We start from the raw sequence: 55,875 nt of genomic DNA on the forward strand, positions 1-55,875 counted from the left end.
TCAGGGTCGGCTCGAAATGCCAGAGCGCCGAGGCGACGACGGTCTCGGGATAGTCCGGTTGGGTGTCGATCACGTTGCCGATCGCCAGAACGCCCTTTTCCTGCGCCGCGTCGGAGACGCCGAAACGTTCAGCGTAGAGCACATCGGCGCCGTTCTCGATCATCGCGAAGGCGGTCTCCTTCGCTTTCGGTGGATCGAACCACGAGCCGATGAAGCTGACCTGATAGGCGATATCGGGGTTCACCTCCCGCGCGCCGGCCATGAAGGCGTGCATAAGGCGGTTCACTTCGGGGATCGGGAAACCGCCGACCATACCGATATTGCCGCTTTTCGTCATCGCCCCGGCGATGATGCCGGAAAGATAGGATGCGTCTTGAATGTAGTTGTCGAAGACCGCGAGATTGCCGAGATCCGGGTCCTCCCCGAAGCTCGACCCCATCAGGAAGGCGACGTTGGGATAGTCCGCCGCGACTTCGCGCGCCTCCTGCTCGACGCCGAAAATTTCGCCGCAGATCAGCTTGGCGCCCTGTTCGGCGTATTCGCGCATGACGCGCGGATAGTCGGTGTTGGCGACGTTTTCGCTGAAGGTGTATTTGACCTCCCCTGTGGCTTTCGCCGCCTCGGCGGCCTTGTGGATGCGGCTGACCCATTGCTGCTCGACCGGCACCGTATAGATGCCGGCGACGGAGACCGGCCCGGCGGCGCGCAGCCGTGCGGGCGCGCCGAAGAGCGATGTGGCGGCGAGGGCGCCGCCGGTGGTCATCAATATCTGACGCCGCGTCGGCTCGCGAAGGGTGGTGAGCTTGGTCATTTCGGCTTCCCTGTTGCTGGCGCTATTTTTATCAAACGGTAAACTTTTCAGGCTCCGCTCACAACTGAATTGTTGCGCCCGCGAAGGGCCGTAACGAGGCGCGGGCAAATGGCGCGACGCGCCTTCATCGCCCCCTGATCCGCGGGTCGAGCGCGTCGCGCAGCCCGTCGCCGATGAAGTTCACGCTCAGGACGGTGAGGCTGATGAAGAGGCCGGGCCAGATCACCCGCCCCGGCGAATTGGTCAGGAAATCCTTGCCGTCGTAGAGAAGTCGCCCCCAGGTCGGAAAGTCCGGTGGAAAGCCGAGTCCGAGAAATGAGAGCGTGCTTTCGGTGATGATCGCGTTGGCGATGCCGATGGTGGCGGAGACCATGATGGGCGACAGCACGTTGGGCAGGATGTGGCGGGTGATGATGCGCCGGCTGATCGTGCCGATGCTCTTCGCGGCCAGCACGAATTCCTGTTCCTTCAGCGCCTGCACTTCGCCGCGTACGATCCGGGCGGTGTGCATCCAGCTGGTGACGCCGATAACGGTGACGATCATCACGAAGATGCCGGCCTCCGGCCCGAAACTGGTGCGGAGCGCGTCGCGAAAGAGGAGAATGGCGACGAGGAGAAGGGGCAGGATCGGCAGGGCGAGAAAGAGCTCGGTGAGCCGCATCAGGGGCGCGTCCATCCGCCGGAAATAACCGGCGAGAACGCCGATCACCGCACCGATCAGCATCGAGACCAGCATCGCGACGACGCCGACCGCGAGCGAGGTGCGCCCGCCCGCCAGCATCTGCGCCAGCATGTCGCGTCCGATATTGTCGGTGCCGAACGGGTGCGCCCAACTGATCGGGGCGTTGCGCGCGCGGATGTCGGTCATGCCCGGGTCTATCGTCCAGAGAAACGGGCCGAAGATCACCGCGAGGATGATGAAGCCGAACACTGCGGCGCCCACCATGGCGCCCTTGTGGGCGCGGAACTGGCGCCAGACATCGCCCCAGAGCGAGCGGTGCTCCGCCGCCGCCTCGGGCGCGGCGCCCGGCTCTGCTGACGCGTCAGTCATAGCGGATCCGCGGGTCTAGCACGCCGTAGAGGAGATCGGCGATCAGGTTGAAGATCACGATCAGCACCGCGAAAATGAAGGTCAGCGTCTGCACCAGCGGGATGTCGTTGCTCTCGATCCCGACGATCAGCAACTGGCCGATGCCGTTCACGCGGAAGATCTGCTCGGTGACGATGGCCCCGCCAAAGATCGTCGGCACGCCGAGCGCGATCACCGTCACCACCGGAATGAGAGAATTGCGCAGGACATGGAGAAGGACGACGGTCCGCTCCTTCACGCCCTTCGCGCGGGCGGTGCGGACATAGTCCTGGTTGAGATTGTCGAGCATGGAGGCGCGCATGAAGCGGCTGATCTGGCTGGCGTTGGCGAGCGCGAGCACCATGGTCGGCATCGCCATCTGCTTCACTTGGAACCAGAAGCTGCCCCAGCTGTTCACCACGTGGGTCGTGTCATAGATCGACGGCAACCAACCTAGCCAGACCGAAAAGATCACGATCAGCAGCAGCCCGGTGAAAAAGGTCGGGATCGAGAAGCCGAGCATGGAGATGAACGTCCCGACCTGATCGAAGATCGAGTATTGCCGATAGGCGGAGATCACGCCGATCGGGACCGCGATCAGCACCGCGATCACATAGGACATCCCCACGACCCAGAGCGTCTGCGGCAGACGCTCGACGATCAGGTCGGTGACCGGCGAACGGGTGGCCCATGAGAGGACGCGGAGCCGTTCGCCATCGCCGACTGTCAGGCCGGTCATCTGTTCGAAGACGCTCAGCGGTTCGTTGATCAGGAACTGCTGCAGCCACTTCACGTAGCGGATCGCAAAAGGCTCGCCGAGGCCGAGCGAGAGGCGGATCTTCTCGCGCACTTCGGGCGGGATCGTCAGCGGCAGGTTCGCGGTCGGGTCCGAGGGCGCGAGGTCGAGGAGGGCGAAAACGACGAAGCTGATCGCGAGCAGGGTCGGGATCGAAACCAGCAGTCTTCGGATCGCGTAGCGGAGCATCGGGTCCTCGGCTTCAGGGGGCGGAGACGGCCCCCGTCGCGGGGCCGCCTCCCGTTTCGGTCAGGCGCGAGTCACTTCGCCCGATGCCAGTCGGCGATGTTCCAGAGTTCGCTGTCCCAGTCGTTGATCTTCACGCCGGCGAGCGTGTTCGAGTGCGCAGAAGTGCCACCTCGATAGACGATCGGGAACATCACGTAGTCCTGCATCAGCATGTCGTTCATCTGCTTGGCGATCTTCGCCCGCTCGTCCAGCCCGGCGGTGTTGGCGAACTTCACCGCCAGCGCATCGTACTCCTTGTTGCACCAGCGGTTGATGTTTTCGCCCTGCCATTGGGTGGAGGGACGCGGAGCCTTGTCGCAGGTCCATGTGCCCATGTAGGCCTCGGGATCCACGCCGGAGAAGTTGTTCGTGTACATCTCCAGATCGGCGTAGAACTTCTGGAACGTGTCGGGCGAGCCGGGGTCGCCGCCGAAGAAGACGCTGGCGGAGACGTTGCGAAGCTCGGTCTCGACCCCGATCTCCGACCACCACTCCTTGATGATCGCCTGGAATTCCTGGCGCACGGCGTTGGTCGAGGTCTGGAAGAGGAAGGAAAGGCGCCTGCCGTCCTTCTCCCGTACGCCGTCGGCGCCGGGAACCCAGCCGGCGTCGTCGAGAAGTTTCTTCGCTTCGTCGAGGTTCTGGGTAAGGCAATCGTCATTGGCGCTGGAGGCGTAGATCTCCGGCCCGGGCAGCACGTTGCAGGTCGGTCTTCCAGTCTTGCCGTAGCCGATCTCCGTCAGGATCACCGGGTCGATCGCCTTGGAAAGCGCCTTTCGCACGGCGAATTCGGAAAGGATCGGATGCGGGTTGGAGCCGTCCTCCTTCCACACTGACCGCTCGTCCGGGCCGAGGGCGGGGTCGGGGTTGGTGAAATTGACATGGACCCGTTCGACCGAGGTCGCGAAGGCGACGACGACCTTGCCTTTGCCGGCGGCTTCCATCTCCGTGAGGACTTCTGGCGAAATCTGCAGGTTCCAGGCGTAGTCGAATTCGCCGGTCTGAAGCACCGAACGGGCCGCCGATTCCGCGTCTCCGCCGCCTTTGAACAGGACCTTCGCGAAGGCCGGTTTGTCCGGGTCGCGATAATTCTCGTTCGCTTCGAGCGTGATCACGTCGTTGGCGCGGAATTCGGTAACCTTGAACGGGCCGGTGCCGATCGGGTTGAAGTTGGCTTCGGTGCATTCGGGCGCTTTCGCACCCGTGCAGTCGGCGAACTGCGCGGCCTGGATGATCGGCGATTCTGAACCGACCAGCGCCGTATAGGGGAAGGGCTTCGGTTCGGTGAAGCTGATCTTCAGCGTATGGTCGTCCAGCGCCTCCATCCCGGCCACGCCCTCGAAATAGGTCGTCTGGGCGCAGCCGCCCTCCGGATTGGTGCAATATTCGTAGGTGAAGATCGCATCAGCTGCGGTGAATGGTGTGCCGTCGGCCCAGAGAACGTCCTGCTTCAGCTTCCAGGTGATCGATTTCAGGTCCTCGGAGACGCCGCCATTCTCCACGGTCGGAATTTCGGCGGCGAGGGCCGGCACGATATCCCCGGTGTCGGAAAAGCGCGCGAGCGGCTCGATCACCATCGAGGCGGCCTCGACCTCCTTGGTGCCGCCGGAGAGGTACGGGTTCATCGTCGACGGGGCTTGCCAGTAAATGATCTTCAGCTCCCCGTCGGCGCCTCGCTCGGCGAGGGCGGGGCCCGCGCAGAGCGCGAGCGCCGTTCCCGCAGCGAGCATGCGTTGCATTTTGGTCATTATTTCAGGCTCCCTTCCTAGTTGGTCGTCAGGCGCGCAACTCCGCCGGGCGGATGCTGCGATGAACGCGGGCGAGGCGCCGGCGCATGGCATGAGTGTTATTCATGGCGGGTCGGGCTCTCTTTCTTCGGCGTAGTGGCAGGCGACTCGCCGGCCATCCGCCAGCACGCGGAATTCTGGCTCCACCTCGGCGCAATGGGCCCGCGCGATCGGGCAGCGGGTGCGGAACCGGCAACCCGATGGCGGGTTCGCTGGCGAAGGTACGTCGCCGGTGAGCACGATCCGTTCGCGGCCGGTCTGCGCGACGGTCGGCACCGCTGAAAGCAGCGCCCTGGTGTAGGGATGGCGGGGCGAGTCATAAAGCAGGTCGCGCGATGCGAGTTCCACGACCTTGCCCAGGTACATCACAGCGACCCGGTCGGCGATGTGCCGGATCATTGAGAGATCATGGCTGATGAAGAGGTAGGTCAGTCCGAGTCGGTCCTGCAGATCCTCCAGAAGATTCACCACCTGCGCCTGGATCGAGACGTCGAGCGCAGCGATCGGCTCGTCGCAGACGATGAATTTCGGCTCCAGCGCGAGCGCTCGCGCGATGCCGATGCGCTGGCGCTGACCGCCGGAGAACTCATGCGGATAACGATTGGCGAAATCGGGGTTCATGCCGACCTGATCGAGCAACTCGCGGACGCGGTCCTGGCGCTCCGCGCGACCGAGATCGCGCCGATGCTCGACCAGCGGCTCGGCGATGATGGAGCCGACCGTCATGCGCGGGTTGAGACAGGCCTGCGGGTCCTGAAAGATCATCTGCATGCCGGGGCGAAGCCGGCGAAGCGCGCCGCCTTCCAGTTTCGAGATATCCTCGCCGGCGATGCTGATCTGGCCCGCGGTCGGCGTGTACAGCCGGATGATCGCGCGGCCGGTGGTCGATTTCCCGCACCCCGACTCGCCGACAACGCCGAGCGTTTCGCCACTGCGGATGTCGAAGCTAACGTCGTCGACCGCTTTCACCACGCCGACCTGGCGACGGAATATTCCCTTGTAGATCGGAAAATGCATGGAGAGTCCGTTCACCCGGACGAGCGGCGCCTGATCTGTCGCGTCAAGCGGCATCGCGGCCCGCCTCCCCGATCGTTTCCGGCGGCGTCCACCAGCAGGCGACGTCATGCCCGCGTCCGCGCGGCGCGATCGGCGGATTGGCCTTGAGACATTGGTCATGCATGTGCGCGCAACGCGGCGCGAACGGGCAGGAGGACGGCGTCGCGCGCAGGATCGGCGGTTGCCCGGCGATGGTCAGCAGGCGCTCCTTGCGGACGCCGGAGATGTCCGGCAGCGTCTCCATCAGCGCGCGGGTATAGGGGTGCTGCGGACGGGCGAACAGCTCCGCCGTCGGCGCGTGCTCGACCACCTGTCCGCCATACATCACCATCACCCGGTCGGCGATCCCGGCGACGACGCCGAGGTCATGCGTGATCCAGATGACTCCCATGCCAAGTTCAGTCCGGAGTTTCTGCACCAGGTCGATGATCTGCGCCTGTATCGTCACGTCGAGCGCGGTCGTCGGCTCGTCCGCGATCAGCACTTTCGGATCGCAGGCGAGCGCGATGGCGATCATCACCCGCTGGCGCATGCCCCCGGAAAACTGGTGCGGATAGTCGTTCAGGCGCGCGGCGGCGGAAGGGATGCCAACAAGGTCGAGAAGCTCGGCCGCGCGCTTTCTGGCCGCGGCTTTCGAAAGCCGGAGATGTCCCCGGAGCGGCTCCATGAGCTGGAAGCCGACGGTGAACACGGGGTTGAGCGAGGTCATCGGGTCCTGAAATACGAATCCGATCTCGCCGCCGCGCAGCTGACGCAGCTCCGATGGCGACATCTTCCTGACGTCACGGCCCTGAAACAGCACCTCGCCGCCGATGATTTCCGCCGGCGGCGTCGGCAGGAGTCCCATCAGCGACATCATCGTCACCGACTTGCCGGAGCCGGACTCCCCCACGACGCCGAGCAGTTCCCCCTCTCGGATCGAGAAACTGACATTGTTGACAGCGTGCACCGCGCCGTCACGGACGTGAAAGATCGTCTCCAATCCGGTCACGTCGAGGACCGGGGCTGTCCCGGTCTCGCCAATATCTGTCATTCGCCACCCTGTCGGCGCGCCTTGTCGGCTTGTCTTGAAGAAACTCAACACCATCCGGCGCCGTGTCGCAAGCGCAGATACTTCGACGCGGCGACCGCCGCCGGTCAGACTTTGCCGCGCATCGCCCGCCAGGCCTCTTCCGCCGTTTCGACGAAACTGAACAGATCGAGATCCTCGTCGGAGATCGTGCCGGCCTCGGCCAGAGCCTCCCAGTTCACGATCTTTCGCCAGAATTTCCCACCGAACAACAGCACCGGCATCCGTTCCATCCGGTCGGTCTGGATCAGCGTCAGCGTCTCGAAGAGTTCGTCAAGCGTCCCGAAGCCGCCAGGAAAGACGGTGATGGCCTTCGCCCGCATCAGGAAATGCATTTTGCGGATCGCGAAATAGTGAAAATTGAAGCAGAGTTCGGGCGTCACATATTCGTTCGGGGCCTGCTCGTGCGGCAACACGATGCCAAGGCCGACCGAGCGGCCGCCAGCGTCCCTTGCGCCAAGATTCCCCGCCTCCATGACCCCCGGGCCGCCGCCGGTGACGATCACCAACTCGCCGCCGCCGCGCTTCAGGCTCTCTTCGGTCACCATCCGGGCGAAACTTCGCGCTTCTTCGTAGTAATGCGAGAGCGCTGCGAGCGTTGGCGTCCGCGCCCGGGCTTTCTCCGCCGGCGAAGGAATGCGGGCGCCGCCGAACATCACCACGGTGGAGTTCACACCTTCGGCGCGCAGGAGGCTTTCCGGCTTCTCCAGCTCCAGTTGCAAACGCACGCCGCGCAGGGGGTCTGAACGCATGAAGTCGGGGTCGACGTAAGGCAGTCGATACGCCGGATGCGCGGTCTGCGGCGTGACAGGCACGCGGGCGGTATGGCTCAGATCCTCCTCGAGCTGGGTCAGGGCTGAACTGCGGTTGTCTGGCGTCGTCACGGTGTCATGCCCCTTGAAGGCCCATTTTGCTGCCCCGGGGCGGCGTCGATTGCGCGGGGCTCGACGCCATCGTATAGGCTCGCCCTGACCGGGAACAGACCCCCCCGCCGACAGTCGCAAAGGAGCGCCCCGATGAGCAACGCCGCGTTGGAGAAAGCGATCGAGACCGCATGGGAGGAGCGCGATGCGATCACCCCCGCGACGACCGGCGAGATACGCGAAGCGGTCGAGGCCGCGTTGGACGCGATGGAGGAAGGCGCGCTCCGCGTCGCCGAGCGGGGCGCGGATGGTGTCTGGAAAGTGAACCAGTGGGCGAAAAAGGCGGTGCTGCTTTCCTTTCGGCTCAACGACATGGCGCCGATCGCAGGCGGCCCCGGCGACGCGACGTGGTGGGACAAAGTGCCCTCCAAGTTCGACGGCTGGGGAGAGAACCAGTGGCGCGCGGCGGGCTTTCGCGCGGTGCCGAACTGCATCGTCAGGCGTTCCGCCTATATCGCGAAAGGGGTCGTGCTGATGCCCTCCTTCGTCAATCTCGGGGCCCATGTGGGCGAGGGGACGATGGTGGACACATGGGCCACGGTCGGCTCATGCGCCCAGATCGGCAGGAACGTGCACCTTTCCGGCGGCGTCGGCATCGGCGGCGTTCTGGAGCCAATGCAGGCTGGCCCGACGATCATCGAGGACGACTGCTTCATCGGCGCGCGTTCCGAAGTGGTCGAAGGCTGTATCGTTCGCGAGGGCTCGGTCCTCGGCATGGGGGTCTATATCGGCCAGTCGACCAAGATCGTCGACCGGGAGACTGGCGAGGTCATGTATGGCGAGGTGCCGGCCGGCTCCGTCGTCGTCTCAGGCTCGCTGCCTTCGAAGAACGGCGTAAGCCTTTACTGCGCGGTGATCGTCAAGCGGGTTGACGCGCAAACCCGCGCCAAGACGTCTGTCAACGAACTCTTGCGCGACTGAATATCGACAATCTCGGCAACGGCGGGCGAACGGGCGAGACCACGGCGATCGCCGTCAGCCTGCTCGCCGGCCGAGGTGGTCGATCCGGAGCCGCCGGATGAGTCACCGCCCGGCAATCATCTGTTTGCGGGGTGCTGCGGCGTTGCGAATAGCTGTCGCCAAAGAATTCCTCCCGGCCCGCGCTCTTGCGACCGTTGCGGCCCTGCGTCCCGCGCGGGAAAACGCGCCGGGGTCATTCTAGCTGGCGGTTTCCGGCGTAGCGAGAACCCATCTTGCGGGTGATGTGTAGTGGCTGGAGGTTCTGGATTAGAAGTAGGGCCGACGGAGCAAGGGTCCGCTCGGCCAAGGCGCAGCCATTCCCGATGTTACGCAGACTCAATACGTCAGAGACGACGACAGCCGCACTTAGTGAGCAGACCGAGAACACGGCTGAACACTTCAAGGCGTATTCCGTCACTCGATCTTCGGCTGACGATCGTTTTCCGCCGGTGATCGGATCCAGCTTGCGGAGCAAGCCCGCCAACCGCCCCGGAATTTCTGGTCACGACGATCATCCAAGCGGCGGTCCTTGGGCGAAAGTCATCCGGACGGATTGGCAAGTCATCGAGGTGAAGAAGGAACGCCTCGACGGCCCGCAGAGAGGCGTGTGGTTTGGGCGCGCCAAGAGACAATTGGCGGCTGGCTTCCTCTGCTCTTCGCTACGTCTGCGCGCGAGTCCTGACCAACCCGGTCAGGGCGCGCCCCTGTCGACGATAGAATCTTCAGACCTCAGGTTGCAGCGCCAGATGCCTCCGCAGCGCCTTGTGGATCGCCTCGCCATCATTATCCCCATACCCCGCTCGCGTCAGCGGGAACGAGTATGTTACATCGTTTCAGCAAGGCGTGACGAATTCGGATGGATGCAAGGTTGTCGAAGAACTCAAACGTGGTGACGGCGATCCAGCGCGAAACGGGAGCTGCGCGTTCTTCACTCAAGAGTGGCCTCGATGTCCTGCAGCTGTTGAGCCAGCGCCAAGATCTGACACTCACGGAAATATCGATTGCGCTGGGCAAATCCAAATCGGGCATGCACTCGATTTTGAACACGCTGCGGGAGCGCAGTTTCATCGAGAGGATCTCCAGCGGCGAATACCGCCTCGGCCCGCGCGCCTGGGAACTTGGCCGCGCGAGTTATTCGTTCGAGATCGACGAACTGGCCCGGCCGTTTCTCGCGCGGCTTGAGGAGCGAACAAGCGAAGGCGTGATCCACGGCGTGCTGGATGGTTTCGATGTGCTCTATCTCAGCATATTGCCGGGCAAGCAGGCCGTTCGGCTGAACGTGGAGGTGGCCGAGCGAATTCCGGCCAACATGACGTCAACGGGCATCTGCCTGCTTGCGGCGCTGCCGGACGAGGAGATCAGCAGACTGCTGCCCGAGATGTTCGAAAAGAGCACCGAGTTCAGCGTCTCCAACCCGAAGGCGCTGTGGCGGGAGATCGAGGCGGCCCGCGTCAAGGGGTACTCCATCATGAAACGGGGCTGGCACGTCGACGTAGGCGGCATGGCGAAGTGCGTGATGGACGAGCACGGCAAGGCCGTCTCGGCGATCTGCGTTTCGGCGCCACTCTATCGCGTCGACCAGAACTGGTATGACACTGTTCTCAAAGAGATCGAGTTCGCCGTTCGTTGCATCGAGGACCGCATGAACGACGGACGTCGCGACCGTGCGTCCGGCGGCTTCGGGCACAGGCGCTGAACCTCGCCGATCCGCGCCCGCTCACCTAGACAACAGCTCCGGCAGCCCGACGCTTAGGATCGGGAACAGGATCAGGATCAGCACGACCGCGCACAGCAAGGCGATAAAGGGAAGCACCGCAAGCGAGATCGCTTCAAGGGATACCTTGGCGATAGGCGCCGCCACGAACAGATTGGCGCCCAGCGGTGGAGTCAGGAAGCCGATCTCCGAGGTGATGACCAGCAAGATGCCGAACAGGATCGGATCGATGCCGACCGACACGCAGACCGGCAGCAGGATCGGCGTCAGCAGCACGATTGTCGCGAGCGTCTCCATGAATGTGCCGATGATGATCAGTCCGACGGCGATGATGATCATCACCACATAGACGTTGTCGGTATGCGAAAGGACGGCCTCCGACAGCATCTGCGGGATCTGGTACTGCGTCAGCAGCCGGCCGAAGGCGCCGGCCACGCCAACGATGATCGTCACGGTTCCACCGACCATGACCGACTTTACAAAGGCATCGACGAACTTCCTGAAGTTCAGTTCGCGGTACATGAAGAAGCCGACGACGAGCGCGTAATTGACCGCGATGATCGAGGCCTCGGTCGGTGTGAAAACGCCGCCGTAGATGCCGCCGAGCACGATGACCGGCGCCATCAGCGCCCAGCATCCGTTCCAGAACGCCCGTGCGATCTCGCGCGAGGAGGCCCGCTCGGTCCGCGCGGTATAGCCGTATCGACGGCATATCCACCAACTCGCGACGATCAGCACGAGGCGGGTCAACAATCCCGGCGCAACGCCGGCAATGAACATCTGTGTGACGGAAACATTGCCTACCACGGCGTAGATGATCATCGGCGTACTGGGCGGGATCATGATGCCGAGCGTGCCGCCGGTCGATGCTACGGCGCCTGCGAAGGGCGCCGGATAGCCACTTCGGATCATTGCCGGGATCATGATAGTGCCGATGGCCGCGACCGTGGCCGGCCCGGCACCCGACATTGCGGCGAAAAACATGCAGGAGACGATCGTCACCGCCGCGAACCCGCCAGTGACATGGCCAACCAGCGCCGACGCCATATCGGTCAGTTTGCATGAGACCCCACCGTATTCCATCAGATATCCGACAAGCACGAAGAACGGCACCGCTATCAGTGGAAACTGGTCAGTGGCGTGGTAGATCGTCTGCGGCAGGAACACTCCGGGAATGCCGGCGGCCAGGATCAGGCAGAGCGCGGCCGCGCCCAGCGCATGCGCGATCGGCACGCCGAGCGGGATCAGCAGTGTGAAAACACCGAAGAGGATGAGGGAAACCTGCACTGGATCCATGGCGTATTCCCCTCAATCCGTCGCCCAGCCCAGTCTTCGCAGTGCGATCCGCAGCCCCCTGAAGCGCGATGCTGACGGGCACGCTTAGAGCCTGGCTCGAAACTCGGTCAAACATAACAATACCTTGCGAGGCGTCTGGTGAGCAGTCGGATATGCGCGACGTTCGCCCACGCCTCGGACGAGGCGATGGATCGCTCCCAGTCCTTGGCGAGACGGCGGCATCTTCCAAGCCATGCGAAGGTGCGCTCGACAACCCATCGCCTTGGAATGATCTCGAACCCTTCGGCGCGATCAGATCGCTTGATGATCTCGATGCGCCAGTCGCCGAACCCGGTCAGGGCGCGGCGCAGTTTCTTCCCGGCATAGCCGCCGTCTGCGAAGACGTGGCGCAGCCACGGTCAGCGTCTGCGGATGGACGCCAGCACGAGCGGGGCGCCGTCGCGGTCCTGCACGCCGGCGCCGTGAACGACCAGGCCAACCATCAGCCCAATCGTATCGACCACCATGTGGCGCTTGCGGCCCCTGATCTTTTTCCCAGCGTCGTAGCCGCAAACCCCTCCCGCCTCTGTGGTTTTCACGCTCTGACTGTCGATCACGCCTGCGGTCGGAGACGCCTCGCGCCCCTCCAGCTCCCGTGACACCATCACCAGCGCATTGTTGAGTGCGGGCCAGAAGCCTTCGTCCCGCCAGCGGTAGAAGTAACGCTGCACGGTCGAAACAGGCGGAAACTCCGTCGGTAGATAGCGCCAAGGGCAGCCGGTCGAGGCGATGTAAAGGATCGCGTTCATCACCTCCCGCAGATCGGTCGTGCGCGGGCGGCCCAGACCGCGTCGATCAGGCATGTAGGCGGCGATCACCTCCCATTCCCGATCCGTCAGGTCGCTTGCATAGCGCGCTGACCGTCGCGCATATTCCGCGCGGGCGATATCATCCCAGGGCATCGGGCCTCCGTCAGTCGTTGCAAACCGACGTGAATCACAACCCTCTGATATCGCTCAACTCATTTCGGGGCGGGCTCTTAGGTCTTGATAGAGCGTCGAGAAAACTGGTCCGAACTTCCAAACCTGCGGGCACTCGTTGAGGATGGGGGTATCACGAGCCAAAGAAAACCCATGCGCAAAGTGAACGAGCTTTTGCGCCTTCATGTGCTCTATTGGTTTCCCTTCCGCGATCCCGAGCGCAATAAATTCATTAGCAACAGCCAAAGGTGAGTAAGCGTTAGCCATCACCCCCACCTCGCGCTTGCAGCCTTGCGCGCGATTTCGCTGCGCTGCTCGGCTGACAGGCTCTCCGCACGCGCTTTCCCGCCCGCCAAGCCGCTCTTGCGGCGTCCCGGCGCGGCCAGCGTCGTATCCTCGATTTCTCCGGTTGCGATCTTGGCAATCAAAACTGCATTGCCGATCACATCCGCCGGGCGCTTCTGGCCCTGTGGTCCTTTCGGCATGGTTTTCTCCCGTCTCGGCTTCCTGGCAACCGCCACCCCCATCGGGTGAGCGGAAACTACCATGCATCGCCGTTCTTATATATGAGATAATTCTCGAAAATGAGGATTCCAAGGCAGCGCGGCAAACTGATGCGGATGTTCGCGCGCGCGTGAGCGCAGGGAAATCTACCCTAATCATGGTCGTTCCCCGGCCGATTTTTCAAACTGAGACACCACCGCCCTTCTTCCCATGTTGACGCGCCGGGAACAGCAGCGGCCGCCAGAGCCAGGGTCTCTAGCAAACTCTCTCAATAGCGGCGCCTCAACTCAGATATTCTGGGTGGAATTCCGTCGCGTCGGAAGCACTGCCGTTCCTGCGCGCGCGGGAGCCGAGACGGTCAGTTGGGCGCGATGCCCGGCGGGTCCGGACCTGTCTCGGCGGGAGGTGCGGAACTAGTCCGCGCCAAAGACCGGATGCGTGGGTGCTCACAGCAAAGAGTATCCGCAACAAGATTGCCGCCTCGAAATGGAAGGGGAGGCGGATAGGGGGGAGCGCGCCCTTCGGTCACGACGTGAGGGAGAGATCGCTCACGATCAACGCATCCGAGGCGGCAACGGTGAGCGCTCTATTCGAGTTCCTTGAGGCGCGAAGGGTTCTCGCGGGCCGGTATCCTGCAACTCGTCGATCTGGATTTCTTGTCGCCGGTGCTTGTCGAGGCAATAGTCGAAGGCCGACAGCCTCCGAGTCTTACCTCTTCGCATCAGGCGAAGATCGAAGCTCCCGCCGAGTGGAGCCGCCAGGCGACGCTGCTCGCCGATACAACATAAGATCCAACGCCCGCCGATTCCGCAAACGTCAGTCCCGAAAACCGGCTTTGGAGACCGGCAGATGAAAGTCACCGTTTGTCGGGAGCGGTTGGCTGGGGAACCTGGATTCGAACCAGGACTAACGGAGTCAGAGTCCGTGGGTCTACCGTTAACCTATTCCCCAGTAGCCGCAGTCGGTCGAATAGTCGCCGGGGCGGCGGCTGTCAACATCCGGGCGGTCAGCTGTTAGTTTCGCGGATCTTCTCCGCCGCCTCTGCGTTGAAGACGACGCCGCCGTCGCGGAAGGTCTGGTCGAGTTCGCCGGAGAGCACCATCTCGGTGATGATGTCGCAGCCGCCGACGAATTCGCCCTTCACATAGAGTTGCGGAATCGTCGGCCAGTCCGAGAATGACTTGACGCCGTTCCGGATGGCCTCGTCCGCGAGGACATTCACGTCCTTGAACGGCACCTCCATGTAGTTCAGGATCGAGGCGACACGGCTGGAGAAGCCGCATTGCGGCATGGTCTTCGTGCCCTTCATGAAGAGCACCACGTCATTCGCCTGAATCTCCGCACGGATCGCGTCATGCGCGGGGTCGGTCGCCGTCTGGGCTGTTGTATCAGTCTCGGTCATCAATCAATCCTCAATCCGGCGCCCGCGTCGTCAGCGCGAGCGCGTGAAGTTCACCGCCCATGCGGCCCTTCAGCGCGGCGTAGACCATCTGGTGCTGCTGCACCCGGTTCTTGCCGCGAAATTCCTCCGCAGTGACGGTCGCTGCATAGTGGTCGCCGTCACCCGCGAGATCGGTGATCTCAACTTCCGCGGTGGGAAAGGCGCCGAGAATCAGCTTCTCGATCACCGTCGCTTCCATCGCCATCGCGGCACGCCCCTTCAGCCCTGTTTCAGATTCCGATGTAGTCTGGAACCGGCGCACGTGCAAGACGGGGCCGGCGCGGGCGGGAGGATCAGCCCATCATCCGCGGCAGCGCCCCCTCATGCGCGGCGCGGGCTTCCGCGAGCGCGACGGCGCGGTCGCCGATGACGATCCGGTCGCCTTCGACCTTGCCGACATGGCGCGCGGGGACGCCGGAATCGGCCGCCGTGTCAAGGAGCGCCTCCAGGCTGTCGCGGCCGCAGGCGAGAAGGTAGCGCGCCTGATCTTCGCCGAAGAACCATTCATGCAGCGGCGTCTCGGGATCCGAGAGAAGCTTGACGCCGACATCGCCCGCAAGCGCCATCTCGGCGGCCGCGACGCCGAGCCCGCCATCGGAAAGGTCGTGCACGGCGGAGATCAGTCCCTTCGCTTTCATCGTCCGCACGAATTCCCCTGCGCGGCGCTCGGCGTCGAGATCGACCGGCGGCGCATCGCCTTCATCGCGGCCGAAAAGCTCGACGAGATACGCTGACTGGCCCATCCAGCCCGTCGTCTCGCCGATCAGCACCAGCATGTCGCCGGCCCGGGGCGCGATGCCGATCATCTGGTCGAGATCGTCGAGAAGTCCGACGGCGCCGATCGTCGGGGTCGGCAGGATAGCGACGCCGTCGGTTTCGTTGTAGAGTGAGACATTGCCGGAGACGATCGGCATTCCAAGCGCGGCGCAGGCTTCGCCGATTCCCTTCACGCAGCCGACGAACTGGCCCATGATTTCCGGCTTCTCGGGGTTTCCGAAATTCAGGTTGTCGGTCGTCGCCAATGGCCTGGCGCCGGTGGCGCAGAGATTTCGATATGCCTCGGCGACCGCCTGCCTGCCGCCCATGCGGGGGTTGGCGCGGCAATAGCGCGGCGTCACGTCGGAGGTGAAAGCCAACGCTTTCGAGGTTCCGTGCACCCGGATCACCGCCGCGTCCGCGCCCGGGCCGACGACCGTGTCGGCCATCACGCTGTTGTCATACTGCTCCCAGACCCAGCGGCGCGAGCCGAGGTTGGGCGCGCCGAGAAGAGCAAGAAGGGCGTGGTCCATGTCCATCGCCGGAATCGGACCCAGCGAGGCGGGGGCGGGGGGCTCCACCCAGGGCCGGTCGTATTCGGGCGCGGAGCCGGAGAGGGTCTTGAGCGGCAGGTCGACCTTCACGTCGCCGCCATGGAGGACCAGAAAGCGATCCTCGGTGATGGTTTCGCCGACTATGGCGAAATCCAGATCCCATTTCTCGAAGACGGCGCGGGCCGCGTCCTCCTTTTCCGGGCGGAGCACCATCAGCATCCGCTCCTGGCTCTCGGAAAGCATCATCTCATAGGCGGTCATCCCGCGCTCGCGCACCGGCACGAGGTCGAGGTCGAGCCTGACGCCGAGCCCGCCCTTGTCGCCCATCTCGACGGCGGAGCAGGTCAGACCGGCGGCGCCCATGTCCTGGATCGAGATCACCGCGCCGGTCGCCATGAGTTCCAGCGTCGCCTCCATCAGGCGCTTTTCGGTGAACGGGTCGCCGACCTGCACGGTCGGGCGCTTCTCCTCTATCGTGTCGTCGAACTCGGCCGAGGCCATCGTCGCCCCGCCGACCCCGTCGCGGCCCGTCTTGGCGCCGAGATAGACCACCGGCATGCCGACGCCCGAGGCGGCGGAATAGAAGAGCGCATCGGTCCGGGCGATGCCGGCGGCGAAGGCGTTGACGAGGCAGTTTCCGTCATAGGCGGCGTGAAAGCGTAACTCGCCGCCAATCGTCGGTACGCCGAAGCAATTTCCGTAGCCTCCGATCCCGGCGACCACGCCGGCGACGAGGCTTTTGGTCTTCGGATGCTCGGGCCGTCCGAAGGAGAGCGCGTTCATCGCCGCAACCGGCCGCGCGCCCATGGTGAAGACGTCGCGAAGAATGCCGCCGACCCCGGTCGCCGCGCCCTGATAGGGCTCGATATAGGAGGGGTGGTTGTGGCTCTCCATCTTGAAGACCACGGCGTCGCCATCGCCGATATCCACGATCCCTGCGTTTTCGCCCGGACCGCAGATTACCTGCGGTCCGGTGGTCGGGAGAGTGCGCAGCCATTTCTTCGATGATTTGTAGGAGCAATGCTCGTTCCACATCGCCGAGAAGACGCCGAGCTCGGTGTAGCTGGGCGTTCGGCCGCATATTTCCAGGATGCGGGCGTATTCGTCCGGATTCAGGCCATGGGCGGCGGCGAGGGCTTCGTCGACGTTGGGCTCTCGGTTCATCTTGGTCCTCATGCAGGCGATGGGGCCTCTTAGCCGGTTCGGCGCGGGTGGGAAAGCGACCTTGCGCCGCGTCGCAGCGAGGCGCATGAGTGGCGCCGGAAGTGGAGGACGAATGACGGCGGTGACGGATCGGGGCGAACCTTCGCTGACGCTTGGCTATATTGGAATCCTGCTCGCGGTGGCGATCTGGGCCGGCTGGATCGTTTCGACGCGGGATTCTGTGCTCATGGAGCACACGCCGTTCGATATCGCGGTGGTGCGCTATGTCGCGCCGGCGCTGCTTCTGTCGCCCTACTGGATCCGGAAAGGCGTCTTCCCGAAGGGAGAAAGCCCACTTCTGCTCGTCATCATGACCGTCGGTTGGGGCGGCCCGTTCGTCATGCTGATCGCCCAGGGGATGAAGACTGTCGAGGCGTCGCTTTTCGGGCCGCTGGTGCCCGGGCTCCTGCCGATGGTGGTCGCGGTCTGGGGCGTCGCTGTGGAGGGAGAGAGACTCCGGCCGGGTCGTCTTCTCGGGCTTTGCTTCATCGCCATGGCGGTGGCGCTCATCCTGGGCCCGGCGCTGGCGGGCGCCGACAACGGCGTTCTGATCGGCGCGCCCTGGCTGCTGCTGGCCTGTATCGGCTGGTCCTCCTTCACCATCGCATTCCGGCATACAGGGCTTTCGGGGGCCGAGTCTGCGGCCTATGTCTGTCTCTATTCCTCTCCGTTCCTGATCGCTGCGGCGATGGTGTTCGGGACCGACCTCTTCGATTATCCGCCGATCGAAGTCGGCTATCTCATACTGGTGCAAGGTGTGCTTTCGGGCGCGCTGTCGGTCGCCTGTTTCGGCTATGCGGTAAAGACGCTTGGTCTCGGCCGGGCCTCGGCGTTCACCTCCCTGGTGCCGGTGCTGGCGGCGATCGGCGGCTGGCTGATGCTGGGTGAGACGGTCGGCCTTGCGGGCTGGGCCGCCTCCGCCGCCGCATGCATCGGCGTTCTCCTGGTGAACCGCTACGCCGTCTGAAAGGAGCGCGCCCTCCTCGAAACCCATCCGGGGTCGCCTCCTCGGGCGATCGGTTCACCAGGGTGTGAAAGACTTCAACCCATCGTCGCGCCGCCCAGCACCCAAAGCCAGCCGGCGGCGGTGGCGACTGAAAGCGCGGTGGCGATGATCACGGTCGCCGCCACCTCGCCGGTCGCACGGTCATACATCGAAGCGAAGACGTAGGCGTTCACCCCGGGCGCCATCGCCGCCATCACCGTCGCGGAGCGGACATAGCCGGGCTCGAGCGCGAAGACATGATGGGTCAGCGCGAAGGCGATGGCGGGGTGGACCAGGGTCGAGACGAAGGCGATCGAGAACGCCTCGCCCAGCGTCGCGCGGATCCGGTAGCGGCTGAGGACGCCGCCGAGGCCGAATAGCGCGGCGGGGAGCGCGGCGCGGGAAATCATGTCCGCCGCCGCCGCGACCGGCAGCGGGAGCGACAGGCCGGAAAGATTGTAGGCGAGGCCGGCTGCGGAGGCCATGGAGATGGCGTTACGGAACATCGCCTTCAGCGTCACCCGCACGGTGTCGCCGGCGCTGCGCCCATCGGCGCGGGCGATCTCCATCGCCGTGATGCCGATCATGTAGCAGACGGGGGCGTGAAGCGAGATCAGCGCGTAATTCGGCGCGAGGGACTCAGGCCCGAAGGCGCGCTCCATGATTGGCAGGCCGAGCAGCACCGAGTTCGAGAAAAGCGCGCCGAAGCCGATCGCGACGCTCTCTCCGGGGCGGCGATGAAAGCCCTTCCGGGCGATGAGATAGCCGAGCGCGAAGCAGAAGATCGCGCCGGAATAGAAGCTGAAGATCAGCCGCGCGTCGAACGAGGCGCCGAGATCGAGCCGATAGAGCGCCATGAAGAGGAGGCAGGGGATCGCAACATTCTGCGTGAAGCCCATCAAGAAATAGACGCCATCATCGGCGAAATAGCGGAACTTCACCGCCGCGTAGCCGGCGCCGACGATCAAGAAGACCGGCAGGACGGTGTTGAATATGCTCAACATTGGCGGTTCCGCGCCGGCGTCCGGCGCTCAGACAGGGAAATCAAGGCGCATGCCGTCAAATGCGGGTGCGACATGATCGGGGAGTTCGCGCCTGAGCGTTTCGTAATCGAGGTCGATATGCATGTTGGTGATCACCGCGGAGGGAACGCCCGAGCGCTCGATCCATTCCAGCGACTGCGCAAGATGGGTATGCGTGGGGTGCGGATCGTAGCGCAGCGCGTCGAGCACCCAGCAGTCGGCGCCCGCGATCGCCGTCCAGGCTTGGTCGGTCATGCTGAGCACGTCTGGGAGATAGGCGAGCGGGCCGATCCGGAAGCCGAGCGAGTCGATAGAGCCATGGCTGACCTCGAAAGGCCGCGCCTCCACCACGCCGCCGGCGCCTGTCACGTCCACCGAGCCCTTCAGCGGCCTGAGATCGAGGATCGGCGGATAGGGACTGCCTTCCGGCTGCGCGAAGGCGTAGCCGAACCGTGAGAGCAGCGCGTTCGAGGTCTTGCCATCGGCCCATACCGGCAGGCGCTTCTTCTGATTGAATACGATCATGCGCAGATCGTCCAGCCCGTGAACATGGTCGGCGTGCTCATGGGTGTAGAGGACGCCGTCGAGATCGCCGACTCCGGCGTCGAGGAGTTGTTGGCGCAGATCCGGCGAGGTGTCGATCAGGACGCGGGTGACGCCCCCTTCCTCGATCCGCTCGACCAGCATTGAGCAGCGCCGGCGGGCGTTCTTCGGGTTCTCAGGGTCGCAGTTTCCCCAGCGACCGCCAAGGCGCGGCACGCCGCCGGAGGAGCCGCAGCCGAGTATGGTGAAGCGGAGCGTCGCCATCAGACCGCCCGTGCTTTCGACCATTCGGCCGCCTTGGCGAAGAGCCGGTCGAAATTCGCCGTGGTGGCGGCGGCGAATTCGGCGAGCGGCAGGTCCTTCACCTCGGCCCCGACGGCGGCGGTGAGCGCGGTGTACGCCGGCTCGCAGCGTTTGCCGCGATGCGGCGGCGGCGCGAGATAGGGGGAATCGGTCTCCACAAGGATCCGGTCGAGCGGCGTGGCGGCGAATATCTCGCGGACAGCGGCGGCGTTCCTGAAGGTCGCGACACCTGACATCGAGAGGTAGAAACCGCAGTCGAGCGCCGCCCTGGCCAGCGCCGGGCCGGAGGAAAAACAGTGCATGACGCAGGAATAGGCCCCCGCCGCATGTTCCTCGGTCAGGATGCGCGCCATGTCTTCATCCGCATCGCGGGCATGGATGATCAGCGGCAGGCCGGTGCGGCGCGCGGCTTCGATATGGACATGCAGGCTCGCCGCCTGCGCTGCGGCGCTCTCCTTCTCATAGTGATAGTCGAGCCCGGTCTCTCCGATCCCGACCATTTTCGGGTGGCGGGCGAGCGCGGTGAGCTGCTCGACCGTGGCGGCGTCCTCCTTCGCCACGCTCATCGGGTGGACGCCGGCGGCGTAAAAGACGCCTTCATGGGCTTCGGCGATGGCGCGGACGGCGGGTTCGTTCCGCAGGCGCGTGCAGATCGTGACCATGCGCCGCACCCCCGCGGCGCCGGCGCGCGCGATCACGTCGTCGAGTTCCCCGATCAGATCAGGAAAGTCGAGATGGCAATGGCTGTCCACCAGTTCGGGCGGCATGGGAACGCTCCGTGCGCGGTCAATCTTGGTCAAACGGGGCGCGCGCGGATCTTTCTTGCGGCGGCGTCGAACGCGAAGAAGATATCGAGCATGACCATCGCAGGGTCAAGGTTGACCGCCAGCGCGCGCGCGGCCTTAATCTGAATCTCTGCGGCAAGATCGGCCCAGACCCGGGCCGCCGCCTCATCCGGCGCGAGTTGCGTCAGAATTTCAGCTTCGCCCTCCACCGCCTCGGCCCCGCGCCGTCCTGCGCCGGCGCGCGCCAGCCGGGCGAGAAGGATGTCGATGAGACGGAGGGTCAGGTCATATGTTTCGGCGGCGCCGCGTCCGGCGCAGGAATCGGCGAGTGCGATCATCTCGCGCCGGTCCATGCCGGGCGCGCCCTCCGCGAGCCGAAGAAGCCGCCGGTAGAGTTTTGGCCCGCCGAGCGCGACGAGCCGCGCGGCCTCGCCCGCCGCGCCGCCGGCGAGAATCGCGAGCGAGTCGAGATCACCCTCCGTCTCCACGCCTGCCTCGCGGAGCGCGGCGTCGAGATCGGTTGGGCCGAGCGGGCCAAGTTTCAGCACCCGGCAGCGCGAGCGGATGGTCGGCAGCAGGCGCGCCGGGGCGTGGCTGACGAGAAGGAGGAGCGCGCGCGGCGGCGGTTCCTCCAGCAGCTTCAGGATCGCGTTGGCGGCGGCGGCGTTCATCTCCTCCGCCGGATCTATGACGGCTACGCGCCACCCGCCATCCGCGGCGGAAAGTTGAAAAAAGCTCTTCATCCGCCTGACATCGTCGACGCGGATCTGCGTGCTGAGCTTGCCGGTCTTCGCATCGGGCGTGCGGCGGAGTGTGAAGAGGCCGGGCTCCGAACCGGCCGCGACGCGCCGGGCGACCGGGTGGTCTGGGGTGAGCGCGAGCGTTGTGGGCGGTTCGGGCGCGTCGAAGAGCCCGCCGCCATCCGCTTGCGCCAGCCGGGTCCGGGCGATGCGATAGGCCAGCGTGGCCTTGCCGACCCCGCGCGGCCCGGTCAGGAGCCAGGCGTGGTGAAGCCGACCCGCGCCCCACGCGTTCAGGAAGTCCGCTTCCGCGGCGTGCTGGCCGTAGAGCGCCTGCGTCTCACGCGGGTGCGGCAGGTCGCCGACGCGATCCGGCTCAGGCGGTGGCGCGTCCTCCGCCATCAGCGGAGGGCTTTCTCGACCACGGCCCAGACCCGGCTGGCGACCGCATCCTCGTCGCCGGCGGCGTCGATCAGCTTGCATCGCTCCGGCTCGGCGGCGGCGATCTCGTGGAATGTCTGGCGGAGCCGCGTCTGGAAACCGGCGCCGAGTCTTTCGAATCGCGCTTCGTCGGTCGTGCGCGCGACGCCGCGAGCGTGGGCGGCGGCCGGATCCATGTCGATGATCAGCGTGAGCCGGGGGTCGAGGCCGATCGTCCGCTCCTGGAGCAGGTCGATCAGCGCCCGCGCGGCGCCCGCCGCGTCCGGCCGCGCGGCGGCCTGATAGGCGCGGGTGGAATCGGTGAAGCGGTCGGAGATCACTGTCGCGCCGCGCGCGAGCGCCGGAAGGATCGTCCGCTCCAGATGGTCGCGGCGCGCGGCGAAGAAGAGCAGCGTCTCCGTCACCGGCGACCAGCGTGCGGGGTCGCCGGTGAGGAGGAGTCGGCGGATCTCCTCCGCCCCCGGCGCGCCGCCCGGTTCGCGCGTCAGCACGACCTCATGGCCGGCGCGCCGCAGGCGTGCGGCGAGGCGCCGGGCCTGCGTGCTCTTGCCGGCGCCGTCGACGCCTTCGAAGGTCAGAAAGAATCCGGTCACGTGCGGGACGCTATTCGGTGAGGAGGAGCGCGTCCTCGTCCCGCAGGAGCGTGCGGATTGCGGCGCCGACGCGGGTGGCGAGACCGCCCTTCGCCACCGCCGCGGCGGCGATGAGCGGCGTCGAGACCGGAGGGAGGCCTGGCGCCTCGACCACGAGATCGCCGATCCGGTCGCCGGCGGCGATCGGCGCCGCAATCGGCCCGTCATAGCGGATGATCGTCTTCATCTTGTCTATATCGCTCCAGGGCGCGGTCGCGATCACGTCATGCTCGGGCGTCAGCGGCACGGTCGCGTCCTCTCCGACCCAAACCTCCGCCTCGCCGACGATCTGGCCGGCGGTAGCGATTTGTTCGGTGCGGAACTCGCGGAACGCCCAAGTCAGCAGCCGTTCGGCCTCCTGACTGCGCGAATTCATGCTGTCAAGTCCAGTGATGACGAAGGCGATGCGCCGCCCGTCGCGAATTGCGGAGCCGGTGAGGCCATACCCCGCCGCCTCGGTATGGCCTGTCTTCAGCCCGTCGGCGCCCAGATCGAGATAGAGAAGCGGGTTGCGGTTGCTTTGCTTCACTCCGTCCCATTCAAACTCGGTCTCGGCGAAAATCGGGTAGTATTCGGGGAAGACGTTCACCATCCGGTCGACGAGGATCATAAGATCTCGCGCCGTCATGCGGTGCTCGGGGTCTGGCCAGCCGGTGGCGTTGACGAAATGTGATCCTGTCATGCCGAGTTCCGCCGCCCGGGCGTTCATCTTCTCGGCGAAAGCCGCTTCCGACCCGGCGAGCCCTTCCGCCAGCACCACGCACGCGTCGTTCCCGGACTGGACGATGACGCCGCGCAGAAGGTCGCGAATGCTGACCCGCTCTCCCGCGCGCACGAACATCCGGCTGCCGCCCATCTTCCACGCCTTTTCCGAGACCGGGAAGGTTTCATCGAGCGATAGCCGTCCCGATTGCAGCGCTTCGAATGTCATGTCGAGCGTCATCAACTTCGACATCGACGCCGGGGGCAGCGGCATGTCGGGATTCTTCTCGAGAAGCACCGCGCCGCTGGTCATGTCGATCACCATCGCCGCGCGGGCGGCCGTATCGAAGGCGGAGGCGGGCGCAGCGGCCAGCAAAACGGTGGCGAGGGCGGCGAGAAAGCGGGTCATAAAGTCACCTCGATTGCGTCATGTATGCCTTCGGCCGCCGCCGCCTCGCGCGCCGAGGCGACGGCGTCGGCCGAATCCAGCGGGCCGATGAGGACGATGCTCATGAGCCTGCCGCCGACGCTGCGCTCGACCCGTCGCGATGGCTGATCGCCCGCGCGGAGCCGCTCGGTGAGCGCGGCGGCGTTCGCCGCGACGCCGAAGGAGCCGACCTGAAGATATCTTCCGGCGGGCGGCGCGGCGGTCGCCGCCGGCCGCGGTTCATCCGCCCCCACCGGATGGGCGTTCGGTGGGGCGTCATTCGCGTCAGAGCGGGCGAGGACTGCAGGTGACGCGGGAGCGGGCGACTGCGGCGCGGCGCCGACTCGCGTCCTCTCCGGCGCTTGCGCGACGGGGTCGATCTGAATCGGAGCGGGCGCCGGCGGGGCAGGGGCCTCCACGGGGTTCGCCGCGCTCGCGCTCCGGCCTTCAAGGCTGGACGGAGCGGCGTTCTCCAGCGCAGTGACCTCCAGTTCGGCCGGCGTCCCCGGACTCAGGCCAAGTGCGCGCGCGGCGTCGGAGGAGACTACGATTGGCGGGCCGGGCATCGCCGGATCGCGGCGGAACATCGCGCCTTCAACGGTCTCGCCGGTCGCGATATTTAGGATGCGCACCCGCTCGGCCCGCGCGGCGCGCGGGTGCGCGATCCAGACGCCTTCAAGCGTCGCGGCGCCATCCCAGACCGCCGTTCCCGTCGCATGGAACCGCGCGGGCGCCAGTCTGTCGTCGCTGGCCCCGGAGGCGGGCTCGACGGGCGCGCTGACCGGCCCTGAAGCCGAATCGACCGTGCGCGCCGCCGATTTGAGGAAGTGCACACCGAGCTTGGCTTCAGTGCAGCTGGCGAGCGCGATGATGCAGAGTGAGAGCGCCACGGCACGGCCGCGAGAACCGGCGTTGAGGTTCATACACGTATCTCCGCCTCAGAATGCTCCGCCGGCTTGCGCGGCGTTCATCCAAGCCTACCGCAAGCCGGCCGCTATGGAAACCGCGCGCAGCGCTGGACGCTCCGCCGTCCGGGGGCTAGAACCCGCACCGGGTCCGCGTCCGCCAGCGTGGCGGGCGCGCCAGCGGAGAGGTGGCAGAGTGGTCGAATGCGGCGGTCTTGAAAACCGTTGAGGGCGCAAGCCTTCCCAGGGTTCGAATCCCTGTCTCTCCGCCATGACTTGATTGCGTGCTAAGCACAATACGTTGCAATCAAACGATAATTGAAAAGCCGGCCGAATTATTGGCTATTTTTGCTCCACACTTTGCTCCACAAATTCCAGCGCTGCGTCGCCTTTTGGCGCTCCCCGCCCACACTGATGCGCCCCGGCCGCAGCCGGAGCGCTGACGGCTCTTGCGAGTCCCTCTACCGCTTCACCGAGAGGCTGCGTCGCCGGCGGATGTCATGTTCCGCTGTGATCAGATCCGCGACCCGGTATGAGAGCGCAAGCGCGTCGGCGAGGAAGCCCCGAAGCCGGCTGATCTCCTGTTCGCTCTGCGGGTCGTCCGCCCTGAGTCTGGAGAGATACTCAACCGCTTCCTCAGCGGCCTCGCGGAAATCATCGTCGAGAACCTGTCGCTTCCGGACGAGATCGGCCAGCGCCCGAAAGGCGGGGTCGAGCACCCCCTCTGCGATGGAGTCCGCCTCATAGGCGCGCACGGCGGCGCGAGCGGCGGCGATGGCGTCGGCGGCCGAGATCGCCGCCCGGGCCAGTTCGTCTGGCTGGGCCTCGGCCGTAAAGACCAGATGACGGCGGGTGTTTTGCGTGGAAAAGCTGTTCGGAAGCAGCGTGGTGATGTCTGTCGACATTTTGATATCCTCTTTCATTTGGATGAGCGCAGCCGGGATCGTCCGGGCCACATCGTGTGGGCCCGAACGGATCTCGGCCTGCGGGGGTCGGTAAGTCTCAGGCGCTGGTCGCTGGCCGGCGCCGGCGCGGCCATCGGTGCTCAACCCTGACCGGGCGCGGCTCGGTGCGCCGGTGGCGCGCGCCTCGGGCCTTCCGCCGCTCCGAGCGGCGCTCGGCGGCGATGTCGGCTTCGGCGTGGATCCGGGCGCGCACGCTGTTCATGCGCTCGACGGCGTCGCCCGAGAGGCGGCCCATCACCGGAGCGCCGGTCGCGGCCCAGAGAACGATCCCCGGATGATCGAGGGAGACCAGCACCCGCCGCGCCCCGACGAAGCGGGTCGGGCGATGCAGGCCGGCGGCCAGAGCCTCCGCCTAGCTCAACCGGATTTCATAGCCGCGATTGGCCTTCGTGTAGGCGCTGGTGCCATAAGCCAGCATGGCGTAGCGGCGCTCGCCCAGCCGGGCGATGTCGAGCACCAGGCAGGGCCGCTTCTTCGGCGGCAGCTCCGACGAGCCCTCGACCGGGAAGCGGAAGCTGATGATGTCGCCCCAGGTGAGCGACTGGCGCCAGTCGGCACGGCTGACGGCGGCGGCGGGTGTGGATGAGAGTGCGTCGAGCATGTGCGGTCCTTCGCATTGAGTTGATCAAGGCGACGCGCACGATCCGGTGAGACCCCGGGCGATCCGTAGCAGCGGAAGGTGTGAACCCTTGCCCGGCAGCCTGTTCTCATCCTCTTTTTCCAGAGGCGATCCGCTTCGTGCGCGTCATGAAGACCGCGCACGGAACGGCTCGCCTCCTCTCGCCGCGATCTCGGAGCGGATCGCGGATCAACTCGGCCGCCTCGGCGGGCGGCGGCATTCGGGGAGAGCGTCGAGAGGGGGCGCCCCTCTCGACTTCGGCAGGGACGGGTTTAGAATGCTGCGATCGGCGTGATTAAATTGAAACTAAGATTCGCCCTCGGCCAATGTTGAACATGAGCCTTCGGCCCAATGCAGTTCTTGACTGTGGGCAGAGACGTTGCAGTGCAGCTTTCCCTATACGGACCTTCGAGCGCTACCTGAGGTATCCGCCGCCAGAAGTTCCAACCCTGCGTTCTTGCCTCAGAGCCCGCCCCGAAATGAGTTGAGCGATATCAGAGGGTTGTGATTCACGTCGGTTTGCAACGACTGACGGAGGCCCGATGCCCTGGGATGATATCGCCCGCGCGGAATATGCGCGACGGTCAGCGCGCTATGCAAGCGACCTGACGGATCGGGAATGGGAGGTGATCGCCGCCTACATGCCTGATCGACGCGGTCTGGGCCGCCCGCGCACAACCGATCTGCGGGAGGTGATGAACGCGATCCTTTACATCGCCTCGACCGGCTGCCCTTGGCGCTATCTTCCGACGGAGTTTCCGCCTGTTTCGGCCGTGCAGCGTTACTTCTACCGCTGGCGGGACGAAGGCTTCTGGCCCGCACTCAACAATGCGCTGGTGATGGTGTCACGGGAGCTGGAGGGGCGCGAGGCGTCTCCGACCGCAGGCGTGATCGACAGTCAGAGCGTGAAAACCACAGAGGCGGGAGGGGTTTGCGGCTACGACGCTGGGAAAAAGATCAGGGGCCGCAAGCGCCACATGGTGGTCGATACGATTGGGCTGATGGTTGGCCTGGTCGTTCACGGCGCCGGCGTGCAGGACCGCGACGGCGCCCCGCTCGTGCTGGCGTCCATCCGCAGACGCTGGCCGTGGCTGCGCCACGTCTTCGCAGACGGCGGCTATGCCGGGAAGAAACTGCGCCGCGCCCTGACCGGGTTCGGCGACTGGCGCATCGAGATCATCAAGCGATCTGATCGCGCCGAAGGGTTCGAGATCATTCCAAGGCGATGGGTTGTCGAGCGCACCTTCGCATGGCTTGGAAGATGCCGCCGTCTCGCCAAGGACTGGGAGCGATCCATCGCCTCGTCCGAGGCGTGGGCGAACGTCGCGCATATCCGACTGCTCACCAGACGCCTCGCAAGGTATTGTTATGTTTGACCGAGTTTCGAGCCAGGCTCTGAGAGATACAGACATCTAACACTGGCAAACGGAATCGCCCCGCAAGATCGCGAAGGACTGCGATGCGTTCCTGCGCCGACAAAGTCGACGCCGGGAGCCACGGGCAAAACAGTGACGCAGCGGTGTTTGCTGGCATGTTTACCCAATTGTCGTCGATCTGAAACCGCTGGAGATTGAAGGTGATTGCAGCAACGCGGGAGAAGCTGTTTGGCAGCCAGGCGAGAAGCTCAAGCGACCACAACAGGTCGGTCCTGAGGCAGTCGCCGCTCACTCCTCCGCTCACCGTTCCCATGATTGCTTCAACGGACGGATCGGATCTTCTCAGTTCAGCTTCCAAACTATCAAGGAATGCTGAAGGGGCGGCTTCGGCGAGCACTCTAAGATGATTGCGTAGACTGACCTCCCTCTCGAACTGCGCGAACGAGAGGAGGACATTCAGCGTCAGACGCCCCATGCTGCTCGTGGTGTTGAAGGCTTGGGTGACGGAGACGAAGCTGACCGCGTGGGCGTCGAAGAGCTCGACGATGCGCGCGAAGTCGGCGAGCGACCGCGTCAGCCGGTCGATCTTGTAGACCACGACGACATCCACTCGCCCCGCCCTGATGTCGGCGAGCAGCCGCTTCAGCGCCGGGCGCTCCATGGTCCCGCCCGAGACCCCGCCATCGTCATAACGCTCGGGGAGCGCTTTCCAGCCCTCGCCGGCCTGGCTCTTGACGTAAGCCGCGCAGGCCTCGCGCTGCGCGTCGAGGCTGTTGAACTCCTGGTCGAGCCCTTCGTCCGAGCTCTTGCGGGTGTAGAGCGCGCAGCGCTTCGCCGGAACCTTCGTCACGCCGCCGCCTTCCCGGCGTCTTGTTTCCTCAATCCGAAGAAGCGCGGACCATTCCAGCGGATCCCGGCGATCGCCGTCGCCGCGGCGGAAAGGCTCGGATGAAGATCGCCCCGGCAGAGAAAGCCCCCCGGGCTCGACGATCACTTCGACCGTCTCGCCCTGCGCCGCCGCGTCAGGCGAGCGACCCTCGCTGAACTCGCGGGCAAGCTCCCGTCGTGCGTCGTGACCATGGAAGCGTGTTCCGGCGCGCATCATGCCGGGCGGCTGTTCGCCGCGCGCGGTCAAGAGGTACGGTTGATGTCGCCGGAAACGGATACTTATTCGGCTTTCCTGACAGCACTTTCAAAGTTACACTGCCTCGGCCAGACTACCGGTGCGCCAGAGGAGTCCCTTTTCGGAGCCGTCTAGAGGGGGGCGAGCGCAAGCCGATTGTCGCCGCAATCGTCATCTTCCGGTTTTGAGGCCCGAGCCTAGGAGGTTCGCCGGCTGTTCGACGAAGTTTCTGAAACTCTCCAGCCAACGCGCGCCCAGTGCGCCATCAACGACGCGGTGGTCGCAGGAGAGCGTCAGTGACATCATCGTGGCCGCCACAGGCTGATCGTCATCTCCGACGAGGAACCGGCGCTCACCGCGGCCAACTGCGAGGATCATGCTTTCCGGTGGATTGATTATCGCCGAAAACCGACGAACCCCGAACATGCCGAGGTTCGACAGTGACATGCTGCCGCCCTGCATCGCTTCGCTGGAAAGCTCGCCGGCATGTGCGCGCTCGGTAAGGTCAGACAGTTCCCCGGCCAGATCGACCAGCGATTTCTGGTCTGCATCTCGCAAGACCGGCGTGACCAACCCACCGTCGACCGCGACGGCCACCGAAATTTGCGCCGCATCATAGTGCAAGATGGTTTCACCCGCCCAGGAAGCATTGGCTTCAGGCACCTCGATCAGCGCCAATGCCGCCGCGCGCGCCAGGCAATGCGTGACCGAGACGCGGCTGGAACCGCCCAACGCCGCCAGGCCGGAGTTGATCTGCGAACGGAGCGTCAAGAGCGGGTCCAGCCTGATCTCGGCTTCGAGATAGAAATGCGGGACTGTCGTCTTGCTCTCGGTCAGACGGCGAGCGATGACACGCCGCATCCGGCTGATTGGTTCCAGCCGGTGGCCCAGACCCAGGCGATCGGCGATTGCGCGCGGATCGGTCGACGCGACAGGCGCCGAGACCGCCGCAGCCTCCGCCTCGACATCGCTCCGGGTAATGCGGCCGCGCGGGCCGCTGCCGGCGATGCGCTCCAGCATCACTCCCCGTTCTCGCGCTAGGCGGCGGGCAAGCGGAGAGGCGCGCAGCTTCCCGTCGTCTTGCAAGGCTTTCTGATCCCGCGGGGACGCGGGCTCAGGTCGGGTCGCAGTGGCCCGGTCAGGCTCCGCTCGCCGATTTGGGGCCTCACGCGACGGGGTGACCATCTCGGCCGCCGGCTCCGCTTCGCCTTCGGTCTGGATCAGCGCCACCACAGCGCCGATCGGCACCGTGTCGCCCGGCGTCGCCGTGACCCGTCGAAGAATTCCAGTGGCCGGGCTTTCGACCTCCATCGTCGCCTTGTCGGTCTCGATATCGAACAGCGCCGAGCCCTTCTCGACCTTGCCCCCTTCGGCCACATGCCAGACCGCAACGACGCCCTCGGCCATGTCCATGTCGACCTTTGGCATGATCACCTCGACCGGCATCAGGCGCGGCCTCCGGCCAGACGCCGCGCGGCGTCGAGGATGTCTGACGACTGGGGCACCACCGCCTTTTCCAGTTCGGGGTTGTAGGGGATCGGCGACTCCGCGCCACCGAGACGCAGGATCGGCGCGTCAAGGAAATCGAAGGCGTCGCTCTCGGCCACCATGGCGCTGACCTCGGCGCCGACGCCCAGCGTCTTGACGCCCTCGTAGACGATCAGCAGCCGACCGGTCTTGCGAACGCTCTCCAGCACAGTTTCGCGATCCATCGGACGGATCGTGCGCAGGTCGATCACCTCGACTTCGACGCCCTCTTCGGCCAGCCTTGCCGCCGCGTCCAGCGACTTATGCACCATGATCGAGGTCGCCACGATGGTCACGTCGCGCCCCGCCCGGCGCACCTCCGCCTTGCCGATCGGCACGGTGTAACGGCCTTCGGGGACCGGCCCCTTCATCTTGTAAAGCAGCTTGTGCTCGAAGATCATCACCGGGTCGGGGTCGGCGATGGCGGCCAGCAGCAGCCCCTTGACGTCATGCGGCGTCGCCGGCTGCACGACCTTCAGGCCCGGCACGTGCCCCAGCCAGGCCTCAATGCTCTGACTATGCTGCGCCGCCGCCCCTGTGCCCGAACCGGCCGGAAAGCGCATCACCAGCGGCACCGACACCGCGCCGCCCAGCATGAAGCGCAGCTTGGCGGCCTGGTTGGCGATCTGCTCCATCGCGAGCGTCGCGAAGTCCGAGAACTGGAATTCGAAGATCGGCTTCAGGCCTGTCAGCGCGGCCCCGACAGCCACTCCGGCGCCGCCCAGTTCCGAGATCGGCGTGTCCATCACTCGATCCGGGCCGAACCGGTCAATCAGATCGCCCGTCACCTGGAAGGCGCCGCCATAAACGCCGATATCCTCTCCAAGCAGGATCACCGCCGGATCGGACTCGAGCGCAATCGCCAGGGCCTCTCGGATGGCCTCGGCATATGAAAGCTCGCGATTGTCGGTCACGCCGCCTCCGGTGCGACTGCTGCGGGAGTATAGACGTCGCGCGTGGCCTCAAGCGGGTTCGGGTCGGGGCTCTGGCGGGCATAGTCGATCGCGGTGGCGATTTCTTCCGCCACATCAATTTCCAGCGCCGCGACCTCGGCCTCGGTCATCACGCCATGTTCGACCAGTAGCGCCGCGAAACGTGGGATCGGATCGCGAGCGACCCAGGATTCGATCTCGTCCTTGGTGCGGTAACGATTGCGGTCGGATTTGGAATGGCCGCGCCAGCGATAGGTCATGGTCTCTATCAGGCTGGGGCCCTCGCCCGCGCGCGCCCGTTCGACCGCCGCATTGCAAGCCTCTGCGACCGCCGAGACATCGTTGCCGTCGACCGCCTCTCCCGGCATCCCGTAAGCGACGGCGCGGTCGGCGACCTGGGCCGCGGCGGTCGAACGCTCGGTCGAGACGGACATGCCGTATTTATTGTTCTCGCAGACGAAGACGACCGGCAGCTTCCAGACTGCCGCCATGTTCAGGGCCTCGTGGAAGGCGCCTTCGTTATTGGCGCCGTCGCCGAAGAAGCAGGTCACCACACCGCCAGTGCCGAGCCGCTTGGCGCTGAGCGCCGCGCCCACCGCAATCGGAAGCCCGCCGCCGACAATGCCGTTTGCGCCGAGATTGCCCTTGGCGACATCGGCGATGTGCATCGAACCGCCGCGGCCCTTGCAATAGCCGGTCTCCTTGCCGAAAAACTCGGCAAACATCTTGGTTGGCTCGGCGCCCTTGGCGATGCAGTGGCCGTGGCCGCGATGCGTCGAGGTGATCTTGTCTTCATCGCTCAGCGGCAGGCAGGCGCCGACGGCGCTGGCCTCCTGACCGATCGAAAGATGCATGGTGCCGTGAATCAGGCCGCGGGTATAGGCGTCTTCGGCGCCTTCCTCAAAGCGGCGGATCAGGATCATCTTCCTCAGCGCCTCGCGCAGAACCTCAGGCGTGTAGGTGTGGATGGCGAAGGGTATGTTTACGGCGGCATCAGACATTTGCGTCACCATAGAGAATCCGGTCCTGTTCCGCGCGCATCCTGACCAGCGCCGAGTCCGGTGGAGTGACATTAGCGCGCGTGATCAGATCGCCTTTTGCGATGGGTTTCGTCACCTTGGCGTGAGTCAGCATGCCGCAAGGAACCGCACCGACGGCGCGCGACTCCCGCGTCTCCATGATCCAGGCGCGATAGTCGTATTCGCCGATCATCCCCAGCGTGTCGCCCGGCTTGAGGTTGCGTTTGGCCACCGCGCAGACCTCGGCTACCGGCCGGTCCATCGGCTGCATGTCGGGCCGGCCGTAGAGCACGGCGCGGGCGCAGGTCAGCGGTACTTCGAGCGAGGTCAGATGGTAGGGGCGGATGAAGGTGAAATAAGGGCCTTGACCCAGTTTCAGGTCTTCCATCCGCTCGGAAATCCGTGGATGGCGCATCTCCGCCACTACGAAAATCCCCGGGGCGAGTCCTTCGCCGATGGAGAAGTCTACCCGCCCTGAAGCCGACAGAATGCCGCCATCGGCCTTCGGCGTCAGCACCTTCGCCAGATCCTTCGGACCAGCCGCCGGTCCGTGCATTCCCGGCTTGTCCGGGATCAATCCGGTGGCGTTGGCGATCGCCGCCATCTCGACCATGGTCTTCGAGCCGTCAACGAATTCGACGAGCATCCTTGGATTCATGCTGCGCCGCTTCGCCTCGGCCTCATAGGCGTCTGGCGTGGCGTCGAAATTCAGCGGATTGTTCTTGCCCTTGCCGGCGCAGACGATTGGATGGCCCATCGCGGAAACGAATTCGATCAACTCCATGCAGGACGACGGTTCGTCCCCGGCGCCCAGCGAGTAGACCACGCCGAGCCTCTCGGCCTCGCCTTTCAGATACGGGCCGACGGTTACATCCGCCTCGACATTCATCATTACCAGGTGCTTGCCATGCTGCATGGCGCGCAACCCGATCTCGGCGCCGACGGCGGGAATTCCGGTGGCGTCAACAACCACGTCGATCAGGCCGCTGTTCAGAAGTTGCTCCGCATCCGCGACCACCGCGACCTTGCCATCTTCGACCGCTCGATTCAGCGCATCGGTCGTGTCGACATCGCGCGAATGACCGTCCTCCTGAAAGGCGATGTCCACAGCCTTCGTCGCGGCCTCGGGATTCAGGTCGGCGATCGCCGCCACCTCGACGCCCTGCATGTGGATGGTGCGGGCGACGATATCGGTCCCCATCTCGCCCGAGCCGACAAGCCCGATACGAATTGGCTTTCCCGTCTCGGCGCGCTGCGCGAGATCGCGCGCAAGGCCGACGAGCGCTACATTCGTGGCCATTGTGACGACCCTTTCTCTCGCTGCGTCGTCTGTTGATCCGGAACATTTGTGCCGATGTCAACACTAACGTTCATCGCACGGCTGCGGGCGCGGCCTGGCGTCTCGGGGCTGCTTGACGCGCAAGGGTGCAGGCACCATTGTTCTGATGCGATAACAATTGTTCTTGCTGCGGATCGAGACGCCGCAGATGAACCGGAGGCGATGATGCTTTCTCCCGCGCTGCCCGTGAAAGATGCCCTGCGCAGCCTGCGCACCGGATTGGCGGCGGGCCGGGAGGTGATACGGCCGCTCCGATCTCTTGTGCCGCCGCCGGTGGGGGGCTTGGTCGACGATTTCATGCACCGGATCGACAGGATCGGGCTGCGCGTCGAACATGAAACCTCGCGTGCGGTTCATTCCATGCTCGATCATTCGACTCCGCAGGAGCGCAATACCTGGACGCTGGCGCGCATGGCGACGGATCCAGCGGGCCCGACGGCTTTTGCGGAACGGCTTTACTTCGGGCTCGAAATCGCTTTCGAGCGCCTGTCGTTGCCGTCGGAACTCCTGAGCGAGATGCTGGCGGCGCGAGCCTTCGATCGGACGCTCCGCTCGACGCCGCCGCCCGGAGACAGTTTCGATCTGGCTGCGGCGCTGCTGATCGAGGCGGATGCCGGGATGTTCGCCCCGCCGCCGCCATTCGCTGTCCGGGCGTCGGCCGCGGATCGGCGGCTGGCGCTGTTCGCAGTGATGCTGTGGCTGCTGGTCGATCCCGACGATGACCCCGACGAGCAGGCGCTGCTCGACATCTGCATCGATGCCGCTGCGGCGCTGGGCCGCCAGATCGCCGAGCTTCCCGACGACCGCGCGGCGATCCGCCGGCTTCTCTCCGAATACGCGCGGCTGATCTAGCCCCATGGGCTTGGCGCTCGTCCCCAATCCCTTTCAACCGGCGGAACAGGCCGGCGACTTGGCGCGTCTGCGGCGGTTCGCCCCCGCCTTCACGGCTACGATGCGACGGATCGGGCGGGATCAGGGCGCGGTTGTGCGGATCGACAGTGTTCGCCTGGCGGCCGCCTACCTGGATTGGCGCAGTATGCTGCCGATGCATCCGCCGCATCGCGCTGCGGGGGTGCTTCTGCAAGCGCTGCTGCGGAACGCCCCGCTGAAGATGGTCATGCCGGCGGAGACGCCGGAGGGGTCGGCGCGGTTCTGGCCCGAGGGCCATGCCTGCGTGACCTGGTGCCTTGACCTGCGCCGGATGCTTTCGGACGGCGGCGGACCTGGCGCGGCCTTCCTCGATCTGCGCACCTGGTGGTCGTTTCGCGAGAACTTCGCCGAAGACAGCGCCGTCGCGGTCCCTTTCCTGGAGCTTTTCGCCGGCGACGAGCCGGACTGGGACAGAGCCGGCGATCAGAGCGCGTGCGGGCCACCGCAGTTGCGAGTGGTCGCGAGCGAATTCGTGCCGCTGCCGCCAGACACGAACGTCGTGATCTTCGATCTAGGCGCGCTGAGCAATGCCGATGACCTGTCGGTGCAGGCTCAATGCGCACTACTGGCGCATTATGGCGCGGCTTTGCCCGAGGCTGAGGTGCGGCGTCGTTTTCTGCACCGGCCGGTGGGACTGGCGATGACGCATGTGGCCGAGCGCACCGGTCGGATCTGCCCCAGCGGCTACATCGCTGACTTGCGGCGGAGCGAGGCGAAACTGCTGGCCGGAGGTCTGATACTGTCTGACGGAGCGGCGGATATTGTCGCCGCGTTGAGCAGGCGCGGCGTCAAGGTGCGGATCGTCGCGCGAGAGAGCGCGCTGGCAGCGACATTGGCGGAACTGCGCGCGTCGTTTCCCACTGCCGAGGTCGTTCATGGAGACATCGCTTCCGGATTGGACGGCTTGACCGACGACATCTGTCGAACGATCGCGGCGACGACCTCGCCGGCGGTGATATCCGCCGTAATCGCCGCCGGCGGCGCGGCGCTGGGCGTTGCGGACCGGAGCGACCTGCGTAAAGAGTTACTGGCCGCCGGCGCGCGACAGGTGTTGCCTGTCATCAGCAATCTGACAATCGCACCCTGAGAGTTTACAGGCGTTCGAGCAGCGTATCGTCAAGGCGCTGCTCCATCGACCAGCGCAGCCGGCTGAGCGTGATGAAGCCCTGCGCAAGCAGGCTGTTCTCGTCCCCCGCGACCGAGGCGTGCGCACGACCCCGCGGGACCACCAGTTCGGTCATGTTGTCAGTCCGCGAAACCACGCGACTTTCGCGGGCGATCTTGTCGCGGCCGATGCGCGGCTGCCGCACTGCGGCCGGAATCCGCTGCGGAAGGTTCAATGACAACCATGAACCTTCGACGTACCAGTCCCGCCGTCGCTCCCACAGGCTTTCGATCAGATCAGCCAGGCGCCCGGCGTCGGTCTCCTGCACATCGGCATTCTTGACCCGCGACAATCCAATCGCGGGAAGACCCCAGAAGCTCGCCTCGCGCGCAATGGCGAGAGTGCCGGAATAGGCGATATCCTCGGCCACGTTCGGGCCGTCGTTTACGCCCGAGATCACCAGATCCGGCGCATCCGCATCCCGAAACAACCAGGTCATCGCAGCGACCACGCAATCGGCTGGCGTCCCCGAGCAGGAATAGCGCTGCGGCCCGAGGCGATGCATTCGAAGCGGCCGCGCGACGGTCAGCGAATGGCCGGCTGCGGTCCGCTTCGCGTCAGGCGCGACGGTCCATACATCGTCGGTCAGCCGGTCGACCGCTGCGGCCAGCAGCGCCAGGCCAGGTGCGCCGATACCGTCGTCATTGGCGATCAGGACTCTCAAGACATCGTCTTTCTATTAGCGGCACCGAAGCGCCGGTCTGGACAGTAGGATCGAGAGCGGGCAATGCGCTGTGCAGCGCATGGAGGGCGTCAGGCGGGCACGAGTGGCCCAGGGCCGCAGGGCGACCCGCCCGATTCCAGATCGCGAGATTCTCGGCAAGAGTGGGATGCGTCGGCATGCGCAGCCAGTCCGCCTTGCCTGCCGCGCGAAGGATCGCGCCGGGCGACCCCTCGGGCAGATGCCCGCTGAGCAGCACAGGCGCGGCATCGGCCACCGCCTGCTCCAGCGCGGCGACGGAAGGTCCAGCCTGGCCCATGGCGTCGTGGACCAGTAACGCGCAGTCCGGCAATGGCTGGCCGGGGCTCCAGTCCTCCGCGCGCGCCACTCGCTGTGAGAGTTCGGGTCTTCCGGATCGCGCGATCTGCTGCAGCAGCGCTCCGCGCATGTCGCTGGCGATCGCGAACCGCCCGTCGAGGATGGCGATCAACTCCAACGATCGGCCGGACAGCGGCGTCGGAAGAACCGCGGCTCCCGGATGGGCGTCGATCCATCGGGCGATGGCTTCTGCGCGCTCCGGCCCAGACACCGTATCAACCCCATAGGAACAATCGAGAATCAGCAATTCGCATTCGGGGATCGGCCGCATCGGAAAGACCGTACTCTGCGGCACCACGTCCCCCGCATAGCCAAGTCGGGAATTTCCGCCCGTGACATGGAACCAGAGCCCGCCGGCGACGTGGCCGGACGCGCCGGATGTCACCCGCAACCCGCCAATGTTGACGCTCTGACCTTCCTCGATCAGCCGTATGTCCATCGCCTCGGGCCGGAATCCGGCTAGGTCCGTCGGTTGGGCGTATTGCGCCAGTGTAGCCGGCATTTCGGCGCGGGTCTGTTCCGTCATGAATACCGGCCCGAGGAATCCCCTCTCCGAAAGCCAGGGTAGGGCGCCAATGTGATCTTCATGCGCATGGGTGACGAACAGCGCGAATATCCGCTCGGCCGGGCGCGGTAGCCGCGGATGATAGTCGTCGCCCGCAGCGCCGACCTTGATCCCCGCGTCCAGAAGAATACAGGTTTCGCCGTCGTCAACGGCGATCGAGGTCCGGCCCTTCTCGCCGAAGCCGCCACACAGGTTGACGCTCAGCGTCACCGCCCGTCTCCTGCGGGGATCAGCCAGCCCCCGGTCAGACACAGCCGGATCGGGTCGCCAGAGGCGATTGACTGTGGATCCGGTTGCTCCAGATGCAGAAGCACCTCGGGTGCGGCGTCCGGCGCGATCTCCAGCCGCGCGACGCCGCCTTGATAGACGGTGCGCCGCACCACCCCGTCGAAGCCCGGTTGATCCACCGTCGTCACCCGCAGATCTCCGGCCCGCACGCAAACCGTCGCATTGGCGCGAGGGCCGTCGCCAGGCGCGCAGCGCAGGACCACCGGCTGACCCAGCACATTGGCCTGACAGGCGCCTTCAATTGCACGCGACTCGATCTTTGTCGGAAGCATCATTCCCTGAGAAATGAACGAAGCCACCATCGGATTGGCGGGCCGGTGATACAGAGCCTGCGGCGTGTCGAGCTGCATCAGTCGTCCATGATCCATCACCGCGATCCGATCCGCCAGCGCCATCGCCTCGGCCTGGTCGTGGGTGATGTAGACGATCGTGGTTCCCGTGCGTTCGTGGAACGCGCGAAATTCGTCCTCCATCGAGGCGCGCAGGTGCACGTCGAGGTTGGCGAGAGGTTCGTCGAACAGAACCAGCGATGGTTCCGCCACCAGGCAGCGCGCCAGCGCCACGCGCTGCCTTTGCCCGCCCGACAGGCTGGCGGGGGAACGGTCGGCCATTTCGCCGAGATCCACCAGCGCCAATGCTTCGCGCACCCGGCGATCGCGGTCGGCGCCTGAAACGCCAGTCACCCTCAGTGGATAGGCGACGTTCTGCGCCACAGTCATGTGGGGCCACAGCGCGTAGTTCTGAAAGACGATGCCGATCCGCCGTTGGTTGGGCGGCACTTCCAGCGTCGGCGTGGACACGACTTTACCGCCAATCGCGATTTCGCCCGCACTGACGCTCTCGAACCCGGCGATGGCCCTCAGGAGAGTCGTCTTGCCGCAGCCGGACGGGCCCAGCACCGCCAGAAATTCACCCTCGGCGACATCAAGCGACACGTCATCCAGCGCGGTGAAGCCGCCGAAGGTCTTGGACAGGTTTCGGATCGTCAGTCCTTCCACGGCAATACTCCTTCGGGCAAACGTTTCGCGAAGAGCGTGGCCGACAGCATGAGCAAGAAGGTGATCGCCACCACGATCACGGACAAGGCGGCTGCATATTTCGAATCGCCGCCCTGCTCGAACGAGAAGATCACCACACCGATGGTCTCGGACCCCGAAGACCAAAGAAGCGCCGAGACAGTTAGTTCGCTGAGCGCGGTCATGAAGATCAGAAGCCCGCCGGCCATGGCGGCCGGCGCAACCAACGGGAAGATGATGGTTCGGAGCCTGGTGAAGAGGCCGGCGCCCGCCACTTCCGCGGCCTCCTCCAGCGCGCGGTCCAACTGGGCGTAGCCATTCACTGTTGGTCGGATCGCCAGCACCAGAAAACGCGCCAGATAGGCGAACAGGATGATCCAGACGGTGTTGTAGATCGAGAACCCGGCCAGGGGGATTGGTTTGAGGAACATCAAAAGGGCGGCGATCGCCAACACCACGCCGGGCAGCGCATAGGGAAGTTCGATCGCGAAGTTCAGCCAGCGGACCCAGCGCGTCCGCCCCCAGGCGATCAGATAGGCCACCGGGATCGCCGCGAACACCGAGAATACGGCGGCAGTAGCCGCGAGCATCAGGCTATTGACGAAAGCCCGCCGCGCGGCCTCATGCAGGGTCAGGATGAAACGGTAATTGTCCAGCGTCGCCGATGCGGCGGTCAGGACGACCCCATAGCCGCGCACCAGCGAGGTCAGGATCAGCCCGACCAGCGGCAGAACCAGAACCCCCACGATCAGCGTCCACATCAGCGCGCCGATGACGATCCTCCACCGGCCGAGCCGGTAGGGTTCCGGCGGCACGGAGGTGGTGGTGATCCGAAAGTCGCGGCGTTTGCCAACCCAGTCCTGCGCTGCGATTCCCGCCATCGCGATGATACCGATCAGCACCGAAAGATAGGCTACGTCCGACAGCACCTCCGGGCCGCCACCAGCCAGCCGCCGGAAGATCAGCGTCGGCAGCACCGTATAGTTCGCCGGAATGCCGAGGAATGCCGGTATGCCGAAATTTCCGACGCAGGACACGAAGGCGAGCGCCGCCGCTCCGGCGATCGAAGGCGTCATCAGCGGCAGCACGATCGTCACCACCACCTTGAGTGGTCCGGCCCCGCCAGCCTGCGCCGCCTCGACCAGTTCGCGAGGCAGCTTCCGCAAACCCGCACGCACGATCAGGAATACCAGCGGTCCGTAGTGAAGCCCCAGAAGCAGGATGATGCCGCCTGCGGAGTAGAGCGGATTCGGTGTGCCGATGGGCGGCGCGATCCCCAGCAGATGCAATAGTGGACTGGACGGCCCGAACACCTGCAGCCACGCCAGCGCGATGACCTGCGGCGCGATCATCAGCGGCGTGACGTAGCACAGGACCAGCATTTGAGTTCCGCGGATGTCGGTGAGGGTCACCAGCAAAGCGACCGTAGTGCCGAGGATCACCGCCAGAGCGCCGCCCCCGATGCCCACCACAAGCGAGTTGCGAGTGGCGATCCAGGCGGTGCGGTCGCCCAATCCATCACGGATCGCATCGATCGAGAATGTCCCGCCCGGCAGAACGATCTCCTGCAGTAGCCGCAGCATCGGCAATAGGGAAAACAACACGATGAGCGCAAGGATCATCGTGGTCAGGGCCATCTGCTGGCCCTGACCCTGTCGCGCCGCCGCTGGCATCCGGGTGGAGTCCTCAGCCGCCGAACATGGTGGCGAAACGCTTCTTGTCGGCGTCGATTGACTTCACGACTTCGGGTACGCTGATATCCATCACCTTGACCTCGACGCCTTCCGGCAGCCAGTCGGGACGTCCGACCGAAGCCTTGGCGGGCAGATAGCCTTGGCTCAGCGCCAGTTCCTGACCGGTGTCGGAAAGGATGAAATCGACGAACTTCCTTGCGTCATCGGCGTTTTTCGCGGTGGCCATGATCGCCACCGGCTCAGTCACCGCCGGCACGCCTTCCGGGGGGAAAACGAACTCGATCGGCGAGCCGTCCTTCTTGGCGTTCATCGCCATGAAGTCCACAAGGATGCCATAGGCCTTCTCGCCCGATGCGACCGACTTCAGCACGGCGCCGTTGCCGCGTACCGCCGTCAAGCCGTTTTTCCTCATGTTCTCGAAATAATCCCAGCCCAGATCGTCCCGCGCGGTGAACCCCGCCAGCAGGAACGCGGCCGCCCCAGAATAGAGCGGGCTGGGCATCACCACCAGGTTCTTGTAGGCGTCACCGGCGAGGTCGCTCCAGTGTTCGGGCTTTTCGGTAGCGCCGGTATTGTAGGCGATGCCGGTGGTGATCAGCTTGCTGCCGAAATAATAGCCGTCGGCGTCATACGCGTTCGGATCGAACCCCTCGGTGTTCGCGTCCGCGTAGGCCATCAGCCGGTTATCAGCCTTCAACCCTTCCATACTCACCGCATCCGCGATCAACAGCACGTCGGGTTGCGGGCTTCCGGCCGCAAACTCGGCCGCCAGCTTCGACAGCAGGTCGCTCGTCCCCGAGCGGAATATTTCCACTTCGACGCCCGGATTGGCCGCCTGGAAAGCGCCGACTGTCGCGGTCGCGTCCGCGTCGGGCTGCGAAGTGTAAAGCACGAGCTTGTCCGCGGATGCAGTCGACGCCATCCCGACCGCAACCGCCAGCGCCGCCGAAACGCCCGCCAGTCTTCGAGTTTTCGTCCCCATCGGAAAGTCCTCCCTTTTGAAGCGGGCCAAGCGAGGGGCTCCGCCTCCGCACCCCGCTGCCCATTGCAATCACGATAGTGCGCCGAAATATAGTCATGTTCAAATGATCCGTGTCAAACACAAATGTTCGGATACACTTGCGTGGAGATGCGGCATCAGTCAGGAGGGTGCGAGCGGAGACCGGGCCAACAGGGGACGCGAGCGATGGCGAACAAATCGAACGGATCCCAGCTTGGAATGGTTTCGTCCGACCTGCATGTCAAAATCGCCTGGCTCTATCATGTCGAAGGGATGACGCAGGAGGCGATCGCGAACTTGCTGAAAATCAGCCGGATCAGGGTCATGCGTTCGCTTTCAAACAGTTCCAAAAGCAAGGTGGTTGTCACCACGATCAACGCCAGCGCCTCCGACCAGATCGCGTTGGAGAGGATGCTGGAAACCCGCTGGCGGTTGGAGAGCGCGGTGGTCGTGCCGACCCCTAGCGAAGTGAAGAACCTCGAGCGCAGCATCGGTCATGCCGTCGCGCGTTTCATCGACGAGGCGATGCAGGACGGAATGACCCTGGCCATCGGCGGCGGCGCCACGTTGCACTCCAGTCTGGACTATCTCGAGCGGCGGGAACTGCAGCGCGCCAGCGTCGTCGGGCTGGTCGGCGGGCTGCCGAACTCGCGCTGGATCAATCCTTCGATCGTCGCCAGTCGGGTCGCCCAACGCCTCGGCGCCGAAAGCTATCAGATCACAGCGCCCGTGATCGTCGACGCCCCCGACCTGCGGGATCGGCTCTGGGCGCAGCCGACCTTGCAGGACGTCCACGAGCGGGCGTGCCAGGCGGACCTCGCGATCCTCACGGTCGGCGAGATGGCGGCGACGGCGACCGTGTTCAATCACGCCATCGCGCCCATAGACCTCCTGCAGCCATTGCGGGAGGCGGGAGCGGTGGCGAATATCCTCAGCTATTTCGTCAATCGCGACGGAGTCCTTGTCGATCACGAGATCAACCGTCGGATCATGGCGATCCCGCCGACCGAGATCGCCGCATTGCCAAGGGTGGTCCTCGCCGCCGGCGGGGCGCACAAGATCGACGCCATTCTGGCTGCGCTGACAGCGGTTCGGGCGCAGGTGCTTATCACCGACCTCGCCACCGCCAGCCAGTTGCTCGCCGCGGCGCCCGATCCGGGATGAGTTTCGACCTCGTAGAGGTTTGAACTTAATCGGACATCAGGCGTTCGGGTATCGGTCAGGCCGCGCCTGTCGATCTGCGATCCTGCGGCTGTCATGTTCTTCATTCGCAATGGGTGTGGCGTCGGGGAATGTCTGCGTCGGCGTCTTGGCGCGTCGATGCCGCCAGAGGGCGGCCACCCGGCCATCATCACCGCCAGACGAATGATCGCCGGGCATCTCCCGAAATAGCGAGAAGCGCCGCGCTAATTCACCCGAATACGCAACGAAACAGGCCTGGCTGGCTCAAGCCGGTTTCCATCGGAAGCGCCGCCACAGATGAGCCGGTCAGATGATCCGGCGACGGATCTTCGTCGTCACGGTCTCGATCACCAGAACCACCACCAGAATGATGGCCAGGATCAGCCCGGCCTGGTCCCAGTACAGGTTCGACATGGCCGCATCCAGCGCCATGCCGATACCGCCGGCGCCGACCAGCCCCAGCACGGAGGACTCGCGGATGTTGATGTCCCAGCGCAGCAGCACGATCCCCCAGAAGCCTGGCTCGACTTGCGGCCAGTATCCCTTCAGCAACAGATGCCGGAATGGAGCGCCCAGCGCCGAAAGCGCCTCGATGGGACCGGGCTGCGCCTCCTCCAACGCCTCGGAGAGCAGTTTGCCCACGAAGCCTATGGAGCGGAAGGCGATGGCCAGCGTGCCTGCCAGCGGGCCGGGGCCGAACACGGCCACGAACAGCAGCGCCCAGATCAGCGAGTTGACCGAGCGTGAGGCGACGAACACCGCCGTCGCCAGCCAGTTCAGCGCCGGGACAGGCGTGATGTTGCGCGCCCCCAGCAGCGCCACCGGGACCGCGATGACCAGCGCCAGCAGGGTGCCCAGCGTGGCCATGTGGATGGTTTCGATCAGCGCGCCCTGCACGGCCTTGGGATAGTAGGCCCAGTCGAACGGCCACATGCGCTGGAACAAATCCCAAGTCTGCTCAGGCGCGTCGTAGAGGAACTCGGGGATGATCTTGATCGTGTCGAGCGACCAGACCACCGCCGCCACCATCAGCAGATAGGCGGCGAAGCGGCCGGTGCGCTGCAGCGGCGTGAAGCGCTCCCACTGGCGCAGTTCGCGGGTGGCTTGAACGCTCACTGGAACAGCTTTCGCAGTCGCCCTGCCGCCGCCTCGGTGACCAGCACCAGGGCGACGATGGTCAGCAGGATCGTCAGCACGAAGTCGTAGTCAAACCGCTGATAGGCGGTGAACAGCGGCGCGCCCAGACCGCCCGCGCCGACGATGCCGACCATGGTCGAGTTACGCAGGTTCGAATCGAATTGGTAGGAGGCGAAGCCGATGAACCGCGCCGCCACCTGCGGCAGCACCGCCATCACCAGCACCCCCAGGAACGTGCCGCCCGCCGCGCGCGCGGCCTCGACAGGCTTCATGTCGATCTCCTCGATCGCCTCGCCAAACAGCTTCGAGATGAAGCCGAGCGAGGCCACGATCAGCGCCATCGTCCCCGCCAACGCGCCGAAGCCCACCGCTTTGACGAACAGGATGGCGACGATGACCGAATGCAGCGAGCGGCAGAGCGCAATGAAGCTTCGCGCCGCCCAACTGACCGGCGCCGGCATCAGGTTGCGCGCCGACAAAAAGCCCAGCGGCAGCGCCAGGAGCACCCCGAAGAAAGTAGCCAGCACCGCAATCTGCAGGCTCTCCAGCGTGCCGTCCAGCAGTAGCCGCAACTTGTCCGGCGCGGTCTGCGGCGGGAACATCCGCGACAGGAAGGTGGCGCCGTTCGACAGGCCCTCGACAAAACGCTCCCAACTCACCCCCAGCTTCGAGGCTGCGTAAAGCGCATAGAACGCCACCAGAAAAAAGATCGCCCGGCGCCGCCAGTTTGGCGCAAAGGGCGCGGGGCGCCGGACGGAAGAGGCGGACGCGGTCATTGCAGCCAGCCCTCGCCGCCGTAGATTTCGACCAGATGCGCATGCTCCAGCGCCTCGGGCGGGCCGTCGAACACCACCGCGCCATTGGCCAGGCCGATGATCCGCCCGGCGCAACGCCGGGCCAGATCTACGTTATGGATGTTGATCACCACTGGAACCCGCTCGCGCTCGGCCAATTCGCTCAGCAGGTCCATAATCTCGGTCGAGGTGCGTGGATCCAGCGACGAGGTTGGCTCGTCCGCCAGCATCAGGCGTGGGCGCTGCATCAGCGCGCGGGCGATCCCCACCCGCTGGCGCTGCCCGCCCGAAAGCTGGTCGGCGCGGCGGCGCACGAAACTCTCGTCCAGGCCTACCCGCTCGATTAGAGTGAAGGCGCGCTCCACGTCCTCGGGCAGGAATCTGCGCAACCAGACTCGCCACAAGGGCGCATAGCCGAGCCGACCGCACAGGATGTTCTCGATCACGGAGAGGCGCTCGACCAGATTGTATTCCTGAAAAACCATGCCGATCTTGCGGCGCGCCAGCCGCAGTTGCGCGCCTTTCAGAGCGGCAAGATCCTGGCCGTCGAACCAAACTTCGCCCGAGGTGGGATCGACCAGCCGGTTGATGCATCGGATCAACGTCGATTTCCCGGTTCCCGAGGGGCCGATGATCGCAGTCACGCCCGAAGGGGCGACCTCCAGGTTGATCCCCTTCAGCACCGGCTGGCCCGCGCGGTATTCCTTCACCAGATTGTGGATGCGCAATGCGGAGCCGTCCGCAGGCGACTCGAAATTCATCATGATCGGTCTCAGAGTGGAGGGGGCCATCGGGGGGATGTCGCTGCGTCCAGAGATGAGGTGCGCCCGACGGGATCGGCGGGCGCACCCGGAAGCGGCGGCAGGGTAGGAGCGCCGGCTAATCCGCCTTTTTCTTCTTGAGCTTTTCCATCTCGCGCTTGGATTGCGCCTCGTAACTGCGCTTGTTGAAGGGAGTGCCGGACTTCTCGGCCACCTCGCGCACCACCGCCCAGCGGTCCTTGTAATTGACCGGAACGTAGCGGTCCTCGCCGTTCAGTTCGGCCTGCTCCTCTTCGGAAAAGCGGTAGCTGAAGAAACACTCCTTGATCTTGTCTTGCAGCGCGGGCGTCAGGTCGTGCGCATAGACGTTGCCGTTGGTCGGGAATATGTCGCTGGTGTAGAGGATGCGGAAGTCGTCACGCTGAATCTCGCCGCGCTCCACCATTCGCTCAAAGACATCGCTGGCCACGGCCGCCATGTCGTAATCGCCGTGCATGACGCCCAAGATCGATTTGTCATGGCCGCCCGACATCATCGGCGTGTAATCGGTCTCCGGGGTCAGGCCCAGCTCAGGAAACAGGACCCGCGGCGCCAAGTTGCCGGAGTTCGACGAGGGCGAAGTATGGGCGACTTTCTTGTCCTTGAGGTCGGAAAGTTCGTGGAAGTCGCTCGACGCCTTGACCAGAGCGATCAGGTGGTAGCCGCGCGGCCCGGCCTCGGAGCCGCCCGAAGCGAACGGCACGGCGCCGGCCATGTTGACGGCAAAGGCGGTGGGCCCGGTCGAGAAGGCGGCGATATGGAGCCGCCCCGAGCGCATGGCCTCAATCTGGGCGGTGTTCGACTGCACCGAGTAATAGACCACCTTGCGGTCGATACAACTGCTCAGATGGTCGATGAACGGCTGCAGCAGATTCGAGTAGACAGCCGGATCCTCGACCGGAGTATAGGCGAAGACCAGCGTTGAGGGATCCTTCAGCAGCGAGGGATCTGTCGGCGTGTCGGCGACCAGATCGCCGTCGGCGTCGCAGTAAAGGTCGTCAAGCTGCCCGCGATTCGGGCAGGTGTCCTGCGCAAGGGCGGCCTCGGACATGAATCCCAGGATCATTCCCAGAGCCAGCAAGCTACGTATCACGTTATTTCCCCAATCTTCGGTGGATCGAAACCCCACAACGGCAATTAATGGCAAAATTTTTTTTTTTGAGTCAACTTGGATGCGCGCCGTAGGCGCGGTCAAATGAAACGCTCGGATCTCCGTTTGGTCGGGGAAGATTCGGCATAGGCGGCTCAGGAAATCTGGACAGGGGCGATGAGTGGATGGTCTGCGCATTATCGCCATGGTTGCCGAGAGAGAGGAGCGACGATCATCTGACGAACGCGGCGGAATCAGAGCCCGGCCTTCAAAGCAAGGCATGATCGGAACGGGCGCATGATCGACGTGATTTCGGTCAGAAAAACCAGGAGTCTTCTCCAAGCCTGAAGGTCGCTGCTGGAGATCCGCGTGCGCTCCGCGCATCGTCATCCTGGTCAGCGACGCCATGTCAGCCGCACGAACAGGCCCAAGTAGACTGCGCGCTCGATCACATGTGTGGACGATAAGAAAGTCTGTGCAAGCCGAGCGGCATGCATAAAAGGAGATTCGATCTCCTTTGCAAGCGGCGCTTGAGGTATGGAGCGCACCGCGCGTTCGGCGCCGCCCGGCCGCGGAGCCGAAGCCACGCGGCCGGATGACATTCGTGGCGTCTCAGTGCGCGAAAAGTGTCGGCATGGGTGGCGCGGCTGCTATGCTCCGCGTCGCGCCGCCGACAACATACTCCCGCAACCGGGAATGGGCGTAACCACCCATCACGAGAAGATCAGCGCCGGTTTCGCGCACGCGCCGGGCCAAGGTATCGCCGATCGTAGCATCGCCGCCGGGGTCGACCCGGAGTTCGACCGCCACGTCGAGGCGCGAAAGCTGTTGCGCCAACATCGTCGCGCGTTCCTCCCGATCCGCCGAGGCGCCGACGACACAGATCTCCACCGTCTGCGCCGCCTTCAGGAACGGCGTCGCGCCGCGCACCGCCCGCAGCGCTTCGCGCCCGCCATCATAGGCGATCACCGCGACCCCGCCGCTCGGGACGGACTGGCCCTCGCCGATCACCAGGACAGGGGCGTCGCCTTCGAAGAGCGCGCTCTCGAAGGCTTCGGTGGCGACAGAGGCTTTGTCGGAGCCGTAAGGCGGACTCAGCACGACCAGGTCGGCGAACTGCGCCCGCGTGGCGAGGGCGGTGGCGAAATCGCCCGGCGTGCGGGCGAGCGTCTCGACATCCGAAAGAATTCCTGCAGCGGCGAGCGCGGCCTCCGCTTTCTTCCCCTGTTTTTCGGCTTCCGCCGCCGCCTCGGCTATATAGTTCTGGTAGAAGTCGAACGCGTCCGGTGTATTGGCGTAGGGAACCGGCGGAATCGCAGGCTCATAGCCGCATGCGAGCACGGAGAGATGGGCGTCGAAAGCCGTGGCGATAGCGGTCGCCGCCTCCAGCCGCGGCGCCGACAGCGCGCCAGCGTCGAAATAGGTCAGGATCGATTTCATACTCGAAGTCATCAGTGCATCCTTTCGTGGCGGGTCCGGTACGGGCTGTATATTCGCGTGCGTGGTTACTTCCGGCATATCGACAACCTTCTCGGTCAAGAATCGGAATGCGCCTCGCGCTAGCGGTAATTTCTCTCTTCCGCGCCGCGCCGCATTGATCGATATCAAGGCGGGCGACGGCGGCCTCGATCGTCAGTACGAGCTCCCGGTCCCGAGGGTGGAGGACTTCTATACCCGGCCGGGCTTGTCATTGCCGAGGCCGAGAAGAGGCGAGCGAGAGAGTTGGCTTATCTTCGGATGACAGTGGGCCGAGCGTTCGATCAATACGTGGGTCACCGGCGTCGCGAGCGAGATCGCTTCCGTCGCCGTCAACGCCGACCTCGGCATTTTGCCGGTCACCCGGCGGCTTCGAGTTGCAGCCCCTGACGTCGGGTGGGATCGGCCCGCTCACGGCGGGGGAGCCTGGCGCGCCTGCTCGGGGAGAAGGGGCCGACCGGGCGCGCTCGCCATCGTTTCCTTCAGTTGACGACGCCGGTCTTTGACAGGCGTCAAAGCCTGCTTCGGAGATCAGGCGATAATGGAACTGTAAACGCACACGCAATGTCAATTCGAGGAGCCTCCAATGCCCAGATCGCAAGCCGCTCCGCTGATGCCCAGCGATATCAAGATCGCCGTCCCGCCTCTCGACATGGAACCAGTCTTTGCCGCCAATCAGCGCGCGTTGAAAGCCGCATCCGAGGCTCAGGCGCACATGATTTCCCGTGTCACCAAGTTCAACTCGGAGCTTTTCGGCTTCGTCAATCGACGCCTCGACCAAGACCGCTGCGCGGCGAAGGAAATTTCGCGATGCCAGACTCCGCAGGACATGATGTCCATCTACGCCAAGTTCGCGGAGCGGGCGATGAAAGACTATTCGGAGGAAATCGGCCTTCTCGCCGGCATCTATGCGGATCAGGCGCGCGAGGCCCTGGAGGATGCCCAACATCAGGTCGAAGAGGTGATCGAACCTGCCGCCGACGCGGTCAACGGCGAGAACAACACCAAGGAAAAGGCCGCCTGAGCGCCGCCCGCAGCGCTTCCGGTCGGGAGGAGCCCGACGATGAACTTACCTCCCCGTCACACTGAGCGGGGTTGAACGAATACTGTGTTCGCGGGTGTGCAGGCTGTGCGTCTGCTTCATGCGAAGCGGGCCAGTCACAGGAGCCTATTTCCGTATGCGCATGCCTCCAGCGATGGCGGCCTTTGTGTCTGACGCTCTGGATATGCGGGCGTCTCGGGAGTCGCGCTATCCGCAAACTGCGATCTGCGGTTAAGTCGACACGCGAGGTCGAAACGCGAAAGAGCCGCAGCCGCATGGTGTGGTCCGGTGGGGTCAGGATGGCGCGCCTGATCAGGAAGCGTATCTGGTCGCGAAGCGTTCAGGCGCCAGCAAAGCTGCGAGTGTCCGTCATCCAACGCAAAGTCCGCTCGCTGGATTTCTCCCCCGTCCCGATTTCCCGTTTTTTGTGTTGCGGCGCCGTGCTAGGATTCGGCTAGCCTCATCGAGACCACGAGAGGAAGAAGGAATGAAATTCTTCGATGGTCGAGTCGGTCGCGGGCGTCAAGAATGCGATTTGCGCCGATGCATCGACTGAGTAAGGAGCGGCTTTACGATCTGATCGTAGCGACCGCGCCGGACGGGATCATCACCTCGGACGCCTCGGGGGCCATACTGAGCTTCAGCCCCTCCGCGGAGGAGATGTTCGGCTATACGGAAGCGGAGCTAATTGGAGAGAATCTGAGGATCCTGATGCCCGCCGGGCACGCGGCGCGCCATGATGGTTACATGCGCCGCTATCTCCGGACAGGGGAGAAGCGGATCATCGGCATCGGGCGCGAGGTGCAGGCCCGCCGCCGCAACGGAGAGGTCTTTGTCGCCGAACTCGCGATCGGCGAACTCAAGCTCGGGGAAGAGCATGTATTCACCGGCTTTATTCGCGACATGAGCGACAGGGCGGCGGCGCAGGCCAAGGCGCGCAAGCTGCAACGATCTCTCGATCAACTGACCCGCACGCGCCTGATCGGCGAGATGTCGACAGCGATGGCGCACGAGATCAACCAGCCGCTTGCGGCGATCTCCAATTTCGCCCGGGCGGCGAGCCGCCTGCTGGCGGACGGGGCCGGGGATAGGGAGAAGGCGGCAAGCTACCTGGACAAGGTGGCGGAGCAGGCGAAGCGGGCGGGCGAAATCATTCGCCGGATGCGCCGGCTTGTGGACCGCGGCGATGTGGACCTCAGGCCCGACGACATAAACGAGATCGTGCGAGAAGCCATCCGCCTCGACGAGGCCGGGTCCGGCTCCGATGACGTCAGGATCAGCGTCGAACTGGGTCTCGAACTGCCGCCGGTGATGGTCGATCGGATCCAGATCCAGCAAGTGATTCTGAATCTTCTTCGAAACGCCCGCGAAGCGCTGGAGCCGGCTGAAGACGGGGTGAGGCGGATAACGACAAGCGCCACCCGTGGCCGGATCGAGATGAAAGCGAAAGTCCAGGAGGCCGGCCAGGTGATGGTGACGGTGAGTGACACCGGACCTGGCCTGCCGAGCGACATTCTGCAGTCGTTATTCGAGCCGTTGGTGACGACCAAGGATCGCGGCATCGGTGTCGGATTGGCGATCTGCCGTTCGATCGTTCATGCGCATGGCGGTCGCATCTGGGCCGAGAACAATGCGGCGGGCGGGGCGGATGTCCACTTTACCCTTCAGACGGCCCCAACATGACCGGGAGCGGCGTCAGCGTGGTCGTCGTCGAGGACGATGACGATGTCGCGGAGAGCCTTGAGGCGCTGCTCGGCGGCTACGGTTATGCGGTGTTTCGTTATGCGAGCGCCGAGGCGTTGCTCGCCGCGCCCGAACCGGCCGCGGACTGTCTTCTGATCGACATGAAACTTCCGGGGCTTACGGGGCTGGAGCTTCTCGAAACGCTGCGCGCGGGGGGATCGACGACTCCCGCGATCTTCGTCACTGGGCATGGCGACGTCGCCCTCGCCGTCCGCTCGCTTCGCGCCGGCGCGCGCGACTTCATCGAAAAGCCGTATGACGATGTCGATCTCATCGCGCGGATCGAGGCGGCGATGCGGGAGGCGAGCGACGCCGACCCCGAGCGCGCCGTCTATCTCCGGCGTTTCAAGGGGCTGACGCCGCGAGAGCGAGAGGTGATGATCGAAGTTGTCGCCGGACGCCCCAACAAGGTCATCGCGCATCGGCTTGGCCTCAGCCCGAAAACCGTCGAGGTTCATCGCGCGCGGGTGATGGAGAAGACCGGCGCGGCCAATCTTTCCCATCTTGTCAGGCTGGCGCTGAAGGCCGGATTCGACCCCGAAGGGGACGGCCGGCCGGATGAGGCCAGATAGAGGATTACCCTGTCGGGGGATAAGCCTGACTACCGGCGCGCGCCTGAAGGGCGTTCCCTTTCCTCCCCACGCGCTTTTTCGGGCAATAGGCTCCGCGAAGGTTCCTCGCGCCGTCGATGACGCGCGAGGAGAGCGGAGACTATCTCGGTTCTTCCCCTGAAACGGTGAGCTGGTCCTTCGGCGTGCTGAAACGGGTGGGGTGATCGATTTCAAGGGTCGGACCGCTTTCGGCTCACGGCGCGCCCCTACGGACGCGCCGCCTGGGCGCTCATCACGGCTTCGGCCATTCGGCTTTCGTCACGCCGTCCCCGGCGGCCGAACGGCGCGTGACCCGGCCGCAGACCGGGCAGATCGCCTCGCCGTCCGCCGCGACGACCATTCGGGTCGGCGGATGCGGCGCTTTCCGGTCGCCGCGGCAGATCCCCGCCGCTCCGTCCCGGTTCGGCGTTCGATTGCGCGGCGGCATTCCGCCGCTTGGGGCCCTCGGCGTCTTCACTCCGACGCGCGGCCCGGCGATGTCGGCGCCTGCCGGCGGCGAAACGCATACCCGGAGACCGCCATTCCCGTCTCGGGCTGCTCCCTCGGCGCCGGTGGAACCGGTGATTGGGGCTTCTCAAGCATCAACACCTCCTGGTCCGTCTTTCGCGGTCGTTGCGTCCCATTCGACCGTGGGCGCACGAAGCGACGATGACGTGCGGCCGCCGACGGATCCTTGACGCCGATCAATTTGCGAAATGCGCGCGCCCTTGATCCGGCGCCAGCTGAGGCCGAGGCTCCCGCGCTCACGAACCGATCGTCGGCTTCAGCGCCGGCGGCGGACCGGAGGACCATGATCTTGATTCTGATGCGGGCCACCCATGGCCGCGCGAAGCACGCTTTCAGGTCTCGGGTCGGGCGCCCAGCAGATAGACCTCTTCCAGACGGCGTCGTCCCCTGAGCACCTGCCGGCCGCACGGCTTTGCCATGAGATCGTCGCCAATCTTGCGCGCCGTATCGCCGCTTATGAGGATCACCACGTCCTCCGTCGCACTCGCGAATTGTCTCGCGAGCGCTTCAAGTCTTTGCGAGATGTTCACGGTATCCCCGATGACCGTGAAATTCGCGCGCCCGGGCGCGCCGATATTCCCGACGACTGCCTCGCCGGAATGGATGCCGATACGAAGCCGAACGGCCGGCTCGCCCCGGCGCCGACGTTCGGCGTTATCAGCTTCTATCGCCTTGCGGATGCGAATTGCGGCGCGGCAGGCGTGCGCGGCGTGGCGATCATCCGTTTGCAAACCGCCCCAGAACGCCATCACGGAATCGCCGATGAACTTGTCAACGACGCCGTCTTCGGCCCAGATGCAGGACGAGATCAGCGCGAAATGCGCGTTCAGGAACGCCGCCACCTCGGCTGGCGGCATCTCCTCCGAGAAGGGGGTGAAGCCCTGGATATCGGTGAAAAGAACGGTGATCTGACGCGACTCCGACTTGATGGTTCGCGGATCGTCCGCCGTGACCAGTCTCTGAGGCAGGGTCTTGGGCAAATAGAGCTGAAGCGATCGCAACGCCCTAAGCGCGGCGGCGAAGGCGCTGCTCGCTTCGTTGATTTCGCGAAACCTGCTCTGGCGGAGCGGCGAATCCTCGTCGACCTCCCACCGGCTTATCTGCCTTGCGGCCGCCGACAGCGACCGGATCGGCCAGCTTATCGCCCGCCCGATCGCCAATGAGGCCAGAGCGGCCGCTACCAGAAGCGCTATGCCGCCGATTACGATCACGGGCGTCTTCAGGAGTTGAGGCGTGAAACCTTCGAGATCAAAGACGACTCCTATGTACCATGGGGTCGCGCCGAAAGCGGAAACCGGGTCGTAGACCAGATAGAATTCCTCGTCCTCAAGCTTCAGGGTGCGCGCGAACACCTCGTCTGCGGCGATCGGCTCGGCGTTTTGCGCGCTACGCCAGAGCCGTCGGAGCTTTTCATCGCTAAACCCGTCGATTGGCGGCAATGGGGTCTTGTCGCTCAATCCGCTGACGCCGGCCGCCATCCCGGGATGGGCGAGAACCGCGTCTTCGCCATAAAGGATAAAGGGTTCGCCCTCGGTCTCCTCCGCGAGTTCGGCGAGGAAGGCGGAGAGTGACGTCAGGTCCACCGTCGCGATGACGATGAACTCCGCGCCGGATGTGTCTCTCAACGGGATCAGACGGCTCAACAGGGTCGTTTCGCTGGATTCGGCGAAAAAGGGCTCGCCCCAACTTGCGGCGCCGGTCGTCATCGTCGCCTTCGCGACGGCGGCGAACTCGTGGTCGTCACTCCAATTGCTGACGCGGAAACGCTCGTCGGGGCGGTTGCGGAACACGCGCACGAGCGACAGATCCGCATCGACCAGCGCGACCGAGGAGATCTGGGGCGCCGCCGCGAGAGACGCATAGAGCAGATACGATATCTCCGTGTTCGACAGCGTGATGACGTCAAGTTCGCCAAAGAGTTCGGCCAGCAACTCGACCTGCGCCTCCACCGGCCTCAACTGCGCGATGGCCCGTTGGGAAATCGTGCGGTTGATCACCACCGCCTTCTCGTGGGTTTCCGCTTCGATCATATGCTGGGAAACGCCGCCGGCGGCGAACAGCGTAGTCAACCCCACGGTGACGGAGAGAATCATGAATAGCGCCACGATCGAAGTCGCGATCGATATGCCGGCTTCGGTCATCGCAGTCTTTTCGTTGCGAGATGGCGGCACGCGGCGGCTCCTGCTCAAAATCATCCAGTATGGGCCGTCTGCTGTCGGGAAGCGTCCTTTTCAAGCGGCGCCGCGCGATGCTGTGGCCCACCTGCGCTCCTGGCGATCACACATTAACCGCGTGCGCGATCTGACGCATGGATCTGACAAAACGCAAGCCCACCGTCGCTCATGATGCGCTCCATGGCGACGGCGTGCTGTTACAGGGGAGGGCGCGCGAGAAAAGAAGCCGATCGCGCGGAGAGGTCGTTCGGCGTGTCTGAACAGGCTCTGGGTGTATGGCGAACGGGTCTCCGCCATCAGACGGCTGAACAAGCGGTCCCTGGGCGAGCCGTGGCGCGGGGGCCCATTTGCGCCGCCTCCGGCGTTGGTCTCATGGCGCGGCAAGAGTCACCATCGCATGACAGGAGATCGGGCGTCAGGTCTGGCGCGCTCCGACAAAACCCGTCACATCATGCGAAGGGATCGTGACGACCGAGCCGACGGCGGAGCCGGTCGCGCTCCTCCATCAGACCGATCGCTAGCGCGATTCCCGGCAGATTGACACCGAGATCGCGATGCAGCCGCCAGGCCTTCGTCGCCGTCGAGACGCTGGCTCCGACGAAGCGCCATGAGTCCGTGTCGCGGCCCATCGGCTCGAGCACGCCATGGTCCACCAGTTCGATCACCCATTCTGCATGGAACCCGCCGATCCGGCAAAGCTCGCTCAGCGTAATATCTTCGACGATCTCGCCGTAGCGGCGATTTCCGAGGCGCTCGATCATTGCCTGAACTCCATTTTCGCGCGGGGGTCGAAGCTCATCTCCTTCGCCATGCGTTCATAAAGAGCCCGGCCTTCCGCGTTGGCGACAGGAGGAACCACGATTGTAAGCACCGCGAAGAGATCGCCCGGCGGATCACCGGGGATGCCCTTGCCGCGAAGACGGAGCTTTTGACCGGAGCGCGCGTTCTTCGGTATCTTCAGCTTCACTTCGCCGCCAGGCGTCGGCATCCGCACGTCGCCGCCGAGCGCCGCTTCCCATGGCGTGATCGGCAGATCGAGCGCCACGTCCCGGCCATCGACGCGATAGACGGGATGCGCGCGGAAGGCGATTTCAAGCAGCAGATCGCCAACCTGGTCCTGCGCGTTGGCGAGCCTGATGTGTTCGCCTTCCGCGACGCCCTTCGGAATCTCGACCTCAACTGTCCGTTCCTGCAGTTCGATCCGGCCCGATGGGCTCAGCGTCGGCGTGCGGAGCGCAAACCGTCGCCGGGCGCCGACATAGGCGTCCGCAAGGTCGATTTCGACGCGGGCGAACTGACTGGTCGGGCCGTTGCGATGCGTGCGGCCGGCGGCGCCCTGTCCGCCGGAGCCGAACAGCGTTTCGAAAAAATCCCCGAAGGACGCGGCGTCCGCCTCGGTGAAACCGCCCCCTGAAAACTCGAACCCGCCGTCCCATTCTGGCGGAGGCGTGAATCCTTCGCCCTCTCGCCAGCCGGATCCCAGCCGATCATAGGCGGCGCGCTTCTCAGGATCCTTAAGCACCTCGTAGGCTTCGCCGATGTCCTTGAATGTCTGCGTCGCTTCCGGATCGGGATTCACGTCGGGATGGTGCGCCCGAGCGCGCTTGCGATAGGCGCGCCTGATCTCGTCCGCCGTCGCTCCGCGCTCCACGCCGAGCGTCTTGTAGTAATCCTTGTATTTCATGGCGGCGTCCTGCCCGGAACCGGAGTCAGCGAAGAATATGGACGGCGCTGTCAGCGTGCCGCGCCACCCATGCCGCGGTCGAGCCAAGGATGTAATCCGCGACGCCGGGGCGATGAGACGCGATCACGATGCAATCCGCACCGTGCCTTTCGGCGTAGTCGACGATCATGGTCGGCGCCTTTCCCGTTACGACGGCGACGTCGACCCGATACGCCTTGTCCTTCGCGAGAGTTTCCAAACCGCGCCGAATTTCATCTCCGGTCTTCTTGATGACCTCCTTCGGGATGTAGCTTTCGACATAGCTCGGGATCGTCTCCTGGACGTGGAGGAGCGTGACGCGGCCGCCTTCGTCCAGCAGCGCTTCGGCGACGGCCAATGCGGCCGGGCCTCTCGTCTCATAGTCGGCGGCCATCGGCGTCAGAATGTG

At 64.9% G+C, this 55,875-nt stretch carries 53 protein-coding genes, 2 tRNA genes and 2 pseudogenes (2 of these 57 only partly in view); 12 read left to right on the forward strand and 45 right to left on the reverse strand.

What is annotated here, in order from left to right; translation table 11 throughout:
* The 7 genes from G5B40_RS01040 to G5B40_RS01070 all read right to left on the reverse strand — a co-directional run.
* Positions 1-763: the 5' portion of a BMP family protein gene (locus G5B40_RS01040; RefSeq protein ID WP_425500083.1), read on the reverse strand. Its footprint begins 218 nt before the window's first position; 763 of the gene's 981 nt are visible here — the first part of the coding sequence; its start codon is at positions 761-763; its stop codon lies off the left edge, out of view.
* A gap of 172 nt (positions 764-935) precedes the next feature.
* Complete coding sequence (locus G5B40_RS01045) at positions 936-1,862, reverse strand: ABC transporter permease (RefSeq protein ID WP_165093949.1); 927 nt, start codon at positions 1,860-1,862, stop codon at positions 936-938.
* Entirely contained in the window at positions 1,855-2,865 is a 1,011-nt protein-coding gene (locus tag G5B40_RS01050) for an ABC transporter permease (RefSeq protein WP_165093952.1), read from the reverse strand. Before G5B40_RS01050 ends, G5B40_RS01045 begins: the two co-directional genes overlap by 8 nt.
* A gap of 71 nt (positions 2,866-2,936) precedes the next feature.
* Positions 2,937-4,652: a peptide ABC transporter substrate-binding protein gene (locus tag G5B40_RS01055; RefSeq protein WP_165093955.1), complete on the reverse strand. Its 1,716-nt coding sequence runs from the start codon at positions 4,650-4,652 to the stop codon at positions 2,937-2,939.
* 102 nt (positions 4,653-4,754) lie between these two features.
* Positions 4,755-5,762 carry an ABC transporter ATP-binding protein gene (locus tag G5B40_RS01060; protein WP_165093957.1) on the reverse strand — a complete coding sequence of 336 codons (1,008 nt, stop codon included), beginning with the start codon at positions 5,760-5,762 and terminating at the stop codon, positions 4,755-4,757.
* Positions 5,752-6,780: an ABC transporter ATP-binding protein gene (locus G5B40_RS01065; protein WP_165093960.1), complete on the reverse strand. Its 1,029-nt coding sequence runs from the start codon at positions 6,778-6,780 to the stop codon at positions 5,752-5,754. The genes G5B40_RS01060 and G5B40_RS01065 overlap by 11 nt, the downstream gene beginning before the upstream one ends.
* 104 nt (positions 6,781-6,884) lie before the next feature.
* Entirely contained in the window at positions 6,885-7,670 is a 786-nt protein-coding gene (locus G5B40_RS01070) for an LOG family protein (RefSeq protein WP_246209802.1), read from the reverse strand.
* Positions 7,671-7,832: 162 nt separating this feature from the next.
* On the opposite strand from G5B40_RS01070, the gene dapD reads away from it, so the two are divergent.
* Together dapD and G5B40_RS01080 are read left to right on the forward strand one after the other, a co-directional pair.
* On the forward strand, positions 7,833-8,660 hold the full coding sequence (gene dapD, locus G5B40_RS01075; protein ID WP_165093963.1) for a 2,3,4,5-tetrahydropyridine-2,6-dicarboxylate N-succinyltransferase: 828 nt from the start codon (positions 7,833-7,835) through the stop codon (positions 8,658-8,660).
* A gap of 895 nt (positions 8,661-9,555) precedes the next feature.
* A complete protein-coding gene (locus tag G5B40_RS01080; RefSeq protein ID WP_165093966.1) occupies positions 9,556-10,395 on the forward strand; it encodes an IclR family transcriptional regulator in 840 nt (279 codons plus the stop codon).
* A 21-nt stretch (positions 10,396-10,416) separates the two neighbouring features.
* Here G5B40_RS01080 and G5B40_RS01085 read toward each other — a convergent pair whose 3' ends face one another.
* The 8 genes and pseudogenes from G5B40_RS01085 to purL form a co-directional block, all read right to left on the reverse strand.
* Positions 10,417-11,709 carry a TRAP transporter large permease gene (locus G5B40_RS01085; protein WP_165093968.1) on the reverse strand — a complete coding sequence of 431 codons (1,293 nt, stop codon included), beginning with the start codon at positions 11,707-11,709 and terminating at the stop codon, positions 10,417-10,419.
* Between the two features lie 107 nt (positions 11,710-11,816).
* Positions 11,817-12,650: pseudogene (locus G5B40_RS01090) on the reverse strand (IS5 family transposase).
* A 54-nt stretch (positions 12,651-12,704) separates the two neighbouring features.
* Complete coding sequence (locus tag G5B40_RS01095) at positions 12,705-12,935, reverse strand: Panacea domain-containing protein (RefSeq protein ID WP_165093971.1); 231 nt, start codon at positions 12,933-12,935, stop codon at positions 12,705-12,707.
* On the reverse strand, positions 12,935-13,153 hold the full coding sequence (locus G5B40_RS01100) for an RNA-binding protein (protein WP_165093974.1): 219 nt from the start codon (positions 13,151-13,153) through the stop codon (positions 12,935-12,937). The genes G5B40_RS01095 and G5B40_RS01100 overlap by 1 nt, the downstream gene beginning before the upstream one ends.
* A gap of 896 nt (positions 13,154-14,049) precedes the next feature.
* A tRNA-Gln gene (locus G5B40_RS01105) sits at positions 14,050-14,123 on the reverse strand.
* Between the two features lie 55 nt (positions 14,124-14,178).
* Positions 14,179-14,574: a Grx4 family monothiol glutaredoxin gene (grxD, locus tag G5B40_RS01110; protein ID WP_165093976.1), complete on the reverse strand. Its 396-nt coding sequence runs from the start codon at positions 14,572-14,574 to the stop codon at positions 14,179-14,181.
* A 10-nt stretch (positions 14,575-14,584) separates the two neighbouring features.
* A complete protein-coding gene (locus tag G5B40_RS01115; protein WP_165093979.1) occupies positions 14,585-14,818 on the reverse strand; it encodes a BolA/IbaG family iron-sulfur metabolism protein in 234 nt (77 codons plus the stop codon).
* 88 nt (positions 14,819-14,906) lie between these two features.
* Positions 14,907-17,087 (reverse strand): phosphoribosylformylglycinamidine synthase subunit PurL, encoded by a 2,181-nt coding sequence (gene purL, locus G5B40_RS01120; protein WP_165093982.1) that lies wholly within the window; start codon positions 17,085-17,087, stop codon positions 14,907-14,909.
* Between the two features lie 112 nt (positions 17,088-17,199).
* On the opposite strand from purL, the gene G5B40_RS01125 reads away from it, so the two are divergent.
* Positions 17,200-18,093, forward strand: a complete 894-nt coding sequence (locus G5B40_RS01125) for a DMT family transporter (RefSeq protein WP_165093985.1) — start codon at positions 17,200-17,202, stop codon at positions 18,091-18,093.
* 74 nt (positions 18,094-18,167) lie between these two features.
* On the opposite strand, the gene G5B40_RS01130 is transcribed toward G5B40_RS01125, so the two are convergent.
* From G5B40_RS01130 to G5B40_RS01160, 7 genes are read right to left on the reverse strand one after another with little or no spacing between them, the layout of a single operon-like run.
* Complete coding sequence (locus tag G5B40_RS01130; RefSeq protein ID WP_165093988.1) at positions 18,168-19,115, reverse strand: AEC family transporter; 948 nt, start codon at positions 19,113-19,115, stop codon at positions 18,168-18,170.
* A 27-nt stretch (positions 19,116-19,142) separates the two neighbouring features.
* On the reverse strand, positions 19,143-19,940 hold the full coding sequence (locus tag G5B40_RS01135; RefSeq protein WP_165103096.1) for an MBL fold metallo-hydrolase: 798 nt from the start codon (positions 19,938-19,940) through the stop codon (positions 19,143-19,145).
* A complete protein-coding gene (locus tag G5B40_RS01140) occupies positions 19,940-20,746 on the reverse strand; it encodes a TatD family hydrolase (RefSeq protein WP_165093991.1) in 807 nt (268 codons plus the stop codon). Before G5B40_RS01140 ends, G5B40_RS01135 begins: the two co-directional genes overlap by 1 nt.
* Before the next feature lie 29 nt (positions 20,747-20,775).
* Positions 20,776-21,906, reverse strand: a complete 1,131-nt coding sequence (locus tag G5B40_RS01145) for a DNA polymerase III subunit delta' (protein WP_165093993.1) — start codon at positions 21,904-21,906, stop codon at positions 20,776-20,778.
* Positions 21,906-22,538 (reverse strand): dTMP kinase, encoded by a 633-nt coding sequence (gene tmk / locus G5B40_RS01150; protein WP_165093996.1) that lies wholly within the window; start codon positions 22,536-22,538, stop codon positions 21,906-21,908. The genes G5B40_RS01145 and tmk overlap by 1 nt, the downstream gene beginning before the upstream one ends.
* Positions 22,539-22,548: 10 nt before the next feature.
* On the reverse strand, positions 22,549-23,688 hold the full coding sequence (locus G5B40_RS01155) for a D-alanyl-D-alanine carboxypeptidase family protein (RefSeq protein WP_165093999.1): 1,140 nt from the start codon (positions 23,686-23,688) through the stop codon (positions 22,549-22,551).
* Positions 23,685-24,629: an SPOR domain-containing protein gene (locus tag G5B40_RS01160; RefSeq protein WP_165094002.1), complete on the reverse strand. Its 945-nt coding sequence runs from the start codon at positions 24,627-24,629 to the stop codon at positions 23,685-23,687. Before G5B40_RS01160 ends, G5B40_RS01155 begins: the two co-directional genes overlap by 4 nt.
* A 164-nt stretch (positions 24,630-24,793) precedes the next feature.
* Between G5B40_RS01160 and G5B40_RS01165 the strand changes: the two genes are divergently transcribed.
* A tRNA-Ser gene (locus G5B40_RS01165) sits at positions 24,794-24,883 on the forward strand.
* 189 nt (positions 24,884-25,072) lie between these two features.
* On the opposite strand, the gene G5B40_RS01170 is transcribed toward G5B40_RS01165, so the two are convergent.
* From G5B40_RS01170 to G5B40_RS01180, 3 genes are all read right to left on the reverse strand, one after another.
* Positions 25,073-25,516: a hypothetical protein gene (locus tag G5B40_RS01170; RefSeq protein WP_165094005.1), complete on the reverse strand. Its 444-nt coding sequence runs from the start codon at positions 25,514-25,516 to the stop codon at positions 25,073-25,075.
* A gap of 97 nt (positions 25,517-25,613) precedes the next feature.
* Positions 25,614-25,871, reverse strand: a complete 258-nt coding sequence (locus G5B40_RS01175; protein WP_165094008.1) for a hypothetical protein — start codon at positions 25,869-25,871, stop codon at positions 25,614-25,616.
* 57 nt (positions 25,872-25,928) lie between these two features.
* On the reverse strand, positions 25,929-26,177 hold the full coding sequence (locus G5B40_RS01180; protein ID WP_165094011.1) for a hypothetical protein: 249 nt from the start codon (positions 26,175-26,177) through the stop codon (positions 25,929-25,931).
* A gap of 560 nt (positions 26,178-26,737) precedes the next feature.
* Here G5B40_RS01180 and G5B40_RS01185 point away from each other — a divergent pair.
* Positions 26,738-27,571 (forward strand): IS5 family transposase, encoded by an 834-nt coding sequence (locus G5B40_RS01185; protein WP_165094016.1) that lies wholly within the window; start codon positions 26,738-26,740, stop codon positions 27,569-27,571.
* Between the two features lie 415 nt (positions 27,572-27,986).
* On the opposite strand, the pseudogene G5B40_RS01190 reads toward G5B40_RS01185, so the two are convergent.
* From G5B40_RS01190 to G5B40_RS01215, 5 genes and pseudogenes are all read right to left on the reverse strand, one after another.
* A pseudogene (locus tag G5B40_RS01190) lies at positions 27,987-28,421 on the reverse strand (recombinase family protein); the annotation flags it as partial.
* A 444-nt stretch (positions 28,422-28,865) separates the two neighbouring features.
* Entirely contained in the window at positions 28,866-30,140 is a 1,275-nt protein-coding gene (locus G5B40_RS01200; RefSeq protein WP_165094018.1) for a dihydrolipoamide acetyltransferase family protein, read from the reverse strand.
* The gene (locus tag G5B40_RS01205) at positions 30,140-31,135 is read right to left on the reverse strand and encodes an alpha-ketoacid dehydrogenase subunit beta (RefSeq protein ID WP_165094021.1); all 996 of its coding nucleotides are present in this window, start codon (positions 31,133-31,135) and stop codon (positions 30,140-30,142) included. The genes G5B40_RS01200 and G5B40_RS01205 overlap by 1 nt, the downstream gene beginning before the upstream one ends.
* Positions 31,132-32,154, reverse strand: coding sequence for a thiamine pyrophosphate-dependent dehydrogenase E1 component subunit alpha (locus G5B40_RS01210; protein WP_165094024.1), 1,023 nt, complete (start codon positions 32,152-32,154; stop codon positions 31,132-31,134). The genes G5B40_RS01205 and G5B40_RS01210 overlap by 4 nt, the downstream gene beginning before the upstream one ends.
* On the reverse strand, positions 32,147-33,472 hold the full coding sequence (locus tag G5B40_RS01215; protein ID WP_165094027.1) for an NAD(P)H-dependent oxidoreductase: 1,326 nt from the start codon (positions 33,470-33,472) through the stop codon (positions 32,147-32,149). The genes G5B40_RS01210 and G5B40_RS01215 overlap by 8 nt, the downstream gene beginning before the upstream one ends.
* A gap of 204 nt (positions 33,473-33,676) precedes the next feature.
* Here G5B40_RS01215 and G5B40_RS01220 point away from each other — a divergent pair, with 204 nt between their 5' ends.
* Both G5B40_RS01220 and G5B40_RS01225 read left to right on the forward strand, forming a co-directional pair.
* Positions 33,677-34,363, forward strand: coding sequence for a hypothetical protein (locus G5B40_RS01220; RefSeq protein ID WP_211907388.1), 687 nt, complete (start codon positions 33,677-33,679; stop codon positions 34,361-34,363).
* Between the two features lie 349 nt (positions 34,364-34,712).
* Positions 34,713-35,528: an HAD family hydrolase gene (locus G5B40_RS01225; protein WP_165094033.1), complete on the forward strand. Its 816-nt coding sequence runs from the start codon at positions 34,713-34,715 to the stop codon at positions 35,526-35,528.
* Between the two features lie 4 nt (positions 35,529-35,532).
* Here G5B40_RS01225 and surE read toward each other — a convergent pair whose 3' ends face one another.
* Genes surE through G5B40_RS01250 form a run of 5 tightly spaced genes read right to left on the reverse strand, consistent with a single transcriptional unit; the run spans position 35,533 to position 41,190 of the window.
* A complete protein-coding gene (surE, locus tag G5B40_RS01230) occupies positions 35,533-36,270 on the reverse strand; it encodes a 5'/3'-nucleotidase SurE (protein ID WP_165094036.1) in 738 nt (245 codons plus the stop codon).
* Positions 36,248-37,420, reverse strand: coding sequence for an MBL fold metallo-hydrolase (locus tag G5B40_RS01235; protein ID WP_211907389.1), 1,173 nt, complete (start codon positions 37,418-37,420; stop codon positions 36,248-36,250). Before G5B40_RS01235 ends, surE begins: the two co-directional genes overlap by 23 nt.
* Positions 37,417-38,496: an ABC transporter ATP-binding protein gene (locus G5B40_RS01240; RefSeq protein ID WP_165094039.1), complete on the reverse strand. Its 1,080-nt coding sequence runs from the start codon at positions 38,494-38,496 to the stop codon at positions 37,417-37,419. Before G5B40_RS01240 ends, G5B40_RS01235 begins: the two co-directional genes overlap by 4 nt.
* Entirely contained in the window at positions 38,484-40,187 is a 1,704-nt protein-coding gene (locus G5B40_RS01245) for an ABC transporter permease (protein WP_165094041.1), read from the reverse strand. Before G5B40_RS01245 ends, G5B40_RS01240 begins: the two co-directional genes overlap by 13 nt.
* Positions 40,188-40,200: 13 nt before the next feature.
* Entirely contained in the window at positions 40,201-41,190 is a 990-nt protein-coding gene (locus G5B40_RS01250) for an ABC transporter substrate-binding protein (RefSeq protein ID WP_165094044.1), read from the reverse strand.
* Between the two features lie 204 nt (positions 41,191-41,394).
* Here G5B40_RS01250 and G5B40_RS01255 point away from each other — a divergent pair, with 204 nt between their 5' ends.
* Positions 41,395-42,372 carry a sugar-binding transcriptional regulator gene (locus tag G5B40_RS01255; RefSeq protein WP_165094046.1) on the forward strand — a complete coding sequence of 326 codons (978 nt, stop codon included), beginning with the start codon at positions 41,395-41,397 and terminating at the stop codon, positions 42,370-42,372.
* A gap of 324 nt (positions 42,373-42,696) precedes the next feature.
* On the opposite strand, the gene phnE (G5B40_RS01260) is transcribed toward G5B40_RS01255, so the two are convergent.
* The 5 genes from phnE (G5B40_RS01260) to G5B40_RS01280 form a co-directional block, all read right to left on the reverse strand.
* The gene (gene phnE / locus G5B40_RS01260) at positions 42,697-43,506 is read right to left on the reverse strand and encodes a phosphonate ABC transporter, permease protein PhnE (protein ID WP_246209671.1); all 810 of its coding nucleotides are present in this window, start codon (positions 43,504-43,506) and stop codon (positions 42,697-42,699) included.
* Positions 43,503-44,303, reverse strand: a complete 801-nt coding sequence (gene phnE / locus G5B40_RS01265; protein ID WP_165094049.1) for a phosphonate ABC transporter, permease protein PhnE — start codon at positions 44,301-44,303, stop codon at positions 43,503-43,505. The genes phnE (G5B40_RS01260) and phnE (G5B40_RS01265) overlap by 4 nt, the downstream gene beginning before the upstream one ends.
* Entirely contained in the window at positions 44,300-45,085 is a 786-nt protein-coding gene (gene phnC, locus G5B40_RS01270) for a phosphonate ABC transporter ATP-binding protein (protein WP_165094052.1), read from the reverse strand. Before phnC ends, phnE (G5B40_RS01265) begins: the two co-directional genes overlap by 4 nt.
* A gap of 115 nt (positions 45,086-45,200) precedes the next feature.
* Positions 45,201-46,172, reverse strand: coding sequence for a phosphate/phosphite/phosphonate ABC transporter substrate-binding protein (gene phnD, locus G5B40_RS01275; protein ID WP_246209672.1), 972 nt, complete (start codon positions 46,170-46,172; stop codon positions 45,201-45,203).
* A gap of 651 nt (positions 46,173-46,823) precedes the next feature.
* Positions 46,824-47,663 carry a universal stress protein gene (locus tag G5B40_RS01280; protein WP_165094057.1) on the reverse strand — a complete coding sequence of 280 codons (840 nt, stop codon included), beginning with the start codon at positions 47,661-47,663 and terminating at the stop codon, positions 46,824-46,826.
* A 610-nt stretch (positions 47,664-48,273) separates the two neighbouring features.
* Between G5B40_RS01280 and G5B40_RS01285 the strand changes: the two genes are divergently transcribed.
* From G5B40_RS01285 to G5B40_RS21490, 4 genes are all read left to right on the forward strand, one after another.
* On the forward strand, positions 48,274-48,711 hold the full coding sequence (locus G5B40_RS01285) for a phasin family protein (RefSeq protein ID WP_165094060.1): 438 nt from the start codon (positions 48,274-48,276) through the stop codon (positions 48,709-48,711).
* 561 nt (positions 48,712-49,272) lie between these two features.
* The gene (locus tag G5B40_RS01290) at positions 49,273-50,412 is read left to right on the forward strand and encodes a two-component system sensor histidine kinase NtrB (protein WP_165094062.1); all 1,140 of its coding nucleotides are present in this window, start codon (positions 49,273-49,275) and stop codon (positions 50,410-50,412) included.
* On the forward strand, positions 50,409-51,044 hold the full coding sequence (locus tag G5B40_RS01295; RefSeq protein ID WP_165094065.1) for a response regulator transcription factor: 636 nt from the start codon (positions 50,409-50,411) through the stop codon (positions 51,042-51,044). The genes G5B40_RS01290 and G5B40_RS01295 overlap by 4 nt, the downstream gene beginning before the upstream one ends.
* Before the next feature lie 116 nt (positions 51,045-51,160).
* On the forward strand, positions 51,161-51,247 hold the full coding sequence (locus G5B40_RS21490) for a helix-turn-helix domain-containing protein (RefSeq protein ID WP_165103104.1): 87 nt from the start codon (positions 51,161-51,163) through the stop codon (positions 51,245-51,247).
* A gap of 68 nt (positions 51,248-51,315) precedes the next feature.
* Here G5B40_RS21490 and G5B40_RS01305 read toward each other — a convergent pair whose 3' ends face one another.
* The 5 genes from G5B40_RS01305 to G5B40_RS01325 all read right to left on the reverse strand — a co-directional run.
* On the reverse strand, positions 51,316-51,510 hold the full coding sequence (locus tag G5B40_RS01305; protein WP_165094068.1) for a hypothetical protein: 195 nt from the start codon (positions 51,508-51,510) through the stop codon (positions 51,316-51,318).
* A gap of 412 nt (positions 51,511-51,922) precedes the next feature.
* On the reverse strand, positions 51,923-53,761 hold the full coding sequence (locus tag G5B40_RS01310) for an adenylate/guanylate cyclase domain-containing protein (protein ID WP_165094071.1): 1,839 nt from the start codon (positions 53,759-53,761) through the stop codon (positions 51,923-51,925).
* Between the two features lie 452 nt (positions 53,762-54,213).
* On the reverse strand, positions 54,214-54,525 hold the full coding sequence (locus G5B40_RS01315; protein WP_165094074.1) for a chaperone modulator CbpM: 312 nt from the start codon (positions 54,523-54,525) through the stop codon (positions 54,214-54,216).
* The gene (locus G5B40_RS01320) at positions 54,522-55,448 is read right to left on the reverse strand and encodes a DnaJ C-terminal domain-containing protein (RefSeq protein ID WP_165094076.1); all 927 of its coding nucleotides are present in this window, start codon (positions 55,446-55,448) and stop codon (positions 54,522-54,524) included. Before G5B40_RS01320 ends, G5B40_RS01315 begins: the two co-directional genes overlap by 4 nt.
* Positions 55,449-55,473: 25 nt before the next feature.
* On the reverse strand, positions 55,474-55,875 hold the 3' portion of the coding sequence (locus tag G5B40_RS01325) for a universal stress protein (RefSeq protein WP_165094079.1). The gene runs 9 nt beyond the window's last position; only the last 402 of its 411 coding nucleotides appear in the window; its start codon lies off the right edge, out of view — the gene reads right to left on this strand; its stop codon occupies positions 55,474-55,476.

The organism is Pikeienuella piscinae (genome assembly GCF_011044155.1).
In the GTDB taxonomy this organism is placed as follows: Bacteria; Pseudomonadota; Alphaproteobacteria; order Rhodobacterales; family Rhodobacteraceae; genus Pikeienuella; species Pikeienuella piscinae.

Bases quoted from the DNA above. Each gene is read 5' to 3' on its own strand.
- G5B40_RS01130 (WP_165093988.1), bottom strand. From the start codon at position 19,115: ATGTTGAGCATATTCAACACCGTCCTGCCGGTCTTCTTGATCGTCGGC.
- G5B40_RS01210 (WP_165094024.1), bottom strand. From the start codon at position 32,154: ATGTCTGATGCCGCCGTAAACATACCCTTCGCCATCCACACCTACACG.
- G5B40_RS01160 (WP_165094002.1), bottom strand. From the start codon at position 24,629: ATGAACCTCAACGCCGGTTCTCGCGGCCGTGCCGTGGCGCTCTCACTC.
- G5B40_RS01065 (WP_165093960.1), bottom strand. From the start codon at position 6,780: ATGACAGATATTGGCGAGACCGGGACAGCCCCGGTCCTCGACGTGACC.
- phnE (WP_165094049.1), bottom strand. From the start codon at position 44,303: ATGACCGCGTCCGCCTCTTCCGTCCGGCGCCCCGCGCCCTTTGCGCCA.
- G5B40_RS01185 (WP_165094016.1), top strand. From the start codon at position 26,738: ATGCCCTGGGATGATATCGCCCGCGCGGAATATGCGCGACGGTCAGCG.
- G5B40_RS01100 (WP_165093974.1), bottom strand. From the start codon at position 13,153: ATGCCGAAAGGACCACAGGGCCAGAAGCGCCCGGCGGATGTGATCGGC.
- phnD (WP_246209672.1), bottom strand. From the start codon at position 46,172: ATGTCCGAGGCCGCCCTTGCGCAGGACACCTGCCCGAATCGCGGGCAG.
- dapD (WP_165093963.1), top strand. From the start codon at position 7,833: ATGAGCAACGCCGCGTTGGAGAAAGCGATCGAGACCGCATGGGAGGAG.
- G5B40_RS01085 (WP_165093968.1), bottom strand. From the start codon at position 11,709: ATGGATCCAGTGCAGGTTTCCCTCATCCTCTTCGGTGTTTTCACACTG.
- G5B40_RS01115 (WP_165093979.1), bottom strand. From the start codon at position 14,818: ATGGCGATGGAAGCGACGGTGATCGAGAAGCTGATTCTCGGCGCCTTT.
- G5B40_RS01050 (WP_165093952.1), bottom strand. From the start codon at position 2,865: ATGCTCCGCTACGCGATCCGAAGACTGCTGGTTTCGATCCCGACCCTG.
- G5B40_RS01155 (WP_165093999.1), bottom strand. From the start codon at position 23,688: ATGACCCGCTTTCTCGCCGCCCTCGCCACCGTTTTGCTGGCCGCTGCG.
- G5B40_RS01060 (WP_165093957.1), bottom strand. From the start codon at position 5,762: ATGCCGCTTGACGCGACAGATCAGGCGCCGCTCGTCCGGGTGAACGGA.
- phnC (WP_165094052.1), bottom strand. From the start codon at position 45,085: ATGATGAATTTCGAGTCGCCTGCGGACGGCTCCGCATTGCGCATCCAC.
- G5B40_RS01215 (WP_165094027.1), bottom strand. From the start codon at position 33,472: ATGGCCACGAATGTAGCGCTCGTCGGCCTTGCGCGCGATCTCGCGCAG.
- G5B40_RS01145 (WP_165093993.1), bottom strand. From the start codon at position 21,906: ATGGCGGAGGACGCGCCACCGCCTGAGCCGGATCGCGTCGGCGACCTG.
- G5B40_RS01305 (WP_165094068.1), bottom strand. From the start codon at position 51,510: ATGCCGCCGCGCAATCGAACGCCGAACCGGGACGGAGCGGCGGGGATC.
- G5B40_RS01140 (WP_165093991.1), bottom strand. From the start codon at position 20,746: ATGCCGCCCGAACTGGTGGACAGCCATTGCCATCTCGACTTTCCTGAT.
- G5B40_RS01295 (WP_165094065.1), top strand. From the start codon at position 50,409: ATGACCGGGAGCGGCGTCAGCGTGGTCGTCGTCGAGGACGATGACGAT.
- G5B40_RS01055 (WP_165093955.1), bottom strand. From the start codon at position 4,652: ATGACCAAAATGCAACGCATGCTCGCTGCGGGAACGGCGCTCGCGCTC.
- G5B40_RS01315 (WP_165094074.1), bottom strand. From the start codon at position 54,525: ATGATCGAGCGCCTCGGAAATCGCCGCTACGGCGAGATCGTCGAAGAT.
- G5B40_RS01180 (WP_165094011.1), bottom strand. From the start codon at position 26,177: ATGCTCGACGCACTCTCATCCACACCCGCCGCCGCCGTCAGCCGTGCC.
- G5B40_RS01225 (WP_165094033.1), top strand. From the start codon at position 34,713: ATGCTTTCGGACGGCGGCGGACCTGGCGCGGCCTTCCTCGATCTGCGC.
- G5B40_RS01125 (WP_165093985.1), top strand. From the start codon at position 17,200: ATGACGGCGGTGACGGATCGGGGCGAACCTTCGCTGACGCTTGGCTAT.
- G5B40_RS01045 (WP_165093949.1), bottom strand. From the start codon at position 1,862: ATGACTGACGCGTCAGCAGAGCCGGGCGCCGCGCCCGAGGCGGCGGCG.
- G5B40_RS01255 (WP_165094046.1), top strand. From the start codon at position 41,395: ATGGCGAACAAATCGAACGGATCCCAGCTTGGAATGGTTTCGTCCGAC.
- G5B40_RS01095 (WP_165093971.1), bottom strand. From the start codon at position 12,935: ATGGCTAACGCTTACTCACCTTTGGCTGTTGCTAATGAATTTATTGCG.
- G5B40_RS01250 (WP_165094044.1), bottom strand. From the start codon at position 41,190: ATGGGGACGAAAACTCGAAGACTGGCGGGCGTTTCGGCGGCGCTGGCG.
- G5B40_RS01320 (WP_165094076.1), bottom strand. From the start codon at position 55,448: ATGAAATACAAGGATTACTACAAGACGCTCGGCGTGGAGCGCGGAGCG.
- G5B40_RS01280 (WP_165094057.1), bottom strand. From the start codon at position 47,663: ATGACTTCGAGTATGAAATCGATCCTGACCTATTTCGACGCTGGCGCG.
- G5B40_RS01170 (WP_165094005.1), bottom strand. From the start codon at position 25,516: ATGTCGACAGACATCACCACGCTGCTTCCGAACAGCTTTTCCACGCAA.
- purL (WP_165093982.1), bottom strand. From the start codon at position 17,087: ATGAACCGAGAGCCCAACGTCGACGAAGCCCTCGCCGCCGCCCATGGC.
- G5B40_RS01290 (WP_165094062.1), top strand. From the start codon at position 49,273: ATGCATCGACTGAGTAAGGAGCGGCTTTACGATCTGATCGTAGCGACC.
- G5B40_RS01285 (WP_165094060.1), top strand. From the start codon at position 48,274: ATGCCCAGATCGCAAGCCGCTCCGCTGATGCCCAGCGATATCAAGATC.
- G5B40_RS01135 (WP_165103096.1), bottom strand. From the start codon at position 19,940: ATGGCGACGCTCCGCTTCACCATACTCGGCTGCGGCTCCTCCGGCGGC.
- G5B40_RS01245 (WP_165094041.1), bottom strand. From the start codon at position 40,187: ATGCCAGCGGCGGCGCGACAGGGTCAGGGCCAGCAGATGGCCCTGACC.
- G5B40_RS01220 (WP_211907388.1), top strand. From the start codon at position 33,677: ATGCTTTCTCCCGCGCTGCCCGTGAAAGATGCCCTGCGCAGCCTGCGC.
- grxD (WP_165093976.1), bottom strand. From the start codon at position 14,574: ATGACCGAGACTGATACAACAGCCCAGACGGCGACCGACCCCGCGCAT.
- G5B40_RS01080 (WP_165093966.1), top strand. From the start codon at position 9,556: ATGGATGCAAGGTTGTCGAAGAACTCAAACGTGGTGACGGCGATCCAG.
- G5B40_RS01200 (WP_165094018.1), bottom strand. From the start codon at position 30,140: ATGCCGGTCGAGGTGATCATGCCAAAGGTCGACATGGACATGGCCGAG.
- G5B40_RS21490 (WP_165103104.1), top strand. From the start codon at position 51,161: ATGACGCGCGAGGAGAGCGGAGACTATCTCGGTTCTTCCCCTGAAACG.